At 70.4% G+C, this 57,671-nt stretch carries 42 protein-coding genes and 1 pseudogene (1 of these 43 cut by a window edge); 24 read left to right on the top strand and 19 right to left on the bottom strand.

Annotation, left to right across the window (positions count from 1 at the left end):
- From ACH34T_RS37835 to ACH34T_RS37845, 3 genes are all read left to right on the top strand, one after another.
- On the top strand, positions 1-189 hold the 3' portion of the coding sequence (locus tag ACH34T_RS37835) for a hypothetical protein (protein ID WP_396025803.1). Its footprint begins 111 nt before the window's first position; 189 of the gene's 300 nt are visible here — the last part of the coding sequence; the start codon falls outside the window, past its left edge; the stop codon is at positions 187-189.
- Positions 190-278: 89 nt separating this feature from the next.
- On the top strand, positions 279-1,046 hold the full coding sequence (locus ACH34T_RS37840) for a deoxyribonuclease IV (protein WP_396025804.1): 768 nt from the start codon (positions 279-281) through the stop codon (positions 1,044-1,046).
- Positions 1,047-1,591: 545 nt separating this feature from the next.
- Positions 1,592-1,984: a DUF4190 domain-containing protein gene (locus tag ACH34T_RS37845; RefSeq protein ID WP_396025805.1), complete on the top strand. Its 393-nt coding sequence runs from the start codon at positions 1,592-1,594 to the stop codon at positions 1,982-1,984.
- A 31-nt stretch (positions 1,985-2,015) separates the two neighbouring features.
- On the opposite strand, the gene ACH34T_RS37850 is transcribed toward ACH34T_RS37845, so the two are convergent.
- On the bottom strand, positions 2,016-2,483 hold the full coding sequence (locus ACH34T_RS37850) for a barstar family protein (protein WP_396025806.1): 468 nt from the start codon (positions 2,481-2,483) through the stop codon (positions 2,016-2,018).
- Between the two features lie 925 nt (positions 2,484-3,408).
- Between ACH34T_RS37850 and ACH34T_RS37855 the strand changes: the two genes are divergently transcribed.
- Positions 3,409-3,882 carry a hypothetical protein gene (locus ACH34T_RS37855; RefSeq protein ID WP_396025807.1) on the top strand — a complete coding sequence of 158 codons (474 nt, stop codon included), beginning with the start codon at positions 3,409-3,411 and terminating at the stop codon, positions 3,880-3,882.
- Between the two features lie 383 nt (positions 3,883-4,265).
- Here ACH34T_RS37855 and ACH34T_RS37860 read toward each other — a convergent pair whose 3' ends face one another.
- Positions 4,266-5,243, bottom strand: a complete 978-nt coding sequence (locus ACH34T_RS37860; protein WP_396025808.1) for a phosphotransferase family protein — start codon at positions 5,241-5,243, stop codon at positions 4,266-4,268.
- 63 nt (positions 5,244-5,306) lie between these two features.
- Here ACH34T_RS37860 and ACH34T_RS37865 point away from each other — a divergent pair, with 63 nt between their 5' ends.
- On the top strand, positions 5,307-6,320 hold the full coding sequence (locus tag ACH34T_RS37865) for a MerR family transcriptional regulator (protein WP_396025809.1): 1,014 nt from the start codon (positions 5,307-5,309) through the stop codon (positions 6,318-6,320).
- A 213-nt stretch (positions 6,321-6,533) separates the two neighbouring features.
- On the opposite strand, the gene ACH34T_RS37870 is transcribed toward ACH34T_RS37865, so the two are convergent.
- The 4 genes from ACH34T_RS37870 to ACH34T_RS37885 all read right to left on the bottom strand — a co-directional run bounded on the left by ACH34T_RS37870 (position 6,534) and on the right by ACH34T_RS37885 (position 15,962).
- On the bottom strand, positions 6,534-7,952 hold the full coding sequence (locus tag ACH34T_RS37870) for a glycosyltransferase family 87 protein (RefSeq protein ID WP_396025810.1): 1,419 nt from the start codon (positions 7,950-7,952) through the stop codon (positions 6,534-6,536).
- 457 nt (positions 7,953-8,409) lie between these two features.
- A complete protein-coding gene (locus tag ACH34T_RS37875) occupies positions 8,410-10,857 on the bottom strand; it encodes a transglycosylase domain-containing protein (RefSeq protein WP_396025811.1) in 2,448 nt (815 codons plus the stop codon).
- A gap of 498 nt (positions 10,858-11,355) precedes the next feature.
- Positions 11,356-13,944 carry a transglycosylase domain-containing protein gene (locus tag ACH34T_RS37880; RefSeq protein ID WP_396025812.1) on the bottom strand — a complete coding sequence of 863 codons (2,589 nt, stop codon included), beginning with the start codon at positions 13,942-13,944 and terminating at the stop codon, positions 11,356-11,358.
- Positions 13,945-15,584: 1,640 nt separating this feature from the next.
- The gene (locus ACH34T_RS37885) at positions 15,585-15,962 is read right to left on the bottom strand and encodes a DUF5318 family protein (protein WP_396025813.1); all 378 of its coding nucleotides are present in this window, start codon (positions 15,960-15,962) and stop codon (positions 15,585-15,587) included.
- 164 nt (positions 15,963-16,126) lie between these two features.
- Between ACH34T_RS37885 and ACH34T_RS37890 the strand changes: the two genes are divergently transcribed.
- The 4 genes from ACH34T_RS37890 (at position 16,127) to ACH34T_RS37905 (ending at position 21,689) form a co-directional block, all read left to right on the top strand.
- Entirely contained in the window at positions 16,127-16,747 is a 621-nt protein-coding gene (locus ACH34T_RS37890) for a helix-turn-helix transcriptional regulator (RefSeq protein WP_396025814.1), read from the top strand.
- A 110-nt stretch (positions 16,748-16,857) separates the two neighbouring features.
- Entirely contained in the window at positions 16,858-17,937 is a 1,080-nt protein-coding gene (locus ACH34T_RS37895; protein ID WP_396025815.1) for an inositol-3-phosphate synthase, read from the top strand.
- A 342-nt stretch (positions 17,938-18,279) separates the two neighbouring features.
- Positions 18,280-20,049 carry an ABC transporter substrate-binding protein gene (locus ACH34T_RS37900; RefSeq protein WP_396025816.1) on the top strand — a complete coding sequence of 590 codons (1,770 nt, stop codon included), beginning with the start codon at positions 18,280-18,282 and terminating at the stop codon, positions 20,047-20,049.
- A 308-nt stretch (positions 20,050-20,357) separates the two neighbouring features.
- On the top strand, positions 20,358-21,689 hold the full coding sequence (locus ACH34T_RS37905) for an MFS transporter (protein WP_396025817.1): 1,332 nt from the start codon (positions 20,358-20,360) through the stop codon (positions 21,687-21,689).
- Positions 21,690-22,471: 782 nt separating this feature from the next.
- Here the strand turns inward: ACH34T_RS37905 and ACH34T_RS37910 are convergent.
- Both ACH34T_RS37910 and ACH34T_RS37915 read right to left on the bottom strand, forming a co-directional pair.
- Positions 22,472-23,785 carry an adenosylmethionine--8-amino-7-oxononanoate transaminase gene (locus tag ACH34T_RS37910; RefSeq protein ID WP_396025818.1) on the bottom strand — a complete coding sequence of 438 codons (1,314 nt, stop codon included), beginning with the start codon at positions 23,783-23,785 and terminating at the stop codon, positions 22,472-22,474.
- 488 nt (positions 23,786-24,273) lie between these two features.
- Positions 24,274-25,713: pseudogene (locus tag ACH34T_RS37915) on the bottom strand (CCA tRNA nucleotidyltransferase); the annotation flags it as partial.
- Between the two features lie 384 nt (positions 25,714-26,097).
- Here ACH34T_RS37915 and ACH34T_RS37920 point away from each other — a divergent pair.
- The 7 genes from ACH34T_RS37920 to ACH34T_RS37950 all read left to right on the top strand — a co-directional run bounded on the left by ACH34T_RS37920 (position 26,098) and on the right by ACH34T_RS37950 (position 35,471).
- Complete coding sequence (locus ACH34T_RS37920) at positions 26,098-26,751, top strand: YbaK/EbsC family protein (protein WP_396025819.1); 654 nt, start codon at positions 26,098-26,100, stop codon at positions 26,749-26,751.
- Between the two features lie 243 nt (positions 26,752-26,994).
- Positions 26,995-29,958, top strand: a complete 2,964-nt coding sequence (locus ACH34T_RS37925; RefSeq protein ID WP_396025820.1) for a DUF6049 family protein — start codon at positions 26,995-26,997, stop codon at positions 29,956-29,958.
- Positions 29,915-31,711 (top strand): murein biosynthesis integral membrane protein MurJ, encoded by a 1,797-nt coding sequence (gene murJ, locus ACH34T_RS37930; protein ID WP_396025821.1) that lies wholly within the window; start codon positions 29,915-29,917, stop codon positions 31,709-31,711. The genes ACH34T_RS37925 and murJ overlap by 44 nt, the downstream gene beginning before the upstream one ends.
- Before the next feature lie 226 nt (positions 31,712-31,937).
- Positions 31,938-32,138, top strand: coding sequence for a hypothetical protein (locus tag ACH34T_RS37935; RefSeq protein WP_396025822.1), 201 nt, complete (start codon positions 31,938-31,940; stop codon positions 32,136-32,138).
- A gap of 95 nt (positions 32,139-32,233) precedes the next feature.
- Positions 32,234-33,724, top strand: a complete 1,491-nt coding sequence (locus ACH34T_RS37940) for an AMP-binding protein (protein ID WP_396025823.1) — start codon at positions 32,234-32,236, stop codon at positions 33,722-33,724.
- 341 nt (positions 33,725-34,065) lie between these two features.
- Positions 34,066-34,689 carry an RNA polymerase sigma factor SigM gene (gene sigM / locus ACH34T_RS37945; RefSeq protein WP_396025824.1) on the top strand — a complete coding sequence of 208 codons (624 nt, stop codon included), beginning with the start codon at positions 34,066-34,068 and terminating at the stop codon, positions 34,687-34,689.
- Positions 34,686-35,471, top strand: coding sequence for an anti-sigma factor family protein (locus ACH34T_RS37950; RefSeq protein WP_396025825.1), 786 nt, complete (start codon positions 34,686-34,688; stop codon positions 35,469-35,471). Before sigM ends, ACH34T_RS37950 begins: the two co-directional genes overlap by 4 nt.
- Positions 35,472-35,697: 226 nt before the next feature.
- Here ACH34T_RS37950 and ACH34T_RS37955 read toward each other — a convergent pair whose 3' ends face one another.
- The gene (locus tag ACH34T_RS37955) at positions 35,698-36,270 is read right to left on the bottom strand and encodes a dienelactone hydrolase family protein (protein WP_396025826.1); all 573 of its coding nucleotides are present in this window, start codon (positions 36,268-36,270) and stop codon (positions 35,698-35,700) included.
- 186 nt (positions 36,271-36,456) lie between these two features.
- Here ACH34T_RS37955 and trxB point away from each other — a divergent pair, with 186 nt between their 5' ends.
- Both trxB and trxA read left to right on the top strand, forming a co-directional pair.
- On the top strand, positions 36,457-37,410 hold the full coding sequence (gene trxB, locus ACH34T_RS37960) for a thioredoxin-disulfide reductase (RefSeq protein WP_396025827.1): 954 nt from the start codon (positions 36,457-36,459) through the stop codon (positions 37,408-37,410).
- A 554-nt stretch (positions 37,411-37,964) separates the two neighbouring features.
- Positions 37,965-38,279, top strand: a complete 315-nt coding sequence (gene trxA / locus ACH34T_RS37965; protein WP_396025828.1) for a thioredoxin — start codon at positions 37,965-37,967, stop codon at positions 38,277-38,279.
- A 262-nt stretch (positions 38,280-38,541) separates the two neighbouring features.
- Here the strand turns inward: trxA and ACH34T_RS37970 are convergent, their stop codons facing one another.
- On the bottom strand, positions 38,542-39,159 hold the full coding sequence (locus ACH34T_RS37970; protein ID WP_396025829.1) for a GNAT family N-acetyltransferase: 618 nt from the start codon (positions 39,157-39,159) through the stop codon (positions 38,542-38,544).
- 377 nt (positions 39,160-39,536) lie between these two features.
- On the opposite strand from ACH34T_RS37970, the gene ACH34T_RS37975 reads away from it, so the two are divergent.
- The gene (locus tag ACH34T_RS37975) at positions 39,537-40,769 is read left to right on the top strand and encodes a PLP-dependent aminotransferase family protein (protein WP_396025845.1); all 1,233 of its coding nucleotides are present in this window, start codon (positions 39,537-39,539) and stop codon (positions 40,767-40,769) included.
- A 160-nt stretch (positions 40,770-40,929) separates the two neighbouring features.
- Entirely contained in the window at positions 40,930-41,871 is a 942-nt protein-coding gene (locus tag ACH34T_RS37980) for a D-alanine--D-alanine ligase (protein WP_396025830.1), read from the top strand.
- A 1,625-nt stretch (positions 41,872-43,496) separates the two neighbouring features.
- Here the strand turns inward: ACH34T_RS37980 and ACH34T_RS37985 are convergent.
- The 3 genes from ACH34T_RS37985 to rsmG form a co-directional block, all read right to left on the bottom strand.
- Positions 43,497-44,537 carry a ParB/RepB/Spo0J family partition protein gene (locus ACH34T_RS37985; RefSeq protein ID WP_396025831.1) on the bottom strand — a complete coding sequence of 347 codons (1,041 nt, stop codon included), beginning with the start codon at positions 44,535-44,537 and terminating at the stop codon, positions 43,497-43,499.
- Positions 44,534-45,412, bottom strand: coding sequence for a ParA family protein (locus ACH34T_RS37990; RefSeq protein ID WP_396025832.1), 879 nt, complete (start codon positions 45,410-45,412; stop codon positions 44,534-44,536). The genes ACH34T_RS37985 and ACH34T_RS37990 overlap by 4 nt, the downstream gene beginning before the upstream one ends.
- Before the next feature lie 287 nt (positions 45,413-45,699).
- Positions 45,700-46,380 carry a 16S rRNA (guanine(527)-N(7))-methyltransferase RsmG gene (gene rsmG / locus ACH34T_RS37995; protein WP_396025833.1) on the bottom strand — a complete coding sequence of 227 codons (681 nt, stop codon included), beginning with the start codon at positions 46,378-46,380 and terminating at the stop codon, positions 45,700-45,702.
- A gap of 965 nt (positions 46,381-47,345) precedes the next feature.
- On the opposite strand from rsmG, the gene ACH34T_RS38000 reads away from it, so the two are divergent.
- Positions 47,346-47,810 (top strand): DUF6458 family protein, encoded by a 465-nt coding sequence (locus tag ACH34T_RS38000; protein ID WP_396025834.1) that lies wholly within the window; start codon positions 47,346-47,348, stop codon positions 47,808-47,810.
- Between the two features lie 204 nt (positions 47,811-48,014).
- On the opposite strand, the gene ACH34T_RS38005 is transcribed toward ACH34T_RS38000, so the two are convergent.
- From ACH34T_RS38005 to rpmH, 6 genes are all read right to left on the bottom strand, one after another.
- On the bottom strand, positions 48,015-48,452 hold the full coding sequence (locus tag ACH34T_RS38005) for a hypothetical protein (RefSeq protein WP_396025835.1): 438 nt from the start codon (positions 48,450-48,452) through the stop codon (positions 48,015-48,017).
- Positions 48,453-48,684: 232 nt separating this feature from the next.
- On the bottom strand, positions 48,685-49,170 hold the full coding sequence (locus ACH34T_RS38010) for a protein jag (protein WP_396025836.1): 486 nt from the start codon (positions 49,168-49,170) through the stop codon (positions 48,685-48,687).
- Between the two features lie 37 nt (positions 49,171-49,207).
- Positions 49,208-50,248, bottom strand: coding sequence for a membrane protein insertase YidC (gene yidC, locus ACH34T_RS38015; protein WP_396025837.1), 1,041 nt, complete (start codon positions 50,246-50,248; stop codon positions 49,208-49,210).
- On the bottom strand, positions 50,241-50,642 hold the full coding sequence (yidD, locus tag ACH34T_RS38020) for a membrane protein insertion efficiency factor YidD (protein ID WP_396025838.1): 402 nt from the start codon (positions 50,640-50,642) through the stop codon (positions 50,241-50,243). The genes yidC and yidD overlap by 8 nt, the downstream gene beginning before the upstream one ends.
- 14 nt (positions 50,643-50,656) lie before the next feature.
- Entirely contained in the window at positions 50,657-51,016 is a 360-nt protein-coding gene (gene rnpA / locus ACH34T_RS38025; RefSeq protein WP_396025846.1) for a ribonuclease P protein component, read from the bottom strand.
- Positions 51,017-51,050: 34 nt separating this feature from the next.
- The gene (rpmH, locus tag ACH34T_RS38030) at positions 51,051-51,188 is read right to left on the bottom strand and encodes a 50S ribosomal protein L34 (RefSeq protein ID WP_138650196.1); all 138 of its coding nucleotides are present in this window, start codon (positions 51,186-51,188) and stop codon (positions 51,051-51,053) included.
- Positions 51,189-51,974: 786 nt separating this feature from the next.
- On the opposite strand from rpmH, the gene dnaA reads away from it, so the two are divergent.
- The 3 genes from dnaA to gnd all read left to right on the top strand — a co-directional run bounded on the left by dnaA (position 51,975) and on the right by gnd (position 57,361).
- Positions 51,975-54,320 (top strand): chromosomal replication initiator protein DnaA, encoded by a 2,346-nt coding sequence (gene dnaA, locus ACH34T_RS38035; RefSeq protein ID WP_396025839.1) that lies wholly within the window; start codon positions 51,975-51,977, stop codon positions 54,318-54,320.
- 674 nt (positions 54,321-54,994) lie between these two features.
- Entirely contained in the window at positions 54,995-56,158 is a 1,164-nt protein-coding gene (gene dnaN, locus ACH34T_RS38040) for a DNA polymerase III subunit beta (RefSeq protein ID WP_396025840.1), read from the top strand.
- Positions 56,159-56,440: 282 nt separating this feature from the next.
- On the top strand, positions 56,441-57,361 hold the full coding sequence (gene gnd / locus ACH34T_RS38045) for a phosphogluconate dehydrogenase (NAD(+)-dependent, decarboxylating) (protein WP_396025841.1): 921 nt from the start codon (positions 56,441-56,443) through the stop codon (positions 57,359-57,361).
- Positions 57,362-57,671 lie beyond the last annotated feature (310 nt).

The following is a 57,671-nucleotide window of genomic DNA, read 5'->3' on the forward strand; positions in this document are numbered from 1 at the left end:
CTCGTCCTCGGCTGGATCCCGGCAACCCACTTCGCCGGCGCCGTCGCCGGAGTGATCGGCCTGCCCCTCGCGCTGTACTCCCAGCTGATCTCCGCGACGACGAACGAACGGTGGCTGAACGTCATCGGCATGGTGGCCTCGTTCATGGGCGCCGCCTTCGCCCTGAGCAACGGCGGCTTCTCGCTCTAACCCTCCGACCCTCTGACCCCTCGGCCCCCGCTGGGACGTGTTCCGGGACGCTCCCCAGGCTGTCGTAGGGCGGGGCTAGGCTCGGAGGCATGCGTATCGGAGCCCACGTCGACCAGACCAACCCGCTCGACAACGCCCGCGCGATCGGCGCCGACGTCGTCCAGTTCTTCCTGGGCGACCCGCAGGGGTGGAAGAAACCCGTCCTGCCTGAGGGCGTCGAGGCGCTGACGGGCTCCGGGGTGGACGTCTACGTGCACGCCCCGTACACGATCAATGTTGCGACGTCCAACAACAGGATCCGCATCCCCAGCCGTAAGAACCTCACGCAGCAGTTGGAGGCGGCGGCGTCGATCGGCGCCAAGGCGCTGATCGTCCACGGCGGGCATGTGCTGAGGGACGACGACCCCGAGCTGGGTTTCGAGAACTGGCGCAAGGTGTTCGAGAGGATCGAATGCCCGATCCCGGTCTACATCGAGAACACCGCCGGCGGCGGTAACGCCATGGCGCGCAAGTTCGACCGGATCGCCAGGCTGTGGGAGGTGCTGTCCGGGGTTCCCGGGCTGGAGTCCAAGCTCGGTTTCTGCCTGGACACCTGCCACGCGCATGCCGCGGGCGAGGAACTCGTGGACGCCGTCGACCGCATCAAGGCCATAACCGGCCGCATCGATCTGGTGCACTGCAACGACAGCCGCGACACGTTCGGTTCCGGCGCCGACCGGCACGCCAATCTCGGCAGCGGCACCATCGACACGGAGCTGATCCTGGCCGTGGTGAGGGCCGCGGACGCTCCGGTCGTGGTGGAGACACCCGCGGAGGGACACGCCGACGACATCTCCTGGCTGCGCTCCAAGGTCTGACGTCCGCACAAGAAGGCCGGCCGACCCGGCGATATCACGCCCGCACGCCGCGGTCGAGGGAGCCGAAAGCGCAGCCGGACGATGGGAAGGTCGAACGGCGAGATCGCCGCCGGACGACGGAGCACGAGCAGCTAGATCACGCTGGACAGCAGGAACCCCGAGCGGCGAGATCACCACTGGACATGGGAACCCGAGCGCCGAAATCGCGGCCAGGCAACGGGGAAGGGCGAGCGGCGAGATCGCGACCGGACGACGGAAAGGGCGAGCGCCGAGATCACGGCCGGACGACGGAGCGCGAGCGGCGAGATCGCGGCCGGATTGTGGGAACCCCGGAGCCGAGATCACGGTGGTCAACGGGAACCCGGGCGGCGAGATCGCGGTGGGACGGCGGGAACCCGAGCGGCGAGATCGACATCTAAAACGGCGTAGGACCAGCATGGCGACAAAATCCGAAGGTCGCGTCACACTGGCATAATCCGGAACCCCAGCCCTCAGCGCACGCGCGTTCTCTCCGGCGGCGGGCGCGCGAACCGATCGGGAAGCACATGGCACAGCCCCCTTACGATCCTTACGGCTACGGGTCCCAGGACCCTTACGCCCAGCAGTACTCCCAGCCCCCGTCCGTCCAGCACCACTACTACGGCGGCGGACCGCCGGTCGTACCGCGCAACAACGGCATGGCCGTGGCCTCGATGGTGCTGGGCATTATCGGTGTGGTGACCTGCGGCGCTGTGGTCTTCTCCATCGGCGGGATCATCTTCGGGCACGTCGCGCAGAGCCAGATCAAGCGGACCGGAGAGGGCGGCAGCGGCATGGCCGTCACCGGGCTGATCCTCGGGTACATCTTCGCCGTGATCGGGCTGCTCTACTGGATCGTCGTCGTGGGGATCTACGGGGCGGCGCTGTGGAGCCTCAACCAGGAACCGTCCACCTACTGATCCTTCACGCCGCCCCACCGGGGGCGGCCGCTCAGGCGAGGCGGGGGACGCCTGCCACTTCTACGCCCACGCTCGACATCAGCACGGTCATGGGGGTGGGGGTGTCCCGCCACGCTTTCACCGCGCTGGCGAACATGTCCAGGATGGCGCGGAACGACTGCTGGTCGGTGTCGGCCAGTTCGGCCCACGACTCGTACAGCACCAGATAGCCGTTCTTCGCGGGAGCCCACGAAAGGTCGGCCAGGGAGTCGCCTAGGGCGTCCCAGTCGGCGGCCGGTCCTTCGGGCAGATCGAAGACGCCGGCGCACAGCCGCAGGAACGAGGCGCTGTCGCGGGCGCGGCGGCCGTCGAGATGGAATCCACGCCAGCCGGCCTCCTCCGCACGTCCGGTCCAGCTCGTGTCGCCGACCGCGCTCGGCACCGGAGGCGTCCGCCATTGGTAGACGCCCGGCTTCAGGCGTCCGGCGAGCAGCTCTTGCAGTGCTTGGTTCGCGTCCACGTCATCTCCCAGCAGTTCCTGTGCCCCGTCCTACATCCAACCCGCATGCACCCGACCCGCATGCCCACCGCCCGCGCCCGGACGACCGACGAGCACCCCGCCCAGCCCCGTCCGTGCGGCTCGTCCGTGCGGCTCGTCCGTCCGGCTCGTCCGTCCGGCTCGTCCGTCCGGCTCGTCCGTCCGGCTCGTCCGTCCGGCTCGTCCGTCCGGCTCGTCCGTTCAGCTCGTCCGTTCAGCTCGTCCGTTCAGCTCGTCCGTTCAGCTCGTCCGTTCAGCTCGTCCGTTCAGCTCGTCCGTTCAGCTCGGTCCGTGCGGCCCGTCCGTGCGGCTCGGTCCGCTCCGGGCCGGTTCGTGCGGCCGGTCGGTCCGGGCCTGGGGTCCGGCGCCAGGCAGGGCAGGCCCGCTTGGGTCTGGCCCGCGTGCGCCTGGCTCCGCTTGAGCGGCCTGCGCATGCGGTCCACGCCGGTGTGGCCTGCGTGCTCGCCGCGGGTGCGGCGTGCGTGTGGGCCGTCACCGTGCGGCACGCTGCGCCTGGCCAGCTTGTATGCGGCCCGCGCGTGCGTGCTGCCCTTGCCCGTGCGGTCTGCGTGCTTGCCGTGCGCTGCGTGCGGTCCGTGTGCGTGCGGTCCGGGGCGTTCTGGTCCACCGGCACGATCGTCCCCGGCGCATCGCCCACAGAATCTCTCGATATGGGCAGATTCCGGCCATGCCGTCCCGGCGATCGGGTGGCGTGTGCGTCCGAGATCGTCGCACAGCGTCCGCGGCTGGACGCTTAGCGACGCGCTGACCTGCGTTGATCGAGGTGAGGCGGGCCCGGGCTTGACAGTCCGCACACCTGCGATCTAATCTCTCGATTTAGGAGATGCTCATAGAGAGAGCTACTCTTCGAGCGAGGCAGTTGCCCGATTCCGAGAGGAACACAGAGATGAACGCCACGCACACGCCCATCACCGCCGAGGCCGTCACCCGCGTCCAGGCCCACTACGAGAACGTCAAGAAGCTCGGCCACTGGACGTCCGACCGCCGCTTCGAGGTGCGCGCCCGCCGCGGGATGGCCGTCCTCGACCTGCGCTCCCCGCAGATCCCGGACGGTGACATCGACGTCGAGGTCGACCTCGACCACGCCATGGTCAAGCTGCTCGTCCCACAGGACGCCCACATCGACCACTGGGACCTGCGCTACACCGGCCGCGGCCGCGTCAAGGACTGGACGGGCGAGAACGGCGAAGGCCGCCGGATCCGCGTCACCGGCGAGATCCGGCACGGCGAGATCCGCGTCCACCGGGGCGGCGTCGCCACCCTTTCCGCGATGTTCTCCCGCGAGTTCGTCCAGGACGTGCGCCGCGCCCGCCGCGAAGGCACCGAACCCACGGTCGCCGACCCCGCCCGCAGTTCCTGACACGCCCTTCTGAAATGGTGCACGACCCCGGCGGTCGTGCACCATTTCTGGACGTCAGGCCGCCATTCGCAGCGTCCCGCCAGCCTGCGCCACGCGTCCGCCCGGACTCACGCCCCGCCTGCGTCCAGGCCCCGCCTGCGTCCACCCGCGTTCACGCCTGTCTCCGTCCACCCACGTTCACGCCCGATCTCCGTCCACTCGCGTCCATGCCTCGCGTGCGTCCACTCGCGTTCGCGCCCCGTCTCCGTCCACCCCCGCTCACGGCCCGTCTCCGTCCACCCCCGCTCACGCCCCGTCTGCGTTCGCCCGCGTTCGCGCGCCGTCTGCGTTCGCGCGCGTTTGTGTCTCGCGTGCGTTTGCTCGCGTTCGCGCCTTGCTTGCGTTTACTCGCGTGTATTTCTTGCTTGCGTCCGGTCGCGTTCGCGAATGTTTGCGAGTCGGTCGGGGGTGAGGAGGGTGCTCAGGAGGGTGAGGGCCTCGTCGCGGACGGTCGGCAGGTCGTTCTCGATGCCGTGGAGGATGTCGGTCGCCGGGTCGGCGAGTTCCCAGAAGCGCAGCTTGCCCTCCAGGCGCGCGTCGAGCGGACGGCCCCGGTGCTCCTGAAGCCGTTCGATGAACGGACGGTTCGTCTCGGGCCAGAGGAAGCACAGGTCGTAGTCGGGATCGCCGATCTGCGCGTCGCCGAAGTCGATCAGGCCCGTGATGCGCGTTCCGGTGATCAGGAGATGGTCCAGGCTGATGTCGGCGTGGATCAGAGAGGGACGGCCGTCGAAGTTCCCGTCGTCGGCGAGGTAGCGCTCGTAGGCGGCGATCAGGAGCCGCGCCTGGTCCGGTGGCAGCAGCGGGGCGACCTCGGCGCGGACGAGCTGAAGGTCCTCGGTGAAGTCGGCGCGCGGATCCACCTCGGGGACGCCGAGCTCGCGTGCACGTTTCACGGGAAACGAATGGATCGCCTCGATCAGGTCCGCGATCTGGCGGACGGGCTCCGGCTCGTCCAGAAGGCCGCGCGCATGCCAGTCGTCCTCGGACAGCGACTCCCCGGGCACGATGGGATAGCAGCAGAACTCCCCCGGTCCGAGCGGGGTCGGGGCGGTGAACGCGAACCGGGGGATCGGGACGTCGAGCAGCCCGGCGAGTTCGGGCAGCAGCCGGGCCTCGCACGCGATGCCGTCCGCGCCGTCCTCGCCGCGCGGGAAGCGGAGCACGTAGGCCTGCCGGTCCGCCTCAAGGAGCAGCGCCACGCTCTCGAACCCGGCGCCGAGCGGACGCAGCGGGCACGGCGCGAGGTCGGGCCGGACGCCCGCGATGGCCGCGCGCACCTTCGGCTCCCACCCGTCCGGCAGGACGACGTTTCTGGTCATCTAGGCACTCCCGTCAACGATTCATGATGGAACCCGGTTGAGTCTCTAGTCACTGGAGCCTTCATGGTGGACGGCATGGACGGCGACACCCTGTACACGATCGGGGAACTGGCGCGGCGTACCGGCCTCCCGGTGCGGACGATCCGGTTCTACTCCGACGAGGGCGTGGTGCCGCCGTCCGGCCGTACCGCGGCCGGCTACCGGCTGTACGACACGGCGGCCGCCGCGCGCCTCGACCTGGTGCGGACGCTGCGCGACCTCGGCATCGACCTCGGGACGGTCCGGCGGCTGCTGGACCACGAGATCGGCGTCGGCGACGTCGCGACAGCGCACGCGGGGGCGCTGGACGTGCAGATCCGGACGCTGCGGCTGCGCCGGGCCGTGCTGCGGGCGGTCGCGAAACGCGGATCCAGTCCAGAGGAGATCGAACTCATGCACAAGCTCGCCCGGTTGTCCGACGAGGAACGGCGGCGCATCATCACCGATTTCATCGACGAGTCGTTCGCCGGGCTCGACCTGAACCCCGACTTCGCGGCGAAGATGCGGTCCGCGCTGCCGGAACTGCCCGACGACCCCGAACCCGAGCAGGTGGACGCGTGGGTGGAGCTCGCCGAGCTGGTCGGCGATCCCGGCTTCCGCGCGGCGGTGCGGCGGATGGCCGAGGCGCAGGCGGCCGACATCTCGGGAGGCTCCTACCCGGACGACCCGGTCCGCCTCGCCGAACTGACGCGGGAGAAGGTCGACCAGGCCATCGCGGACGGCGTCGCACCGGATACGGACGCGGCCCGTCCCATCGTGGACGACCTGGCGGGCGCCTACGCGGACGCGTCCCAGACCACCGACGGCGCCGAGTTCAGGCGCGACCTGCTGGCGCGCATGGAGACCGGCACCGACCGCCGCGCGGAACGGTACTGGCAGTTGCTCGCCATCATCAACGGCTGGCCCGTCCCGCCGACGCTGACGCCGCTGTTCGAGTGGTTCATCGAAGCACTACGCGCCAGCAAAACCACCGGCACCAGCGAAACCAACGGCGCCCACAACGCAAACGGCACGAACGAAGCCAACGGCACGAGCTAGGACAACGGCGCCCACGACGCAAACGGCACGGGGCAAACTCAGCGGCACGAACGAAACCAACGGTGTCGACGACGGCAGCGGCACGAGCGAACCCAACGGCACGAGCGAACCCAACGGCACGGACGGAGCCAGCGGGGTCGGCGACGGCGGCGGAACCGACGGCGCGAGGGGCGGGGGCGCGGGCGCGTGGCCTGGGGGCGTCGTCGTTTGGTGCTAGGACGGTACTGGGACGCTGGTGTGGCGGGCGCCGCGCCAGCGTCTCAGCGAGATCAGGTCGTCCGCGCCGTCGAGGACGCCGCCGGCGGGGTCGTCCGCGCCGTCCGCCCGCACGAGGTCGCCGGACGGACGCAGCACGTCCAGCACCACCATGGCCGCCAGCGCCAGGACGGTCACGAACCGCGCGAGCAACGCCAGTTGGTAGACGTCCTGGCTGATGCCGCCCTCGGGTGCGTCCAGGCTGAGCACCGCCGACACCGTGTCCGAGAGGTCCGCGCCCGGGGTCTGCGCGGACACCGACAGCAGGAACCACCAGATGCCGAAGAAGTAGACGATCTCGCCCGCCTGCCAGACCACGAACGCGGGGAGCTTCGGACGCGCCAGCACGGCGAGCGGCAGCAGCCATAGCACGTACTGCGGCGACCAGACCTTGTTCGGCAGCATGAACGCGACCAGCACGAGGAACATCAGCTGCGGCAGGCGCGGACGGCGCGGCGCCGTGAACGCGAGCACCGCGATGCCGGCGGCGAGGACGAGGAATGTCCCCGTGCCGAGGAGGTTGAGCGTGCCCGTCTCGGACGTGGCCTTCTCCAGCCCGTGGTCCCGCAGGTAGAAGAAGATGGAGCCCCAGTCGACGCCGCGTTCCTGGCTGAAGGTGTAGAACTCCTTCCAGCCGTCCCACGCGAAGATCATCACGGGCAAGTTGACCAGCAGCCACGCGCCCGCGGTCCCGGCGAGCATCCGTCCGAGGGCGCGCCATTGGCCTGCGCGCACGCACAGCAGGACCAGCGGGCCGATGAGGAGCAGCGGGTAGAACTTCGCCGCGATCGCGAGGCCGAGCAGCGCGCCCGCGAGGGTCGGGCGGCGCGCGGACCACGCGGCGAGGGCCAGCGCGGACAGCGCCACGGCCAGCAGGTCCCAGTTGATGTACGCGGTGAGCAGCAGGGCCGGGGACAGTGCCACCATCAGGCCGGTCCGCAGCGTACGCCGTCCGGCCACGTACGCGGTGGCGAGGACGGCGACGACCGCCAGTGCGGCGAGGAGCAGGACGGTGACGTTGTAGAACGCCATTCCGCGTTCGTCCACGCCGAACGGCTTCACCAGCCACGCGACGAGCTGCATGAAGCCGCCGCTCAGCACCGGGTACTCGACGTAGTGGATGTCGGAGCCGGTGAACGAGTCGAAGTACGGGACCTTGCCGTCGTTCAACCCGCGCACGTAGTAGAGCGGATAGATGTCGGTGTAGCAGGCGTTCGTCGTCGTCTTGATGAAGTCGAAATTCGACGACGCGCACGGCCGTTTCTGCGCCCAGCCCAGGACGCACGCCAGGGCCGTGAGACCCGTCAGGACGGGGGCCAGCCGCGCCAGCCGGCCGGGGTCGTCCACCTCGTCGTTATCGCTTCCGGCGGCGGGCATCCCAAGCCTTTCAGAAGACGACGCCATGGACAGCAAGACTATTGGTCATCAAGCCCACCCCGCGCCCGCGAACGGCAGCGGGTCGTCGGCAGCGGAACAGCCCGCAACCGCCAGCAGGGTGTCGGCAGCGGCACGACCTGCAAGCGCCAGCAGGGTGTCAGGAAGGAACAGCCCGCACCCGCCGCGCAGTGTCGAAAGCGGAGCAACCCGCAGCCGCCCGGAGGGTGTCAGAAGCGGAACGGCCCGCAACCGCCCAGCGGGGGTCGAAAGCGGAACAGCCCGCAACCGCCCAGCGGGGGTTAGGAGTGGGACGGCTCGCAACCGCCCAGCGGGGTGTCAGGAGTGGAACGGGCAGTGGTCGTGGGTGTTGGAGCGTGGAACGGCCCGGAGCTGTTGGGGCTCCGGGCCGTTTCAAAGGTCGCCTGACCGAGGTTGTGACCCGGGCAGGCCTGTGCCGCTAGGGGTTGCCGTTCGGGTCGCCGCCCGGTTCTTCCCGCCTGCAGGCGGGATGGTTCTGGTTCTCGGGCTTCTCGCACCACCAGGTCTTGTCGCCCTCGGGTGGGAGGTTCGGGTTGCAGCCGAGTGGCAGGCCGTACTCGTTGCAGGGCTGGCCCTGTCCCGGCGACGGCGTCGGGGACGACGGGCCGGGGGACGGCGACTGGCAGCCCGGCGTCGGGCGGCCCGGCTCGCAGGTCGGGCGCTCCGACGGGGACGGCGTCGCCGACGTGCTCGGCGCCGGCTTCGGCTTCGCCCACGGGGCGATCTTGCCGCCGTTGACGGGCGGGGCGAACTGCGCGATCTCCTTGCCGTCCAGCGCCTTCGTCATGAAGCGCTTGAACAGGTCGGCGGGGACGGTACCACCGTAGACCTGGCTGTAGTTGCCGACGCCGACCAGCGACTGGCGGATGCCCTTCTTGTCCTGTCGCCACATCGCCACCGACGTCGCGAGCTGCGGGGTGAACCCGACGAACCAAGCTGACTTGTTCTCGTCCGTCGTACCGGTCTTGCCGGCCACCGGCCGGACGCCGAGGCTCGCGCGCTTACCGGTACCGGACGTGACGACCGCCCGCATCGCCGACGTGGCGTCCCTCGCGACGCCCTCCGTGAACGCCTGCGTGGGCTTCTGCCAGGGCAGCTTCTCCAGGACGTCGCCGCGCGAGTTCGTGACCGGGTTGCCCCGCTGGTCGGTGATCTTGGCGATGACGTGCGCCTGGCGGTGCTTGCCCTCGGCGGCGAACGTCGAGTACACCGACGCCATCGTGACGGGGCTCGTGTCGATGACGCCGAGCGGCAGCGACGTGTAGGTCGGGTTGAGGTTGTCGGTCTTCTCCGGGATGCCCATCTTCTTGGCCATGTCGATGACGTTGCTCAGCTGGACCTTCTGCCCGAGCTCGACATACGACGTGTTGATGGACATCGCCGTCATCTGCTTGAGGTTGTAGACCCCGTTCTCCGACTTGCTGTCGTTGGTGAACGTCGCGCCGTTGATGGTCCGCTTGTAGCTGCCGTCCATCGTCGTCTGCAGGCTGACGCCCTGGTCGAGCGCGGTGGCCAGCACGATCGGCTTGAACGACGAACCCGGCTGCACCAGGCCCTGGAAGGAGTTGTCGAACTGCTGCTTGCGGTAGTCGGGACCGCCGTAGGCGGCGACCACCCCGCCCGTCTTCGGGTCGACGGTGGCGAGCCCGAACTTGATCTCCGAGCCGAGCCCGTTCTCCTGCTTGATCTGCTTGACGGCCTTGTTGGTGTAGTCCTGCAGCTGCTTGTCGAACGTCGTCGTGATCTTCAGGCCCTTGGAGTAGATCGACTCGTCGATGCCGAGCTGCTCCAGCTCGTTCATCACGCGGTCCTGCAGGTAGCCGGTGTTCTCGTCGTCCGGGACGTCGCTCCAGTTCTTCTGCGTCTGCGGGAACTTCGCCGCGGCGCGCTTGCCGGAGTCGAGCCAGCCCTGCTCGACCATCCCGTCGAGGACGTAGCCCCAGCGTTGGATCAGCGCCTGCTTGGCCGGGTTGGACGCCGGGCCGTAGGTGGCGAAGTACCCCGGACGCTGGATCAGCGCCGCCAGCATCGCCGCCTCCGACTCGCTGATCTCGGTGACCGGCTTGTGGAAGTAGGCGCGGGACGCCGCCTGGATGCCGTACGAACGGCGCCCGAACGGGACCGTGTTGAGGTACAGCTCGAGGATCTTCTCCTTCTTCATCTCCTTGCCCAGCCGGACGGAGATGAGGATCTCCTTGAGCTTGCGGCTGACCGTCCGGTCCCGGCTGAGGGTGGCGTAGTAGTTCCGGGCCATCTGCTGGGTGATCGTGGAGGCGCCCGCGACGTCCCCGCCCGTCATGGCGCGGAAGAACGCGCCCGCGATGCCGGTCGGCGAGATGCCGGGCTCGGTCCAGAACCCGCGGTCCTCGGCGGCGAGCACTGCGTTCTGCACGTGCTTGGGGACGTCCTTCAGCGGGATGTCCTCGCGGTGGGTGCCGAGCCGGGCGAGGGGCGACCCGTCCGAGAACGTGATCAGCGACTCCTGGCGGAGCGCGTCCTGCTGCTTCTCGGTCGGGATCGGGGTGTTGGCGTACGCGACGATGACGAGCGTCGCCATCCCGAGGATCAGCACGCTGATGACGGCGACGACGACCTTCCAGGACGGGACGTACCGCCGCCAGCCGGTCTTCTCCGGGTCGTCGTCCGACCGTTTGCCGCGTCCGCTCCAGAATCCGTCGCGCCTGCCGCGGGAACCTTCGCGCCTGCCGCGGGATGTGTCGTCCCTGCCCCAGAAGCCTTCGTCCCCGCCGTCATCGCCGCCGGAGCCGCCGCGCCTGCCGAACCCGCCGAAGCCGCCGCCGCCGGAGCCTCGTCCGCCGCCGCCGCGTCCACCGGGACCGCCTGGACCTCCCGGACCGCCGGGCACTCCGGCGCCGCCCGGGGCTCCGCCCCGGCTCGGCCGGCCTCCCGGTCCCGAACGCATCGCGGACGGTGCGCCACGGCGCCGACCGCCGCCGCCTCCGCCGCCGCCGATTCTCGCGGGGCCGCCGCCCCGTCCGCCCGACCTGCCGCCGCCGCCTGGGCGCGGGGTCCGGCCGGGCGTGCCGGACGGTCCGCCGCGCGGCGCACCGGCGGACGCGCCCGAACCACCGGAGCGGGGGGTTCCCCTCCGGTCAGGGCCATCTCCGAATTCCGGTCCGTATGGGCTTCGGTTACTCACGCGACCTCATCAACTGGGGTACGGCTGTGCGTCGTCAGAGAGTACTGCGCCCCCGTAGGCGCGGGGGCCCAGGCGGCAAGGCCCGTCTGGCCCCGGGCGCTTGGACGCGCTCGGTCACGCCCGCTGGCGTGCGGCGACTCCGGAACATGCTTCATGTCACACCACCGCCTCCACCGGACGGTTCGGACGGGACGCCCCCCGGGTTCATTCCGGCGGCCTCGTCACGGGGAACAGCGGCGCGACGCTCGCCGTGCTGGGCTCGTTCAGGCCGCCGCCGTCGCCGCCCCTCCGCAGCCGGCAGGCGGGGTGGCCCTGGTGCAGGTTGCACCACCACCGCGGCGGCGGGTCGCTCGGCGGCTTGTTCGGGTTGCAGTTGGGCTCCGGGAACGGCGACTGGCACGGCTGGTTGTTGCCCCCGCCGGGGCCTCCGCCGCCGTCGCCGTCGTCCTGGCAGCGCGGGTCGTACTCGCCGAGCGGGCCGTCGCACCACGGCGGCCTGTCGTCCTTCTTCTTCTCCGGCGGCTTCGCCCATTTCTGGACGATCCCGCCCCACGCCGGCGGCGGGAACTGCCTGGCCTCCACGCCGCGCAACGCGTCCGACATGTAGGACCGCCAGATGCGCGCCGGGATCGTGCCGCCCTCCACCTCGCCGATCCCCGGCAGGATCACCGACTTCTTCTTACCGTTCGGCCCCACCGAGTCGTTGTAGAGCGTCACCGCGGTGGACACCTGCGGCACGTACCCGATGAACCACGACGAGACGTTCCGGTCGGTAGTCCCGGTCTTGCCGGCCGCCTGGCGGCCGTCGGGCAGCCGCGCGGCCGTCGCCGTACCGCCGTTGATGACCTGCTGCATCGCGTACGTGGCGTCCGCGGCGACCTTCGAGGTGAAGACGCGGCGCTTCTCGTACTTCGGCCGCAGCCGCAGCGTCTTGTTGTCCGTCTGCTTGACCTGGCGGATCACGTGCGGCTGGTGGTACACGCCGCCGTTGGCGAACACCGCGTACCCGGCCGCTTGCTCGATCGGACGGATGTTGTTGACGCCCAGCGCCAGGTTCAGGCAGCACTTGTGCGGCTTCAGCAGGTCGCCGGCGATCCCGGCGTCCGTCTCCGTCTTGATCACTTCTTCGATGCCGACCTTGCCCATCAGCTGGAGGAACGCGGTGTTGACCGACTCCTCCGTCGCCGTGATGAGGTTGACCGCCGGAGCCACGTTGTGTGAGTTCGGGACCTTCACCCCGCTCGGGTCGCCGACCGGCACGACCTCGCCCTCCGGGTTGATCGGGATCTTCGACCGGCCCTCCACCATGCTCTTCAGGCTGTAGTTCTGCTTCAGCGCCGTCGCCAGCACGTACGGCTTCATCGCCGACCCCGCCTGCGCCGACCCCTGCCACACGTTGTTGAACGCCTGGTCCAGATAGTCGGGGCCGCCGTAGAACGAGACGACCTCGCCGTTCGCCGTGTTCACCGACACCAGCCCGACGCGGATCTTCTTCTTCGCCAGCTTCTTCGGGTTCACCTGCGGGACCGTCTGCTCCGCCGCCCGCTTGGCCATCGCCATCCGCTTGCGGTCGAACGTCGTGTAGACGCGCAGGCCCTTGGTCGTCAGCTCCTTGTCGTCGATCCCGAGGCGGCGCAGCTCCTCCTTGGCGCGCATCAGCATGTAGCCGCGCTGGCCGCCGTACAGCTGGTTGCCCTTGCCCGCCTCATTGATCTTTGGCAGGCGCTGCTTGTACTTGTCGGCGTCGGCCTGGCTGAGCTTGCCCATCTTGACCAGGCCGTCGAGCGTGTACTGATACCGCCCGGTCACCCACGTCTGGTTGCCCTTCTCGCCCGGGTCGCGGTTCGGGTTCTGGATGATGCCGCCGAGGAACGCCGCCTGGTCGGGCTTGAGCTTCCACACGTCCGTCCCGAAGTACTCGCGGGACGCCGCCTGCATGCCGTACGTGTCGCGGCCCATGTAGATGGTGTTCAGGTACAGCTTGAGGATCTCGTCCTTGGTGTGCTTGTCCTCCAGCTTCAGCGAGATGAACAGCTCCTTGAACTTCCGGTTCATCGTCCGGTTGTTCGGGTCGGAGTAGTAGTTCTTCGCCAGCTGCTGCGTGATCGTGGACCCGCCGCCCGATCCGCCGGTCAGGTTCTTCCACACCGCCCGCGTCGTGCCCTTGACCGAGAACCCTGGGTCGGTGCGGAAGCTGCGGTTCTCCGCCGCGAGGACCGCGTCCTGGACGATCGGCGGCACCTTGTTCAGCTCGACGCTCTGCCGCTTCTTGCCGATCCGTCCGATCTCGGCGCCGTCGGTGTAGTAGAAGATCGACGCCTGGTCCTCGACGCCGGCCACCGTGGGCTCCTCGGGCGTCGGCGTGTTCGTGTACGCGACCCAGATCAGCGTGATGAACGCGGCGAACCCGAGCCCGCAGACACCGGCCACGACCTTCCAGGACGGGATGTACTTGCGCCATCCCGTTCCCCGGGACCGCAGGTGATCGACAAAGCTCGTCTTGGTCGGCCCCGGCCGTCCAGGCCCACCGGGTCCACCGGGCCCGCCCGGTCCACCCGGTCCACCCGGTCCACCTGGACCTCCTGGGCCGCCGGGCCGTCCGGGGCCGCCCGGGCCGCCGGGGCTGCCCGACCGGTGCGCCGCGCGCGTGCCTCCGCCGCGGAACTTCCCGGCGACCTTCGACCCGAGGTCCTGTCCGAGCTTTCCGAGTCCGTTGAGCTTCTCCTTGACGCCGTTGCCCGCGGCCGTCCCGAACCCGGCCATACCGGCGGCACCCGCGGCGCCACCGGCCATCCCCGGACCACCGGGTGCACCGGCGGCATGCCTCCCCGTCCGAGCTCCCGGCCCAGGCGGACGTCCCATCCCGGACGCGCCCGGCGCCCCAGGCGCATTCGGCGTCCGAGGCCCACCCGGCCCCATCGGCACATTCGGCCCGCCGGGACCGCTCATCCCCGGACCACCCGGACCACGCCCTCCAGCCGAAGCACCACCCATAGGAGACCCGACCGGCCCACCGGGCCCACCGGGCCCACCGAAGCCGCCGGGCATATTCGGCCCTCCGGACACGGCACCGCCACCCGGCGTCCCCGCACCACCGACCCTGCCGCCCGGCATCCCCGGCCCGTTCAACGACCCGTGACCGCCAGCACCCCCAACTCCACCCGGCCCACCGGACATCCCAGAACCACCCGGCACCCCAGACACACCAGAACCACCCGGCGTGCTGGTCGAACCAGAGCCGCCCGGCACCCCGGACATGCCCGAACCGCTCGGCGTTCCGGGCAGACCAGGGCCGCTCGGCGTCCCGGACGGACCAGAGCCGCTTGGCGTCCCGGACGGACCAGAGGCGCTCGGCGTTCCGGATGGACCGGGACCGCTCTGCCATCCGGATCCGCCGGGGTTGCTTCGCGTGCCTGCGTCGCCGAAGGACCCAAGTCCTTCGGGCGCGGTCGCCCCTCCCGGATCACTCGGCGCGCCCGGTGCGCTCGGGGGCGGGGACGTCCAAGAGCCGCCCACCGCGCTGCCACCCTCGGGGAGCGTCGCTCCACCGGGTGACTCACCCCGCCCGAAGTCGCTCGACGAGTTGGAACCGGCCGACGCGCCGCCGCCTCCGCTCAGCGCGCCCGGTCCACCCAGCCCTTCGGACCCGGCGGACGCTCCCAATCCAGGGAATCCCGCCCCGCCCGACGAGCCGAAGTCACCGGACGGGCTCGATCCGCCCGACGGCGCAGCGCCTCCAATGAGCGGGTCCGGCCGTTCGGGTCCGGCGGACGCCTCCAAGCCGGGGAAGCCCGGCACGCCGGAGCCGCCCGGCCCAGTCGGCGCGCTCGGTCCTCCAGGCCCGGCGGACGGCCCCAGGCCGGGGAAGCCCGGCTCGTTCAGAGCGGAGGCGCCCGGGGAGCTCGGCTCCGGCGGCAGGCCCATGCCTCCCGGCGTGCTGGGCCCGGCGGACGCGGCGCTTCCGCTGAGCGTGCCCGGCTCGTTGGACATGCCGTGGCCGGGCGGTGCGCCGGGGTCGGACGGACCGGACGATGTGGGGGCGGCGCCCGGAAGCGAGTGGCCGCCCATGAAGCTCGGGACGTGGTCCTGCGGCCCGGCCGGTGTCCCCGGCTCGCCTGGCGCGGCTGACTCGGGGTGGGCACCCGGCTGCCCGGGGTCGCCGGAGTCGCCGGGACGGGGGTTCTGCTGCCCGCCCGGCCTCTGCGACCCGGGTTCCGGTCGGGGCTGGCTTGGATTACTCACGCGACCTCATCAACAGGGGACAACGGTTGTTGCCGAGGGCCGGGGTCACCCACCGGCTTAGAGCGGCTGTGCGCCGTCCGAAGCGTACTGTGCAGGCTGCTGAGCGGGGGGAGCGTGTGTACGGCGAATGGGCGTCCTGGCTGGTCAACGCCCCGGCCGGACGCTGCGGCCGGTGGATCCTCCTTGTTCGTCTACCGCTCGGGGCTGTGCTCCCCATGACCGAGTACGTACGACATCGCCAGGTGGTTCCATGCGCAACTTTGACACACTTCCACCACATACACCCTGAATTCGCCGTATTTGCGATCCATCTCGGCGAGTTCGGCGGTGGCCTTCACGCGTCCCGCGTAGCGTCCCAGTTCGTCGCCGTACACGTACGTGACATGCGTGAGCAGGTCGAACTCGCAGACGGGGCACGACCGGCCGGCGGGCTCGCCGTGGTGCTTGGCGGCGCGCAGCAGGTAGGGATGGGCATCGCAGACGTCTTCCCTGGTCAGCGCCCCAGATCTCAGCTCGGAGAGGGCCGCGCGCTTCGCCAGGCCGTAGTCGACGACGAGCCTCGGCCTCATGATCGGTTCCGGCGCCGCATACGGGAAGCGTAGGTCCAGCCGGGCCGGTGGGGCAGGGCCCGACTTGCCAGGACGGCCCGCGCTACGTATCGTGGCGATGTATCGAGTCGATACATTAGCTCGATACATCGGATCGAGACATCCGGCTCTGCGGAGGTGGGACGATGGCGGCCAGGAAGGGCGCGGGCGTGCTGGAGCTCGCCGTGCTCGGTCTGCTGCACGAGTCCCCGATGCACGGGTACGAGCTGCGCAAGCGGCTCAACACCCTGCTGGGCATGTTCCGCGCCTTCTCGTACGGATCCCTCTACCCGTGCCTCAAGCAGCTGCTCGCGAGCGGGCTGATCATCGAGGACCGGCCGGAGGAGCCGAACACGGCGCTGGCGCTGCAGAGCCGCCGGTCGAAGATCGTCTACAAGCTCACCGCGGACGGAAAGGAGCGCCTGCAGGAGCTCCTGACCGAGGCCGGTCCGGCGTCGTGGGAGGACGAGGGGTTCGGCGTGCACTTCGCCTTCTTCTCGCACACCCGCGCCGACGTCCGGCTGCGGATCCTCGAAGGCCGGCGCAGCCGGCTGGAGGAGCGCCTCGAGAGCGTCCGGGCCGCCCTGGCGCGGACTCGCGAGCGGGTCGACTCCTACACCCTGGAGCTGCAGAACCACGGGCTGGAGTCCGTCGAACGCGAGGTCAGGTGGCTCAACGAGCTGATCGGACGTGAACGGGCCGAGCAGGAACAGCAAGCCAGAGAGTACGAAAACCGACAGGACAAGCCTCGGGACAAGGGCCGCTGACGGCGACCCACCTGGGACGGGTGAATCCCACCTCAGGTCCCCCGCGCGGAGACGGCGTTCGCCGTCCCGGCGGGCGAGGATCTCAACCGCAAGAGAGAAGGAGCAACCGGATGGGTTCGGTGCGCGTAGCCATCGTGGGTGTGGGCAACTGCGCCTCTTCGCTCGTCCAGGGTGTCGAGTTCTACAAGGACGCGACCCCCGATAAGCGAGTCCCTGGCCTGATGCACGTGCAGTTCGGCGACTACCACGTGGGCGACGTCGAGTTCGTCGCGGCGTTCGACGTGGACGCCAAGAAGGTCGGGATGGACCTGTCCGAGGCCATCCACGCCAGCGAGAACAACACGATCAAGTTCGCCGACGTCCCGCCGACCGGCGTGACCGTCCAGCGCGGCCCCACCTTCGACGGCCTCGGCGAGTACTACCTGAACCTGGTCGAGGAGTCGGACGCCGAGCCGGTCGACGTCGTCCAGGCGCTGAAGGACGCCAAGGTCGACGTGCTGGTTTCGTACCTGCCGGTGGGCTCGGAGGACGCCGACCGCTTCTACGCCCAGTGCGCGATCGACGCGAAGGTCGCGTTCGTGAACGCCCTGCCGGTGTTCATCGCCAGCGACCCCGAATGGGCCCAGAAGTTCACCGACGCCGGCGTCCCGATCGTGGGCGACGACATCAAGTCGCAGGTCGGCGCGACCATCACGCACCGCGTGATGGCCCGGCTGTTCGAGGACCGCGGAGTCGAGCTGCTGCGCACGTACCAGCTCAACTTCGGCGGCAACATGGACTTCATGAACATGCTGGAGCGCAAGCGGCTCCAGTCGAAGAAGATCTCCAAGACGCAGTCGGTGACGTCGCAGATCCCGCACGAGATGGCGAAGGCGGACGTGCACATCGGTCCGTCCGACCACGTGCCGTGGCTGGACGACCGCAAGTGGGCGTACGTCCGGCTGGAGGGCAAGTCGTTCGGCGACACGCCCCTCAACCTGGAGTACAAGCTGGAGGTCTGGGACTCGCCGAACTCCGCCGGCGTGATCATCGACGCGGTGCGCGCCGCGAAGATCGCCAAGGACCGGGGCATCGGCGGGCCGATCCTGTCGGCGTCGTCCTACTTCATGAAGTCGCCGCCCGAGCAGTACAACGACGACCAGGCGCACGACGCCGTGGAGCAGTTCATCCGCGGCGAACTCGACCGCTGACGCCCGGCCGCGACGCCCGGCCACCGCACCCGCGGTCGGCGGGCGGCGCCCGCGGTCGAGGACGGCGGCATCCGCCGTTGAGGACGGCCGCCGGCACTCCGAGGTCGAGGACGGCTCCGGCGAAGGTCTGGGGTTCGTCTCCGCACGATGAGGCGGCCCAGGGTCTCGCCACACAGTTCAAAAGGACGCCCTGGCAGTGGACATCCACTGTCAGGGCGTCCTTACATCCGTAGAGCTTCTCTAGAGAAAACGGTGATGTACCGGCTCTTTGTCACGCTCTGGCCCTACTGTGACACCGCCGGTGACTGCGCGCCAGGTTCCGAGTCTTGAGGTGAGAACGCGATGGCACGCGAGATGTTCAAGGTGACAGTGGGGCTGACGGGGCTCGTGCTCGGGCTGACCGGATGCGCGGGAGGAGGTGACGACGCGTCCGCGGCGGGACGGCCCCGCGACGGCGGCACGCTGCGGGTCGTCGGCTCGTCCGACGTCGAGCACCTCGACCCCGCGTCCGTCGCGAGCGTGGGCGCGTACGGGCTCGCCCGCACGTTCGCGCGGACGCTCTTCGGGACGCGGGCGTCCAACGACTTCCGGGAGACGATCGACGTGCGGCCCGACGTGGCCGCCCGCGTCCCGACCCGGGAGAACGGCGACGTCAGCAAGGACCACCGCACCTACACCGTGCGCCTGCGGACGGACGTCCGGTGGAACACGAAGCCGCCGCGGCCGGTGACGGCGCACGACTTCGTCCGCGGCTTCGAGCGGCTCTGCAACCCGGCGTCCCCGTCCGGCGGCAAGGGCTACTTCACGTCCACGCTCAAGGGCATGGACGCGTTCTGCCGCGGCTTCGGCGCCGTCGACGCCCAGGACGCCGGGGCGATCGCCGCCTACCAGCGCGATCACGAGATCGCGGGGGTCCGCGCGAAGGACGACGCGACGCTCGTGTTCGAGTTAGAGCGGCCCGCCAGCGACTTCCTCAACCTCCTCGCGCTGCCGTACACGGCCGCGGCGCCGCAGGAGTACGACCGGTACGTCCCGGACGGACCGGAGTTCCGCCAGCACACCATCTCGGACGGCCCGTACCAGATCACCGAATACCGGCCGGGCACGTCCTACGTTCTCACCCACAATCCGGCGTGGCGGCCGGGCAGCGATCCGCTCCGCGAACGGCATGTGGAGAAGATCCGGATCACGCTCGGGCAGGACTCGCCGGAGGCCGTCCAGCAGCAGATCGAACAGGGCGTCGCCGACCTCGCGTGGGACCAGCCCGTCCCGACGTCCGCGCTGCCGCGGCTCCGTGACGACTCCCGCTTCGCGATCATGGAAACGCCGAGCAACAGCCCCTACCTGGTGTTCAACACGCGCAGCCCCAGCAACGGCGGCGCACTCGGCAAGCGGGAGGTCAGGCAGGCGCTGGAGTACGCCGTCGACCGCAGCGCCCTCATCAAGATCGTCGGTGGCCCGGCGGTGGCGAAGGCCCTGCACACGGTGATCCCGCCGGGCAACTCCGGATACGCGCCCGCCGACCACTACCCCACGCCGAACGATTCCGGCGACCCCGGCAAATGCCGCGCCCTCCTCGCCCGGACGGGCCACTCCGCCCTCACGCTGAGATTCCCGTACCGCACAAACAGCGTGCACAAGCTGATCGCCCAGTCCGTCGCGGAGAACCTCGACGCCTGCGGCGTGAAGACCGAGCTCGCCGCCGACTCCGGCGGCTCCTTCTACGCCGGCACGATCGCCACCCCCGCGAAGGCCGCCGCGGGCGAATGGGACATCGCCGCCCCCGGCTGGACGCCCGACTGGTACGGCAACAACGGCCGCTCGATCATCCAGCCGCTGTTCGACGGGCGCGCCTACGGGCAGAACTCCACCAACTACGGCGGCTACGACAACCCGCAAGTCAACGCCCTCATCGACGCCGCGCTCACGGCGTCCGACCCGGCCCGCGCCGCGACCTGCTGGCGGCAGGCCGACGAGAAGATCATGGCGGACGCCGCGATCGTCCCACTGCTCAACCGCTCCCAGACGATCTTCCGCTCGTCCCGCGTCCACGGCACCCGCTTCCTCCCCACCACGGCCGCCTACGACTACACCCGCCTCTGGCTGACCTAACCCACCACCCCACGCCCTGACCCACCCACGCAGGCCAAACACCCCGACCCGAAACGCTGACCTCGCCACACCGACCCAGCCACGCAGGCCGACGCGCTGACCCGACGCGCTGACCCGACGCGCTGACCCGACGCGCTGAGCAGCCACCCTGAGTTCGCCACGCTGGCTGACACGCTGAGCCAGCCACCCTGAGCTCACCACGCTGGCTGACACGCTGAGCCAGCCACGCTGGGCTGGGTGCGCTGAGCTGGCCACGCTGGGCTGGTGCGCTGAGCTGGCCACGCCGACCGAACGTCTAACCTGATCGGGTGAGGGCTGCCGAGCTGCCGGGGATTCTGCGGGGACGTGATTTCCGGCGTCTCTATGCCACGCGGCTGGCCTCGCAGCTGACCGACGGCGTCTTCCAGGTCGCCCTCGCGGGATACGTCTTCTTCTCGCCCGAGCGGCAGACGACCGCGGCCAAAGCGGCGGCGGCGTTCGCGGTGACGCTGCTGCCGTATTCGGCACTCGGGCCGTTCGCGGGCGTGTTCATCGACCGGTGGCGGCGGCGACAGATCCTGGTGTGGACGCCGATCCTTCGCGCCGTGCTGGTCCTGGTCGTGGCGGGCCTCGTCGCGGCCGGAGTGGACGGTCCGGGCTTCTTCATCGGCGTGCTCACCGTCCTCGGCGTGAACCGGTTCTTCCTCGCGGCGCTGTCGGCGGCGCTCCCGCACGTAGTGCGGCGCGACCACCTGGTGACGGCGAACGCGTTCTCGGTCACGTCCGGGACGATCATCGCGTTCATCGGCGGCGGCGCCGGCTACCTCCTCCGGCGCGTCTTCGGCTCCGGGAACTACGGGACGGGACTGATCCTCGTGGCGGCGGCCGGGATGTTCCTCGCCGCCGGGGTGATCGCGACGACGCTGCCGAAAAGACTGCTGGGGCCGCACCCGGCCGAGGACGCCGTTTCCGGCGGCGAGGCCGCCGTCACCGTGGCCGTCCGTCCGGACGCGCCGCGGGTCCGGGAGGCGCTCGGCACCGTGATCGACGGCCTCGTGGACGGGACCAGGCACATCGCACGCCGACCGCAGGCGGCGCTGGCGCTCGGCGCGATCTCCTTCCACCGGTTCCTGTACGGCATCGTCCTGATCATGACGCTGCTGCTGTGCCGGAACCATTTCGCCGACGACCCCGACACCGGCCTCCGAACCTTCGCGATCATGCTCGGGGTCTCCGGCGCCGGCTACTTCACCGCCGCGCTGATCACCCCGCCGGTGGTGCGGCGGATCAGCAAGCAGGCATGGGTGGCGTGGCTGCTCGGCGCCGCCGCGCTGAGCCTGCTCGCGCTCGGGATGCCGTTCGCCGAACGTTCCTGGGCGGCGGGCTCGTTCGTACTCGGCGTCGTGTCGCAGGGCGTGAAACTGTGCGTCGACACGACCCTGCAGGAAACGATCGAGGACGCCTACCGGGGACGGGTGTTCGCCGTCTACGACATGCTGTTCAACGCCATGTTCGCCGCCGCGGCGGCCGCCGCGGCGACCTGGCTCCCCTCGGACGGACGCGCCGGACTCACCCTCCTCGCCGTCATCGCCGCCTACGCCGCCGGCGCCGTCGCCTACCGCACGGCCGCCGCCCGCCGCCCCGCCCACGCCCTCCGCTAGCACCCACGAATCGTTTTGTCAGAGGCGCATGCTGTAGTCGTCTCATGACCCACCGTCACAAATCAGCGTCACAACCCCAGCCATCACCAAGAACGGCACCCCAACCACCTCGCCCACCACCACGAGAGAGCCACCGCCGACGGGCAAGCCGCCACCAGACGCGAGACCACACACAAGCCACCACCAGCCGCAAGGCCACATGCAGACCGCCGCCTGACGCGCGGCCACGCGCGGGCCGCCGCGAGAGGCGTGGTCACTCCCCAGACCGCGGCCACTGCCCGGATGGGACCGCAGGCGGGTGGAGGTGGGCAGGGTGTAGCCAGGCCACGCGCGAGCCGCCCGCTAGACGCGAGACCACGGGCGGGCCGCCGCGAGAGGCGTGGTCACTCCCCAGACCGCGGCCACTGCCCGAATGGGACCGCGGGCGGGGTGGAGGTGAGCGGGGTGTAGCCAAGCCATGGGCGAGCCGCCAACAGACGCGCGGTCACGCGCGAGCCGCCGCCAGACGCCAGGCCACGCGCGAGCCGCCCACTAGACGCGAGGCCGCAGGCGGCCGCCAGACGCCAGGCCATGCGTGAGCCGCCCGCTTGACGCGAGGCCACGGGCGGCCGCTAGACACGAGGTCAGGCGCGGGTCGTCGCTTGACGCGAGGCCGCAGGTGGGGCGTCGCTAGAGGCGCGGCCACTCCCGAGAGCGGGGCCACTGCCCGGGTGGGGCCGGGGGCGGGCGGGATGCGTCCGGTCACGTCATTGGTGGAGGTGGCTGGGCGTGGGGTGGGGCACCTAGAGGGAGTCGGCGACGGCGTTGAGCGCGTCGGCGATGTGGTGGACCTCGTCGTCCGTGCAGACATACGGCGGCATCGTGTAGATCAGCTTGCCGAACGGGCGGAGCCAGACTCCGTGCGCCATGGCGATCTCCTGGACGGACGGGACGTCCACCGGCTCGCGCGCCTCCACCACCCCGATCGCGCCGAGGACGCGGACGTCCGCCACGCCCTTGAGCTCGGCCGCGCCGCGCAGTTCACTGGTCAGGATCGCCTCGATGGCGTCGACCTCGTCCCGCCAGTCGCGCGACAGCAGCAGGTCGATGGACGCGGACGCGACGGCCGCGGCCAGCGGGTTGGCCATGTACGTCGGCCCGTGCATGAGGACGCCCGCCTCCCCCGACGTGATCCCGTGCGCGACGCGATCGGTGCAGAGGGTGGCGGCCATGGTCAGGTATCCGCCGGTCAGCGCCTTGCCGAGGCACATGATGTCGGGGACGACCTCGGCGTGGTCGCAGCCCCACAGCTCACCGGTCCGGCCGAACCCGGTGGCGATCTCGTCCAGGACCAGGAGGAGCCCGTGCTCGTCGGCGATGGCGCGGAGCGCGTCCAGATACTCGGGCGCGTAGAACCGCATGCCGCCCGCGCCCTGCACGACCGGCTCCACGATGATCCCGGCGAGCTCGTCCACGTGCTCGGCGGCCAGGCGCGACAGGCCGTCCAGGTACTCGGCGTCGGGTTCGGCGGAATACCCGAGCGGCGGCGGCGGCGCGAACACGTGCCGCGCGAGGACGTCGCTGAACAGGTGATGCATGCCGTTCACCGGGTCGCAGACCGCCATGTCGCCGAACGTGTCGCCGTGGTACCCGCCGCGGACCGTCAGCAGCCTCCGCCGCTCGGGCCGCCCCTGCGACCGCCAGTACTGCAACGCCATCTTGATCGCGACCTCGACCGCGACGGACCCGGAATCGGCGAAGAACACCTTCGTCAGCGGCTCCGGCGTGATCTCGACGAGCCGCTCCGCGAGCCGGACGGCCGGCGGATGGGTGAGCCCGCCGAACATGACGTGCGCCATCTTGCCGAGCTGCCCGGTCACGGCCGCGTTCAGCCTCGGGTGGTTGTAGCCGTGGATGGCCGCCCACCACGACGACATCCCGTCGATCAGCTCGGTGCCGTCCGCGAGGGTCAGCCGCACACCGTCCGCCGAGACCACCGGCTGGACGGGCGCGGACGAGGGCATCGGCGCGTACGGATGCCAGACGTGCTCACGGTCGAACTCCAGCATCCGCTCGGTCTCCCGCGGACTCATCCGCCCAAGTTGCAACGAGACCATCACCCCCGCCCCCCACCCTCAGACCCCGTCCCCTCGACTCCCATGCCCTCAGACCCCACCCCTTCGGCCCCTGCATCAGATGCCGCGCTCCCAGATGCGACGCCCTCCGATGCGCCCCCCTCGGACGCATTGTCCTCAGGGGCCGCGCCTTCAGGTGCCGCGCCCTCACGGGCCGCACCCTCACCGACCTCGTGCCCGGACGCCTCAGACTTCGGCGGCTCGTCCTTGCGCGTCACACCGCCGGACACCGCGCCCTCGGACGCATCGCCCTCACGGGCCGCACCCTCACCGACCTCGTGCCCGGGCGTCTCGGGCTTCGGCGGCTCGTCCTTGCGCGCGGCACCGCCGGACACCTCGCCCTTGGACGCATCGCCCTCACGGGCCTTGTGCCTGGGGGTCTCAGGCTTCGGCGGCTTGGCTTTGTGGGCGGCGCGCCTGGAGACCTCGTCCTTGGGCACTGTGCTCTTTGGCGGCTCGTCGGTGGGGAGGAGGCCCTCGGTGGTGGCCCAGTGGCGGAGTTCGGCGGCGGCCGCGTCCTTGCCGATCATGCCGCGGTCGAGGCGGACGTCGAGGAGGAAGCGGTACGCCCTGCCGACGAGCGGGCCGGGGGTGATGCCGAGGATGTCCTGGATCTCGTTGCCGTCCAGCTCCGGGCGGATCGCGGCCAGTTCCTCCTCCTGCGCGAGCCGCTCGATCCGGAGTTCGAGGTCGTCGTAGGTGCGGCGGAGCCGGTCGGCCTTGCGCTTGTTGCGGGTCGTGCAGTCGGCGCGGGTCAGCTTGTGCAGGCGGCTGAGCAGCGGCCCGGCGTCGCGGACGTACCGGCGGACGGCCGAGTCGGTCCACTCGCCGGTGCCGTAGCCGTGGAACCGCAGGTGCAGCTCGACCAGCCGCGACACGTCCGCGATGACGTCCTTGGAGTACCGCAGCGCGGTCAGCCGCTTGCGGGTCATCTTCGCGCCGACGACCTCGTGGTGGTGGAAGGAGACCCGTCCGCCCGGCTCGAAGCGGCGCGTGCGCGGCTTGCCGATGTCGTGGAGGAGGGCGGCGAGGCGCAGGACGAGGTCGGGCCCCTCCTTCTCCTGAGCGATGGCCTGCTCCAGGACGATCAGCGAGTGCTCGTAGACGTCCTTGTGCCGGTGGTGCTCGTCGATCTCCAGGCGCAGCTTCGGCAGCTCGGGCAGGACGTGCGCGGCGAGGCCGGTGTCGACGAGCAGCGCGAGGCCCTGCCGCGGGTACCGGCCGCAGATCAGCTTGGACAGCTCGTCCCTGACCCGCTCGGCGGAGACGATCTCGATGCGTCCCGCCATGTCCGTCATGGCCTGGACGACGTCCGGCGCGACCGTGAAGCCGAGCTGCGAGGCGAACCGGGCGGCGCGCATCATCCGCAGCGGGTCGTCGCTGAAGGAGTCCTCGGGGCGGCCGGGGGTCCGCAGGATCTTGTTCCGCAGGTCGACGAGGCCGCCGAACGGGTCGACGAACTCGTGCCCGGGCAGCCGCGCCGCCATCGCGTTGACTGCGAAGTCGCGGCGGCGCAGGTCCTCGACGAGGGACGTCCCGTACGACACGTCCGGCTTGCGCGACTTCGGGTCGTAGGACTCGCTGCGGTACGTCGTGATCTCCAGCTCGACGCCGTCCTTGCGGAGCCCGACCGTGCCGAACTCGATGCCGATCGTCCAGTGCGCGTCGGCCCAGCCGCGGATGATCTCCAGGGTGCGCTCGGGCGGCGCGTCGGTGGTGAGGTCGACGTCCTTGGTCGGACGGCGCAGCAGCGCGTCCCGGACGGGGCCGCCGACCAGCGCCAGCTCGTGCCCGGCCGCCGCGAACAGGGCGCCGAGGTCGTCGGCGACGGGCGCGATGCGGCGCAGCAGCTCGGCGATCGCGGTGCGCCGCGATGCCTCGGGGGTCACGTTCTGGTTGGGCACGGCCATCGAGCGTATTTCCTTGGTAGACGGGCTGACAAAGGACTTTCTGCCGATCGGCGGGGGGCCGCAAGGAGTCCTTGCGGACCGAAGCAGGACGGGACCCTTCACATGCGGCGATCCCCGAGTTACGTTCTGGGCACCCCGATGACGCCAGCGCGACCGCCGGTGAGCCTCCCGCACGACAACGGTAGCGGGATCGCCAAGGGCCACGGTCCGCCGCACCTGCGGCAGAGGCGCATGTGGAGGGTTTGCGCGATGCACGCGCAGGGTTAAACCGGACGTCTCGGGTATGTGGGGATATTCCCCGCAGAGTGCGAAGCACGGGGACAGGGACACAGGAAACCAGTTCCGGGGTGAGCGGGGCGAGAACCCCGCGGGATGGAGCCGATCATGAAGGACGCTCTCACCATCCACCGCGCGCTGCTCGAACGCGAGGCCGTGCACGAGATCGTGCGGCTGCCCGTCGCGCTGGCCCACGCCGACGAACTCCCCAAGGCGCTCGGCCTGCCCGCGGACCGCTGCCTGGTGACCTGCGTCTACTCCTGCAACTACAACGACAGCAACAGCGACGGCTACGACTACGACTACGGCAGTAGCGGCTTTCCGGGGCGGCAGTTCCTGACCGGAGTGATCGTCCCGGCGGGCGAGCGGCCGCCCCTGGACGCGGTACGGCGCGCCGTCGGCGCCGAGACCGTCCGTCCGGCCCACGCCGATGTCGTCAACGCCGTCACCGAGTACGCGGCGGGCCTCGTCTGCCCGCTCCTCCTGCCGGACGACATGCCGCTCCTCATCGACCGCCGCATCATCGACCGGCCCGTCGTGGACGGTCTTCCCACAGACAGCCTCCCCGCCGATGGCCTCCCCACTGACGACGTCCCTGCCGACGATGTCGTCTACACGGCGACCGGCGAGGCGTCGACGGCGCTCGGCATCAGAGGACGCACTCTGTACGCCCTGTGCCACGCGCAACCGGCCGACCTCTTCCGCGCCCCGTCCGCTGCCGCCCGTCCCGCCAAGCAAGGACCCCGCCACCCAGTCGCCTGACCCCGACCGGCAGGTGGGGGTTTCGCGGCTTGTGGGGGCACTGGGGACGGTGGTGTCGCGGCGGCGGCAGACCGCGGACGGACGGCGGCCGAATCCGCGCCAGACCTGGACGGGACGGTCTGATGGGACCGTCCGGCGGACTACCATCGGGGCCGTGGTGCGGGAAATCGACGCCCGCCGTCCCGAGGCGGCCGGTTCCGTGGTCGACAGCACGGCTCCGGGCGGCTCCTGGTCGGACACGGCGTGAGGACGGTCAAGCGCGCGGTCGCGCTGGCCGCCCTGCTGCCCTGCATCGCGATGGCGGCCCCCGCCACCCTGGCGTCCCCCGCCACGGCGGCGGCGCGGAAGGCCCCCGAGGCCGCGGCGCTGGCGCGGCAGCGCGCCCCGGTGGGGCTCGCGCTCACCAAGGTCGACCCGAAACCCGTCCGCGAGAACTCCCGGATCGAGATCTCCGGCCTCGCCAAGAACCGCACGGACGACCAGCTCGCCGGGCTCACCATGCGGCTGCGGTACAGCGCCCAGCCCGTCCTCAGCCGCAGTCAGCTGGACCAGTACTCGGCCGGCCAGCCGAGCCTGCTGCCCAACATCGCGCCGCAGCAGCTGCCGCTCACCGGCGTGGCCACCCCCGGCAAGACGCAGGGCTGGACGTTCAAGACCACCACCAAGGCGCTGCAACTGCGCCCCCCTGGCGGCACGCCCGGCGTGTACCCGGTGGGCGTCGAGGTGCTGAACTCCGCGCAGCAGGTGGTCGGCGGGCTGATGACGTTCCTGACGTTCATGCCGAAGCAGCGGCAGTTCAATCCGGTGGAGGTCAGCTGGGTCTGGCCGCTGATCGACCGGATGCACCGCACCAACGACCAGACCTTCTTCGACGACCAGCTCACGACGGAGATGTCGCGGAGCGGACGCCTCGGCAAGCTCGTCAACGCCGCCGCCGGGAGCGACACGCCGGTCACCTGGGCGATGGATCCGGCGCTGCTGGACGACGTCCAGCAGATGGCGTCCGGCGACTACACGGTGAAGCCGTTCGGCGGGAAACGCACCGAGAAGGAGAAGAGCGCGGTCGCGGCGTCCTGGCTGGCGGCGCTGAAGAACGCCGCGAAGAGCGACCCGTACTTCACCGTCCCGTACGGCGACCCCGACGTCGTCGCGCTCGTCCGCCACAAGACGCCGCGCGACATCGGTGTCGCCCTCGACGAGCGGAACACCGGTGTCGCGACGAAGGTCCTCGGACGTCCGGCGGACGCGCATGTCGCCTGGCCGCCGTACGGCGTCGCGGGTCCCGGCACGCTCGGGCAGCTCGCCAAGCACTCTCTGAAGGACGGCGGGACGTTCCTGATGAGCAGCTCGCAGTTCCAGGCCCCGCCGCCCGGGACGCCGCCGAACGCCACCACGACACTCCAGACGAACGCGGGTAGGAAAAACGCCGTCCTGTACGACGACAAGCTGAGCCAGATCGTCAGCAAGGGCACGGCGTCCACCGCGGGGGCGGCGCTGGCCGAACAGCGCTTCCTCGCCGAGACGGCGATGATCGCGGCGGAGACGCCGAACCTGAAGCGCACCGTCGTCGTCGCGCCCGACCGGCACTGGAACCCGGCGCCCGGCTTCGCCGAGAAGCTGCTGAGCTACACCAAGAACGCGCCCTGGCTGCGGGAGACGCCGCTGGCCAAGGCCGAGTCCGCGGCGCCGCAGGGCAGGGTCTTCAACGGCTACAACGACGACTACGAGGCGTTCGAGCTCAGCGACGCGCACCTCACGCAGACGCGCGAGATCGCCCGGCAGGCCGCGACCTTCCAGGCGATCATGACGGGCGAGATCAAGATCTCCTACGAGCGCGCGCTCCTGCGCCTGCAGTCGGTCGCCTGGCGGACGATGCCCGGCCGCGCCAAGGCGGCGCGCAGAGAGCTCGCGCGAGAGCTCGGCGACGACATGGACCGCGTCCGCATCGTCACCACCAAGAACAAACGGGTGCTGATGGGCGGCAGCTCGGGCAAGCTGCCGGTGCTCGTCGAGAACACGCTGAGCGACCAGTCCGTGCGGGTCCGCCTCGTCGCGGTCCCGACGTCGGAGAGCCGCTCGAAACTGCGGCTCGGGGCGCTCGACCCCGACGAGGCCGTGATCAACCTGAGGCCCGGGGAACGGGCCCAGCGGTGGATTCCGGCGAAGGCGGCCGGGAACGGCAACTTCCATGTGCGCCTTGAGCTGATGATCCCGGAGTCGGGCGGCCGGACGTTCGGAAGCGGCGAGACCATCACCGTTCGCACCACCGGGTACGGGCGGCTCGCCCTGGTCATCACCGGCGGCGGACTTGCCGTACTCTTCGTGGGCGTCGGAGTGCGGGCCATCAGAGCAAGGCGCCGCCGGAATTCGGAGGCAGGCGGTGACGGGTCGACCGAGATGGGACCGGCGGGGACGGCGGAACAAGGGAACGGGTACGCCGGCCCCGGGCTCCCAGGCCCCGGCCCCAGGTTCCCAGACTCCGGGTTCCCAGGCCCCGGCTCCGGATTCTCAGGACCCGCGTCCGGGACCTCAGCCTCCGGCCCCGGGTCCCCAGGGCCCGCCCCCGGGTACTCGTCCGGGTTCGCAGAGCCCGCCTCCGGGTTCGCAGAGCCCGGGCTACCCAACGGCGGGTCCGCAGCAGCGCCAGGACCGGGCCTACCCGGCGCAGAACCGTCCTCAGGACCAGGGCACTCCCCAAGCACCGGGCTACCCGGCGCAGGGCAGCCCCCAGGGTCAGGGGTATCCGACCCCCGGCACTCCTCAACAGCAACGGGGCACCCCCATGAGGCCGGGGGACCCACGGCAACAGGGCCGCTACCCGTCACAGGGCAGCCCCCAGGGATATCCGGCACGGGGCAACAGCCCTCCGGCGCCGGGCTACCCTCAGGGCCGGAGCCCCTCCCAGGGGCAGGGCCCACCGCCACCTCAGAACCCACCACCTCAAGCCCGCCCACACCAGAGCCCGCCGCCCCAGGGCCCGCCACACCAAGGCCCTCCACACCAGAGCCCGCCGCGCCCGGGCTATCCGGGACGGGGACAGCAGAGCCCGCAGACACCGCGGAACCCGGCGGGATATCCAGGCCGGCCGCCAACGGGCCAGCCTCCGACGGCACGGCCTCCGACGGCGGGAACAGCCGGAACGGCGGGGGCGGCGGCGGGAAACATGCCGCCGGGCGCCGCGAACCTCCCGGCCGAGACGGCGATTGACCTTCCCGTCCCCGGCGGCCGCGTAGGCGCCGGCGAGACGATCGTGGACGCCGTCCCCGGCAGCGCAGGCACCCCAGGCACAGGCGACGCGAACGCAGGCGACGCGAACGCGGGCGGGAAGGGCGCGTCCGGCGGCATCCTGCGCTCCGGCGCGATCATGGCCGTGGGGACGCTCGCGTCCCGCGTCACCGGGTTCCTGCGCACCGCGGTCATCGTCGCCGCGCTCGGCACCGGGCTGCTCGCCAACGCCTACAACACCGCCAACACGATCCCCAACCAGATCTACGACCTGCTGCTCGGCGGGATCCTGACCAGCGTCGTCGTCCCGCTGCTGGTCCGCGCCAAGGAACGCGACCGCGCCTACGGCGAACGGTACGAGCAGCGCGTGTTCACCCTCGCGGTGATCGGCCTCGGCGCGCTCACCGTCGTCGCGATCCTGTGCGCGCCGCTGTTCATCGACGTCCTCGCGGGCAGCTACACCGGCGACCAGCGGAAGGTCGCGATCCTCTTCGCGCAGTTCTTCCTGCCGCAGATCTTCTTCTACGGCGTCGGCGCGTTCGCCGGGGCGATCCTCAACACGCGCGGCAGCTTCGGCGCGCCGATGTGGGCGCCGGTGCTGAACAACCTCGTCGTGATCGCGGTCGGCGGCGCGTTCCTGGCGATCACGACGGGACGGGTCGACCCGTCCAACATCTCCGACGGCCAGATGCTGCTGCTGTCCCTCGGCACCACGGGCGGGATCGTCCTGCAGACGCTGGCGCTGTGGCCGTCGCTGCGCCGGGCCGGGTTCCGGTGGAGGCCCCGCCTCGACTTCCAGCGCGGCGAGATCGGCGAGGTCGCGCGGATGGCCGGCTGGACGCTGCTCTACGTCGTCGCGACCCAGGCCGGGTTCGCAGTCGTGACCGCGCTCGCGAACCGGGCCGGGAACCTCGCCGTCGACGAGGGGCTCGGCGAAGGCTACGGCTACACGCCGTACTTCAACGCCTACCAGCTCTTCCAGCTGCCCTACGCCATCGTCGGCGTCTCGGTGATCACCGCGCTGCTGCCGCGGATGAGCCGGTTCGCGGCCGAGGGCAAGACCGCCGACGTGCGCGCCGCGTTCTCCAGCGGGCTCCGCCTCTCCTCGGTGATCATCATGCCGGCGGCGGCGCTGATGCTGGTGCTCGGCCCGGAGATCACCACCGTGCTGTTCGCGCACGGGAACACCACGTCCGAGGACGCCCTGGTCATCGCGCGCGTCATGCAGATGTTCGCGATCGCGCTGGTGCCGTTCTCCACCTACCAGCTGATGCTGCGGGTCTTCTACGCCCACGGCGACACCCGGACGCCCGCGCTGGTCGGCCTCGTCTCCGTCACGTCCAACATCATCATGGCGTTCACCGCCTACAACGTCCTCGGCGTCAAGTGGATCGTGGTCGGCATCGCCGCCGGCTTCGCGGTCACCAACACGGTCGGCGCGCTCACCTGCTGGCTGGTGCTGCGCCGCAAGCTCGGCGGCATCGACGGCCGCCGCATCATCGGCGGACACCTGAAGCTGGTCGTCGCGATCTGGCCGCTGGTCGGGTTCGCCTACGCCGCGCACACCGTCGCGGACGCCGTCGGCGACACCGGCAGGCTCGTCCCGGCCCTGGTCACCTTGGCGGTCGGCTCCGCCGGCGGCGGCCTGCTGTACCTGATCTTCGCCAAGCTAATGAGGGTGGACGAGGTCCAGGCCGTGATCTCCACCTTCGCCCGGAAACTCCCCGGACGCTGACGCCGCCGACCCGGGAGCCGCGCGGCCACCGGGAGGGCCAGGCAAAGTAAAGAGGCAAAGTAAAAAGGACGCGCGGCGATAAGGCGGCCACTTGTACGAGTAGCCACTACCATGTGGGGGACTACGGCTTGCGGGGCGACACCCTGGGAAACGCAAAGAGGAGGGTCGGAGGCGTAAGCTGCCACGCCACGAACATGGGATCTGACCACCTGTCCAGGACATTGCCGTGAGCACGTCAGTCATCGAGCCCGGCACCCGCCTCGCCGGCCGCTACCGGCTCGAAAAGCGCATCAGCGACACGGGCGGATCGTCGCTCTGGAAGGCCATCGACGAGATCCTCGCGCGGGCGGTCGCCGTCCGCACCTCGATCCCGGGTTCCCCCGGATCGCCGAGGTCGTCACGTCCGCCCGGGCGGCCAGCCGGCTGACCGATCCGCGGCTCACCCAGGTCTTCGACGCCGACGACAGCGGCGAGAGCGCCTACGTCGTCAGCGAATGGGTCGTCGGCGAGCCCCTGGAGGGGATGCTCGCCAAGGCCCCGCTCGAACCCGGACGCGCCGCGACGCTGCTGTACGAGGCGTCCGAGGCGATCGCCGCCGCGCACGCCGCCGGGCTGGCGCACCTCTGCCTCACGCCCCGCGACCTCGTCTGGACGACCGGCGGCACCGTCAAGATCCTCGGCATCGCGACCGACGCCGTCCTCGGCGACCGGTACTCCGACGACCCGGCGGGCGAGGACGTCCGCGGCCTCGGCCGGATGCTGTACGCGGCCCTCACCGCGCACTGGCCCGGCGACGCCGCCGGCTCCAACCTCCCACCCGCACCCACCTCGCCCAACGCACCCGGCGCGTCCACTTCGCCCACTTCGCCCGGCGCGTCCGCTGCACCCGGCGCGTCCGCGGCGGACGGCGAGGGCGTCCTGCACGCGCCCCGCCAGGTCCAGGCCGGGATCTCGCACGCGATCGACGCGATCGTGTGCCGCTGCCTCGGCATCGGGCCCGCCGAACCGCTCGCGTCCCCCGCCGACCTGGCCAAGGCGCTACGCGGCGTGCCCCGCACACCGCTGCCGCTTTTCGCAGGTCTCGGCCACACCCAGCCGCCGTCCCCGCCCTCCTCGCCGCCCCGTCGACCCACGCCGCACGGGCACGCCGCGCCGCCGCACGGGCCGTCCCGCCGCCGCTCCAGGGCGTCGACGTCGGCGTCCACGCAGCCGCATCACCAGCCCGCGCCCGAGCCCCAGGCGATGTCGCACGTCCCGCCGCCCCGGACGCGCAGCCGGCGCGATGCCGCGCCCCCGCCGGCTTCCACGTCCACCCGCACCGCGCCGGCGCACGGCCACGGCGGCCAAGGCGGCCAAGGGACGCATGGCGGGCACGGCGGCGGGCACGGCGCCCCGCGCCGCCCCGCGAACCGTGCGCTCCTCGGCGTCGCCGCCGCCGCGCTCACCGTCATCGTCGGCCTCGGGGCCTGGGCGCTGGCCGGCAAAGGCTCCAACGACAAGTCCGGCAACTCCGGCGTCGCGGACCCGAAGACGTCGTCCACGCCGAAGGCGCCTTCCGCCACCAAGCTCCCCGTCGCGAGCGCGGAGGGCCTCGACCCCGTCGGCCAGGACGGAGGCGAAGGCAAGGAGAAGGGCCGTCTCGCCATCGACGGCAAGGGCGGAACGGTCTGGCGCAGCTCGTATTACACCTCTCCAGAGTTCGGCAACCTCAAGGAGGGCGTCGGCCTGCTGCTCGACATGGGCCGGCAGGTCACGATCAGGGAGGTCAAGGCCCAGCTCCCCGAGTCCCCCGGCGCCACGATCCAGTTGAGGATCGGTGACACGTCCGACCCGAACGCGATGCAGAAGGTTCAGACGGTCACGACGTCGGGCTCGGGCGTCACGTCGTTCCAGGTCCCCGGGCGGCGTACCGGACGCTACGTGCTGCTCTGGTTCACCAAGCTTTCCAGCGGCTCGGACGGGCAGCTGCGCGCCGAGGTCAGCGAAGTCTCCGTCCACGGTTCACAGAACTGATCCGACGCCGCCCTCCGGAAGCTGCGTCCATCCCCCGCCGCGTCGCCGCGGAAGATCGCGTCGCCCGGGGGGAGACCGCCAAGCCCGTGGACGGCCCGCAGTGTCCTCGGAGGCGGCGAGGCCGGAGGGGCGGGGTGGCCTCGGCGGTCCCGGCCGTCAGGTATCGGCTTTGCCGCAGAGTGGAACGCCGCGGAACGGTCTGTGACGTGGGGCGGTGCTTGTCGGTATCGTGCCTGTAAGCAGATGTCCCTTCGCCCCCAGGAACCTGTGGTGCCTACCCCAGCAGCCGGTCGCGGATACTCGGCACCCCCCGGGCGTCCCGAACGAGAAAGCGGTCGCTCATGACGTCGGTGAGCATGCGTCGCGTCGACGAGGTGCCCGACAAGGAGCTCCTCGCCCGCCATGCCCAGGGGGACCCGCACGCCTTCGCCGAACTCGTCCACCGCCACCGGGACCGCATGTGGGCCGTCGCGCTCCGCACCCTCGGCGACCCCGAAGAGGCCGCGGACGCCCTCCAGGACGCCTGCCTTTCGGCGTTCCGCGCGGCCGGACGGTTCCGCGGGGACGCCGCCGTCACCACCTGGCTGCACCGGATCGTCGTGAACGCCTGCCTGGACCGCATCAGGCGCAAGTCCGTCCGCCCCGCGACACCGATGGGCGACGACGCCACCTTCGACGCCGTCGCGCCGAAGATGCCCGACCCGACCGACGCGCACGGCGTGTCTCTGGACGTCCGCACCGCGCTCGGGCAGCTGCCGTTCGAGCAGCGCGCCGCCCTCGTCCTCGTCGACATGATGGGCTATTCCGTCGACGACGCCGCGCAGGTCATGGAGGTCCCGCCCGGCACGATCAAGAGCCGGTGCGCGCGCGGACGCGCCCGGCTCGCCCCCCTTCTCGGCCATCACCGGAACCGACGGGAACGCAAAAACGTCGGAGGTGTGGAAGGAGGTGGCATGCCCAAGTGAACCCCGCACACCTTGACTACGACGTCCTGGCCGACCTGGCCGAAGGACTGCTCGCAGCCGACGAAGCCGCCTCCGTCAACGCGCACCTCGACACCTGCGCCGACTGCCGTGACCTGTCCGCCGACCTTGCGGACGTGTCCCGGCTGCTGGCGGAGGCACCCGCGCCGTCCATGCCCGCCGAACTGGCCGAACGCATCGACACCGCCATCGCCGCGGAGTCGCTGACCACCGCGGCCGTGACGAGCCTGGAGGAGCGGCGCGGAAGGCGGCATTGGCGGATACTGTCGGCCGCCGCCGCGGCCGTGGTTGTGCTCGGCGGCGGAGCGGCGGTCGGGACGATCGCCTTGGACAACACGAACGGCGACCACGGCCAGGCCTCGGCCCCACCGCAGGACAACGCGCGCCCCGGCGTCACCGGGAGCGAGAACGAGAAGCGGAGCGGCGGTATGGCGCCGAACGCGGCGCCGGCACCCGCGTTCGCGGTCGCGAGCAGCGGCACCGACTACCGCGCCGGGACGCTCGCCGCGCAGGTCGGCCAGGTCATGGCGACCAACCAGAAGCTCAGCGCCGCCGACGCGCCGGACACGCGTCTCCGCGGCTGTGTCGTCGGCCTCGTCCGCGAACAGAAGCCCGTCCTCGTCGACCAGGCCGAATACGAGGGAAAACCGGCGACCGTCATCGCCGTCAACGGCGACACGCCCGGGAAGCTGAACGTGTGGGTCGTCGGGCCGGACTGCTCGGCCCAGAACCAGCACGTCCTCAAGACGATAAAGAACGCCTGACCACATATCCGAAGGCCATGGACACCCGGCGATCCGCCACCGTCCATGACCTTTCTCCCCGCCCGCCCGGAAACCCTCGTGCCGGCCGCCCAGTAGATCGCTGCCCGGCCTGTCAGCCGCTGCCCCGCTCGGTGGAGTCGCTGGGCCGCTTGGCCGGACGCTGGTTGGTCGGCCGCTGGTGGTCGGTCGCGTGGTCGGTCGCTGGCGGTCGGTCGCTGGCCAGTGGTCAGAGGGTTGCGATGAACTCCAGCGCGATCGTCCAGGCCTGTTCGGCGGCCTCGGCGTCGTAGTCGGGCAGGTCCGGGTCGGTGAACAGGTGCCCGGCACCCCGGTACCGGAAGACCTCCACGTCCGCGCCCGCCTTCCGCATCCGCAGGTACCAGGCGTTGAGCCAGTCGGAGGGCTCCCACGTGTCCGGGTCGGCGACGTGCAGCTGCACCGGGATCTCGGTGGACGCGTCGTCCGCCATGTCGGACGTGCCGTGCATCAGCAGCAGCCCGCCCGCCTTCGCGTCGGCGAGCGCGAGGTTCTGGGCGAGGGAGCCGCCGAGCGAGAACCCCGCGTACACGAGGCCGCCGTCGCCCACCAGCGGAGCGGCCGCCGCCACCGCACGGCGCAGCAGTTCGTCCCGCCCGATCTCCTCCTTGATCTCGATGCCCGCCTCCGGCTCGTCGACGACCCGTCCGTCGTACAGGTCCGGGACGTGGACCTCGTGCCCCGCCGCACGAAGCCTGTCCGCCGCCTGCTGCACTGCAGGTCGCAGCCCGTACATCGAGTGAAGAAGCAGAACGCGCGCCATGCACCACACCCTACGACCACCGGGAACCGTCCAAGCGCCCCAAGCCACCAGGCCTCCGGAGCGCGAACCCAGCCCCGGGCGGGAGTCGGGCTCGCCGTGCCGGGAATCCCCGGGGCCTAGGATCGGTTGACGCGAGTTGCAGGCCAGGTCGCGCGGCACCGACGGCCAATGAGGAGAGGCAGAACAGTGAGCGACGTCCGTAACGTCATCATCATCGGCTCGGGACCCGCGGGCTATACGGCCGCCATCTACGCCGCCCGTGGCGACCTCAAACCGCTGGTGTTCGAGGGTTCGGTGACGGCCGGAGGTGCCTTGATGAACACCACCGACGTCGAGAACTTCCCGGGCTACCCGGACGGGATCATGGGTCCCGACCTGATGGACAACCTGCGCAAGCAGGCGGAGCGGTTCGGCGCCGAGCTCGTCACCGACGACGTCACCGAGGTCGACCTCACCGCCGACCCGAAGGTCGTCAAGGTCGGCGACGACACCTACCTCGCCAAGACCGTGATCGTGGCGACCGGGTCCGGCTACCGCGAGCTGGGCCTGCCGGACGAGAAGCGCCTCTCCGGACGCGGCGTCTCCTGGTGTGCGACCTGCGACGGCTTCTTCTTCCGCGAACAGGACATCGCGGTCGTCGGCGGCGGCGACACCGCCATGGAGGAGGCGATCTTCCTCACCAAGTTCGCCCGCTCCGTCACCGTGATCCACCGCCGTGACCAGCTGCGCGCGTCCAAGATCATGCAGGATCGGGCGTTCGCCAACGAGAAGATCAAGTTCCGGTGGAACGGCGAGGTCACCGCGATCCACGGCGAGGACCGCGTCACCGGCGTCACCGTCCGCGACACCAAGAACGGCGAGCAGTCCACGCTGGAGATCACCGGGTTGTTCATCGCGATCGGGCACGACCCGCGCAGCGAACTGTTCGCCGGTCAGCTGGAGACCGACACCGACGGTTACCTGCTCGTCGACGCGCCGACCACGAGGACGAAGGTCCCCGGCGTGTTCGCCTGCGGTGACGTGGTGGACCACATCTACCGTCAGGCCGTCACCGCCGCGGGCACCGGCTGTGCGGCGGCCATCGACGCCGAGCGCTGGCTCCAGGATCGGGACGCCGCGGAAACCGTGCCGCAAGCCTGAACCCGCAGCCCGAACCGTCCCACCAGGGCCTGGGGCTACGACACCAACCGCTGGCCCAATGCGCGATCGGTTGGGCCCCGAAGCTGATGTCCGTGCGGGAAGCCACGGTCAGCCGCTCGACGCGCCGGCAGGTTCGGCGAGTGCTCGCTGACCGCAATCCGGCGCCTGATATCGGTGACCGGCACGCGGTGCAGCAGCTCTCGGCCATTTCATCGAGCCACCGCAGGTGAACGCACCGCGCGCAAGAGACCAGCCCGAAGTCCCGACGCCGCTCGACGAACCCGAATCGAACCGAGTCAAACCGAGCCAAACCGAGCCAATCGAGCCAATCGAGCCAAACCGAGCCGACCAGCAGGCATCGGACCGAAAGCACGTGACCAGATCGGCCGACAGATGAGCAGACGGAACGCTCCAGCGGAACGCCGGTGCCGAATCTGGACGCCGGAAGGCGGTTCGACAGGCCGGTAGGCCAAGGAATTCGCCGGACGGAGACGATCGTCCGGCACCATCGGGCGGGGACGTCCCGCCGCCCGCACCATGAGTGAAGGAGAACCATGAAAGTCGTGACCGACGCCGACTTCGCAACCGAGGTCCTGAAGAGCGACAAGCCCGTTCTTGTCGACTTCTGGGCGGAATGGTGCGGCCCGTGCCGGATGGTGGCGCCGATCCTTGAGGAGATCTCCAAGGAGCACGGCGACAAGATCGAGATCGTCAAGCTCAACATCGACGAGAACCCGAAGGTGCCGCAGTCGTACGGCGTCCTGCAGATCCCGACGATGAACATCTACAAGGACGGCGAGGTCGTGAAGCAGATCATGGGCGCCAAGCCGAAGGCGGCCCTGCTGCGCGATCTGGCCGAGTTCATCTGACGGTGTCCCGGCCCTTACGCGGCCGTCGAAGGCGGCGCCATCCGATAAGTCCAGGTCGGGCGAAGGCGGCCGACCCAAGCACGGTCAGCCGGATCGCAGGCCGGTCGGCAGGCGCGCCGCGCGACGTCGCGGCCGCGGCGACCGGGTCCGTCCCGTCTGACCTCGCCGCCTCCCGCGATCGCCTCCCGCGGCGAGCGCGAAAGCGTGTGGCCCGCGCTCCTGACGGAGTGCGGGCCACACGAATAAACCGGCTCAGAACGCCTCAGACTGGTCGTAGCGCCCCCTCCGGGGTCATGGAGCCCAGCAGCCGTTCCAGGGCCACCTCGACGTCCTCACGCCACGACAGGGCCGACTTCAACTCCAGCCGCAGCCGCGGATACCGATGATGCGGGCGGACGGTCTTGAACCCGACCGACAGCAGATAGTCGGCGGGCACCATGCACCCGCCCTCCTCGCCCTTCAGATCGCCGAACGCCTCGATCGCTTTCACCGTGCGCCGGGTGAGATCCTTCGCGACGCCCTGGACGAGCATCCGGCCGAGCCCGCCGCCCGCGAACTCCGGCAGGATGTGCGCGGTCATCAGGAGCACCGCGTCCGCGCTGACGGGGCTGGTCGGGAACGCCACCGAGCGCGGCACGTACAGCGGCGGCGCGTACAGCACGAAGCCCGCGGGGACGTTGTCGACGTACACGATCTTGCCGCAGCTGCCCCACTCCAGCAGCGTCGAGGAGATCCACGCCTCCTTCTCCAGGCCGGAGTCGCCGCTCTCCAGCGCCCGGTCCCGGCTCACCGGGTCCAGCTCCCAGAACACGCAGCCGCGGCACCGGTGCGGCAGATCGTTCAGATTGTCCAGCGTGATGTTCACGAGACGACGCGACACTGGGTCGGCACCCCCTGTTGCGATCCTCGCCCGCCCGGCTGAAACCTCCGGCCGGGCCGTCGGTCTCTCGGGGCGGAACGCCGCTCCGCTGAAGTTCCCGGCAACATTCCGGGACCCTCGGGCATCGTATCGGACAGGGGACCACCACCCGGGCGGCGCACCTTCCGCAACACCACCACCCCCACCCCCTCGGCCCTCGCGGGCGAAGCAGTACGGGGGCCCGTCTGGGCGCCTCGCCCTCGCCCAGGGGTTCGCGGGAAGCGTCCCCGCCCGATGCCGTAGTTTGCTGGCAAGCCATTCCACCTCGGAGGTGCCTCGTGGAACAGCACTCGCGTACGGATGCCTACACCGATCGCTACGCCGCCCGCGCCGCCGGCATGGTGCCCTCCGAGATCCGGGCTCTGTTCGCGATGGTCGCCCGCCCCGAGGTGGTCTCGCTCGCGGGCGGCGCGCCGTACGTCTCGGCGCTTCCCCTCGACGCCGTCGGACGGATGATCGGCGACCTCGTCGCGGGCAAGGGCGCCGAGGTGCTGCAGTACGGCTCCGCGCAGGGCGACGAGCGGCTCCGCGAGCACATCTGCGACGTGATGGCGCTGGAGGGCGTCCAGGCGTCCGCGGACGACGTCGTCGTCACGGTCGGCGCCCAGCAGGCGCTCGATCTCATCACCAAGATCTTCGTGGATCCGGGCGACGTCGTCCTCGCCGAGGCCCCGTCCTATGTCGGCGCGCTCGGCACGTTCGCTGCCTACCAGGCCGACGTCGTCCACGTCCCGCTCGACGACGCGGGACTCATCCCCGCCGCGCTCCGCGAGACCCTCGCCGACCTCCGGACGCAGGGCCGCCGGGTCAAGTTCCTCTACACCGTCCCGACGTTCCAGAACCCCGCCGGCGTCACCCTCACCACCGCCCGCCGCGCCCAGATCCTTGAGATCTGCGCCGAGTACGACGTCCTCGTCGTCGAGGACAACCCGTACGGACTCCTCGGCTTCGAGGACGAACCCATGCGGGCCCTCCGGGCGGACGACTCCCAGCGGGTCATCTACCTCGGCTCGTTCTCCAAGACGATCGCCTCCGGCCTCCGCGTCGGCTGGGTGCTGGCGCCGCACGCGGTGCGGGCCAAGCTCGTCCTGGCCGCCGAGTCCGCGATCCTGTGCCCGTCGAACTTCTCGCAGCTCGCCGTCCGCGAGTACCTCGCCACGCAGCCGTGGCGCGAGCAGATCAAGGACTTCCGCGAGCTCTACCGAGCGCGCCGCGACGCGATGCTCGACGCCCTCGAACAGCTCATGCCGGACGGCTGCACGTGGACGCGTCCCGCGGGCGGATTCTTCGTCTGGCTCACGCTCCCCGAGGGCCTCGACGCCAAGGCCATGGCGCCCCGTGCCATCGCCGAACGCGTCGCCTACGTCCCGGGCACCGGCTTCTACGCCGATGGGACCGGCCACCGGCACATGCGCCTGTCCTACTGCTTCCCCGAGCCGCACCGGATCCGGGAGGGCGTCCGACGCCTCGCCGCGGTGGTGGAACAAGAGATCCGTCTCCGGGACACTTTCGGCAGGACCGCCGCGGGCGGCTCCACCGGCGTCCAGGCTCCGGGGCCGGACGTCGTCTGAATGTTTCACGTGAAACGCACCGGCCGCTCGGACAGGTCGTCGGGCCTTCAGTTCTCGCTGAAGGCATGATGATCGTGCCGGACGGCGCGACTCGGCGCCCGCCCGGAGGGGGAGCCGGTGCGTTCCGCCGTCAGCAGCACCAGCTAGAGGGGCACCAGCAGTGGAACTCGGGCATGTCGTCGTCCTGGCCGGCGGACTCTCCTACGAGCGCGAGGTCTCGCTCCGCTCCGGTCGGCGCGTCACAGAAGCGCTGCGCGCCCTCGACATCCCCGTCGAACTCCGCGACGCGGACGCGACGCTCCTGGACTCCCTTTCCGACGATCCCCCGGACGCCGTGTTCCCGGTGCTGCACGGGGCGGCGGGCGAGGACGGCTCGATCCGGGACGTCCTCGAACTCCTAGACGTCCGCTACGTCGGTGCGCGTCCCGACGCCTGCCGGGTGGCGTGGGACAAGCCGACCGCCAAATCCGTCATCCGCCGGGCCGGACTCCGGACGCCCGACTCCGTCGCCCTTCCCAAGGAGGTCTTCCACGACCTCGGGGCCTCGTCCGTCCTCGACCAGATCATCCGCAGCCTCGGTCTCCCGCTGTTCGTCAAGCCCACACGAGGCGGCTCGGCGCTCGGCGCGTCCGTCGTCCACGAGGCCGGGGACCTGTCCGCCGCCATGGTCGGCTGCTTCGCCTACGGCGACGCCGCACTCGTCGAGCGCTACGTGTCCGGCGTCGAGATCTCGGTCAGCGTCATCGAGCGCGACGGCACGCCCATCGCCCTCCCCGCCGTCGAGATCGTCGCCCCCGGCGGCCTCTACGACTACACCGCCCGCTACGACGCCGGCGACACCGAGTTCGTCACCCCCGCCCGCCTCGACCCGGACGCCACCGCCCGCGCCACCGCCGCCGCCGTCACCGCCCACCGCGCCCTCGGCCTCCGCGACCTCTCCCGCACCGACCTCATCGTCTCCCCCGACGGCGAGGTCCATTTCCTCGAAGTCAACGTCGCCCCCGGCATGACGGAGACCAGCCTCTTCCCTCGCGCCATCAGCGTCGCTGGCCTGGACCTCGGCGAAGCGTGCAGAGACCTTCTCCTATCCCGCTTCCCCTGAACCTCCACTCCCGTCCCGGCCAAAGACCACGGGCTCGACACACTTTCGCCTCAAACACCAAGCACTCCCACCCCCAACACCAACGCGCGCCCCCTCACGCCAGCACTGCCGAATGCGCCCCGAAGCCAGCCACGCCCCCAACGGGACGCCCATCACCCCGGACGCCAGCCAACCAACGCCTCCGGGACCCCGCACGCACCGCCCCAAGCCCTCACGCGCGAACCGAAGTCCAACGGCGCCGAACACCACGCCCCATCGCACCGCCACCCCCGGACAGCCCACCATTCAGACATCTTGGCGAGCTCCCCAGCGCCGGCCCAGGGAGACGAGCGCCACAGAGTTCGAGTGGCCGGAGCCTCACCCGCGAGGAGTCCGGAGGGCAGTCAGCAGCCGCAGGACGGACGGGGGCCACAGGACGGCCGGGACGTAGGACGGGCGGGAACGCAGGACGGGCAGGGGACACAGGACGGGCAGGGGACGCGCGACGGGCAGGGGACGCGCGACAGGCAGGGGACGCGCGACGGGCAGGGGACGCGCGACGGGCAGGGGACGCGCGACGGGCAGGGGACGCGCGACAGGCAGGGACCGTAGGACGGGCAGGGACCGTAGGACGGGCGGGGGACGCGACAGGCAGGGGACGCGGGCGCAGCAGGCGACGGCGCTGGCGCTGGCCCTGGCGCTGGCCCTGGCGCTGGCCCTGGCGGTGGCGGTGGCGGTGGCGGTGGCGGCGACGGTGACCCAGAAGAACGCCTCGGGCGGGTCCAGGCCACTCTCGGGTGAGGATCTGCGTCCCGAATTTGGGGGCCAGTACGGCTGGAGATGAGCGACCGCGCACAGAACGCCACTGGGGGAGCGACGCATTCAGGGACGCCTGCAAAGGAGCGAAGACCGAGGGTGTGCCGGCCTAGGGTCACGGGTCTAGAGAGGATGGGCCTGCCTGACACGCTCTCGGCGTCCGATGACGGGCAGGGCGGGCTGCTCGTTCCAAGCGTTGCGAAGAGATTGGGGCGGCTAGGTTGCCATTGTCGGCCGCGTGTGGAGTCGACGATCCGGCCTCTCCGCCAGAGTCGAGCTCATGCGCCTCTCGGCCTTGGGGATCGCCTGCTCCATCACCACGGCGTCCTTGGCTGCCGAATTGGCGACACCGTTTCACGTGAAACATTGGCCGTGAGATGCCTGAGCCCGACGCGGGATCAGCTCAGGGGCGCGATCGCGAGAAGGTTCTGAATCCATGAGCCGTGGAGGGGTGGTTCGGAGTTCAGCCCCGCTCTGGGGCACGAACTCGCCGCGAGCGCGGTCGCCGGGCCCCCTGGTATCCGTGGCCCGTTGCCGTCGTCCCTATCGGCTTGCTCACATCGCGGCGTTCAGCTGCCACCACCATGGCGAACAGTAAAGCCGGAAGGTCTCGTCCGCGCGACGGGAGAATCGAGCGACGAGGACGGCTGGACGACGCCCGCTCGTCGATCGCGAGCGCCTCATCGAGAGCCCCACCGGAACAGGTGGGCGACAGAGCGGTCGGGCGGCCGGGGCCGGATGTTTCCCGTGAAACATCCGGCTTCGGCAAAGCAAAGCGCCCCGGGGAGCCGCTAGGGCCGGTCCGCCGGGGCGCTGAGGATTCCAGGACGTCAGGTGTCCTCGCCGGCGCCGTCCTCTTCGGGAACCATGGATTTGATAATGCGGTCCAGGTCTTCGAGCGTGGCGAACTCGACCACGATCTTGCCCTTGTTGCGGCCCATGTCCACTCGAACCTTGGTCTCGTAGCGGTCGGACAGGCGGTCGGCCAGCTCCTTGAGTCCTGGGGCGACCGGCTTCTTGCGGCGTCCCTGGCGCGGCGCCTTCGGTTCGTCGTCGACCTCGCGGAGCGCGATGAGCTCCTCAAGCGCGCGTACGGAAAGGCCTTCCTGGACGATCCGCTGCGCCAGGTGCTCCTGCGCCTCAACGCTGTCCAGCGAGAGGAGCGCGCGGGCATGACCGGCCGACAGCACTCCCGCGGCGACACGGCGTTGGACCGCCGGCGGCAGGTTCAGCAGGCGGAGCGTGTTGGTGATGTGCGGACGCGACCGGCCGATGCGTCCGGCGAGCTGCTCGTGCGTGGCGCCGAAGTCCTGCAGCAACTGCTGGTACGCGGCGGCCTCCTCCAGCGGGTTGAGCTGCTGGCGGTGGAGGTTCTCCATGAGGGCGTCACGGAGCAGGTCGTTGTCACCGGTGTCGCGGACGATCGCCGGGATGACGTCCAAACCGGCTCGTCTGGACGCCCGCAGGCGCCGCTCGCCCATGATCAGCTCATAGTCGTGCTCGCCCGACGTGGCCTTGCGGACCACGATCGGCTGCAGCAGCCCGACGATGCGGATCGACTCGGCCAGTTCATCCAGGGCCTCGTCGTCGAAGTGGTCGCGCGGCTGACGCGGGTTGGCGCTGATGGAACGGACGGGAAGCTCAGCGAAATGGGCGCCCGCGACAGGTTCCAGTGCCACGTCGGACGAGGCGGCGCCGTTCGGTCCGTTCGGTCCGCTCGACCCAGACGATCCGGACGACCCGGACGCTCCCGGCCCGCCGGGGAATCCCGGCTCGCCCGCGCTGCCCGGTTCGGTGGACGTCGGCGGAGGCGGGGCGGTGGGAATGAGGGCGCCGAGTCCCTTGCCGAGGCCGCGTCGCTGCTGGCTCACTGGACGGATCCTCCATAAGCCATTTCGGATGCGGCTTCGCTGTAGGCGAGCGCGCCGCTCGAACCGGGGTCGTAGGTCATGACGGACTGCCCGTAGCTCGGGGCCTCGGAGACCCGGACGCTACGCGGGATGACGGTGTTGAGGACGACGTCGCCGAAGTGGTTCCGAACGTCCTCGGCGACCTGCGCGGCGAGGCGTGTCCGGGCGTCGTACATCGTGAGCAGGATCGTGGACACCTTCAGCTGTTGGTTGAGGTGCGCTTTGACGAGGTCGACCGTCCTGATCAGCTGCCCGAGGCCCTCCAGCGCGTAGTACTCGCACTGGATCGGGATGAGCAGTTCGTCCCCGCCGACCAGGGCGTTCACGGTGAGCAGACCGAGGGACGGCGGACAGTCGATCAGGACGTAGTCGAACTTGTCAGTGTCGTAGGCGTCCAGCGCCCGCCGCAGCCGCGACTCGCGCGCCACCTTGGAGACGAGCTCAATCTCGGCGCCGGCGAGGTTGAGCGTCGCGGGCGCGCAGTAGAGGTTGGGGATCTCGGCGGCCGGGACGACGATGTCGGCGAGCGCCATGTCCTCGATCAGCACGTCGTAGATCGAGGGGATCTCCGCGTGGTGCTCGACACCGAGGGCGGTGGAGGCGTTGCCCTGGGGGTCGAGGTCCACCACGAGTACCTGCGCGCCGTGCATGGCGAGGGACGCGGCAAGGTTCACCGAACTGGTGGTCTTGCCCACGCCGCCCTTCTGGTTGGCGATGGTGATGACGCGGCATCTGTCCGGCCGCGGCCACTCCTTGCCTCTGCGGCCCGGTATCGGCTTGACCGCGGTGGCCGTTGTTTCATGTGAAACCTTGGCGTCCTTGAGCGCCTCGCGCACGAGTTCTGACTCCCCCTGAGTTGGTCCCTTGCGCGGACCCGGCGGTTGCGCGCCGCCGGCGTTCGTCGGTACATAGCCGACGTTCTCCGCGGTTCCGGACGTTGTGGTGCTCCACATTGCGTGTCCGGAGGGGGCGGTCCCCGGCGCGGTGCCCGGGTCCGCCTCCCCCCGCGTTCCGGCGGGGGACGTCGCGCGCGCGGCGTCCGCACCGGGTCCGCCCAGGCCGGACGGCTGTTCGTCGGGGGATTCGTCGGCGCGGTCAGGCCTGCCCAGCCCTGGTCCCGTGCTCATGAAGACCTCTTCCTCGACCCTTTTGCGCGCCGGGGTGCGCGCTGTCGTCGCCCGACGACCTCGACCCGGCCCGCGACCACGCGGACGACCGTCGTCGGAGAATCGACCATACCGCGCCCGACTTGAAGCAGTTCCGTGCTCCGTACTCCGAGCCGCCTGAGGACGAGCTCCGCCTCCTCCAATTCGGCCGCGGCCCGTTCGCCTTTGAGTGCGAGCAGTTCGCCGCCCGGCCGCAGCAGCGGCAGCGCCCACGTCGCGAGGCGATGGAGAGGTGCGACAGCGCGCGCCGTGGCGACGTCCGCCGTGATCTCCCCGGCCAGGTCCTCGGCTCGTCCGCGCCGCACCTCGACGTTGCGCAGGTCGAGCATCTCGACGCACTCGTTCAGGAACGTGGTTCGCCGCAGCAGCGGTTCCAGCAGGGTGATCCGCAGATCGGGACGGACGATCGCGAGGACGACGCCCGGCAGGCCCGCCCCGGATCCGACGTCCACGACCTGCGCGTCCGCCGGAATCACCTCCGACACCACCGCGCAGTTGATCAGATGGCGTTCCCAGAGACGATCGACCTCGCGCGGGCCGATGAGCCCGCGCTCGACCCCGGCCGTCTCAAGGAACGCCGCGTAACGTTCCGCGACCGGTAGCGCGTCACCGAAGACGACCTCACGTCCAATCCCCACCAGACGAATCGTTCCACATAAACCAGCAGAGCCGTGCACGCGCAACGTCCCCGCAACGCCCCGCGTGCCTTCCCTGACTCAACGTTCCGACATTTCGTCCCAACCCCGCCCCCGAACGAACCCGCACGCAACCCCAGACCACGCCCCGACCCCCCGGTCTCAGCTCAACGCCCCGCACACCCTCCCCAGCACGACGGCCCACACAGCGTCCCTACGCGGCGTTCGCGGAGAAGTTCCCAGCTGAATGGACGAAATTCGCCGGAAAGCCGGAGTAGTGGCCGATCAGAGCAATCCCGTTCCAGGCCGCCGCCCCACCCACGCACCCGCCCCGCCCGCGCGCAGTTCCCGCCCGCGCACCGTTCCCACCCACGCACCGTCCCCGCCCACGCACCGTCCCCACCCACGCACCGTCCCCATCGCACCCGACCCCACCGCACCCGTTCCCATCGCAACGTCCTCGTGAAGCACCTCAATGCAACCCCCGCGCGCTGTACTGCTTACGCTCCTCCCGAACAGCACCTGGCACAGCGGCGTGCAGGCCCCCGCAATCCCCCTCCGCACATGGCCTTGCGCACTGGCCCCCAGGTTCCTCGCGCTGCCGCGCGGCGTGATGCACGCACGAAGCCGCTCACGGGCAGGCCGCACACTGTCATCGGCATCATCCCCGGGCACTGCCCCGCGCAGCGTCCCCCGTCCACCTTCCTCTTTCTCTTTGCGCAGCACCAGCACCGCGCCTGCCCCCATGCCGACTTGGCACACCGTTCATGCAGCGCCCGGGGAGGAAGCGTCCGCGCATACCGCCGAGGCGGAACCGCGTCGGGCCACAACTCGGTGCGGCGTCGGAGGGGCGAGGGTTGGACGAGGCTTGCGTTATGGCGAGAACCACATGACCCGCTGCATATCCCGGGCTCGTCGGGTAGAGGGCGCACTGTCGCCCCGATGTCCCCCGGAAGGAGCTCCGACAAATGGGAATCGGAGTCAGTCTCGCATTCATCGCTCTCGGCGCGATCCTCGCGTTCGCCCTCCGCGTCGATCTGAGCGGCATTGACATTCACCTGGTCGGCTGGATCCTCATCATGGTGGGGCTGATCAGCATGGGCTTCACCCTCAAATACACGCGACCGCGGCGCCGCGCCGGCCGTGTGGTCGGGGCGGACCCGGCCTACGGGGACGAGCCGGGCACGGTGGTCCGCGAGGAGCACATCATCGAGGACCCCGCTCCCGTCGGCCGTCCAGGGGAGCGGGTCGAACGTGTGATCGAGCATCCGGCGGACGAGGGTGTCCGCCATGGCCACGTCGCACAGGACCCTTCGTTCTCCCAGGATCCGGCGCACGCGCAGGATCCCGCCGAGGAGAACAGCCCGTCCATCATCGATTCGCACGCACGGCCCGTCCCGCAGCGACGCAGGTGGCGCCGGACGACCCGCTGACCCTGGCGAACCGGTCCGCTCGGTGTGCTGGGCGGCGGTGCACACCGAGCAATAGGGGCCCCGCGCCCACCCGGCGCGGGGCCCTCCCATGCCTTCGGGGGGTGAGGACAACTCTGGACGCCCGTCAGACCGCACTCCATGCGATCCCCGACCGCCCACGACCATTGACCGCGGCTCCCCGAAACTCCATCAACGATCTAGGAGTCAGCCGTTCCTACTGCAGTTGTACGTCGTGTTGAAACGGTCGACCCGGCAGACATAGATGTAGACGCCGTGCTTGACCTTCGAGTTGGACCATTTCCCGTACCGCACCTGGCCCTTCTTGGTGGCGAGTGCCAGCCGGGGCGTCCAACTGCGGCCTTTCTTGTTCCAGGTGTGGACGAACAGCGCCGCACGCTTACCGTCGCCCTTGGTGTCTTTGACGGTACCGTTCGCCGAAGCCTTGTAGAAGCGTCCACCGAGACTCGTCCAGCAAATCCGGGCGCTTCCCCAGGCGCCGGTCGTGGACACGTAGGCGTTCCTGCAGGTCTGCCGCTTGACCGAGGCGCCCGCCGGCGAACTGAGGCCGATCGCTAAGACCAGGGCCCCGATCGACGCGATCGCCGCGATTACTGTTCGCGCCAGCAATGATTTACCTGGCATGCAACCCCTCCCGAGATGGGAACTCGCCGAATCCATTCGGTGACTCGGCTCTCAAATGCGGGGTGCGGACGCAACTTTGCCACCAATCCACAACGGGGTCAAGTGCGAGTCATGGGCCATTGCGTCGTGGCCGAGCAGGAAGATTCCAGCGAAGGCGGTGTCGTGTCCACAACAGAAGACGGCCCCGCCAGGAAAGACACTGGCAGGGCCGTCAAAAGGCGGGAAAGCTCGGTCAGGCGGGGTAGACGACGACGTAGCGGTCGGGCTCTTCGCCTTCGGATTCGCTGCGCAGGCCCGCGGCGGCCACCGCGTCGTGGACGACCTTGCGCTCGAAGGGGGTCATCGGGGCGAGCGGCTTCGGCTCGCCCGCCTGCTTGACCTCGTCCGCGACGTCGGTGCCGAGCTTGGTCAGTTCGGCGCGGCGGCGTTCGCGGTAGCCGCCGATGTCGAGCATGAGCCGGGTGCGGTTGCCCGTCTGGCGGTGGACGGCCAGCCGGGTCAGCTCCTGCAGCGCCTCCAGGACTTCGCCGCGCTTGCCGACCAACTCGTCCAGGGCTCCGCCGACGACGGCGACGATCGCGCGTTCGCCTTCGACGTCCATATCTATGTCGCCGTCGTAGTCACCGATGTCCAGCAGGCCCTCGATGTAGTCGGCGGCGATCTCGCCTTCCTGCTCGAGCGCCTGGACGTCTACCTCGGTGGTGTCGGTCTGGCTCAACGGGGTCTCCTTCTCCGGCACGTGCTCGGGGTTCAAACTAGCGCTTCTGGGTCCCGCTGCGCTTGCTGCGCGGCTTGCGGGTCGGCTGGTTGCGGACGACCTTCGGCTTGTCGTCCACCTCGGGTTCGGGCTCCGGCACCGGCTCCTTCTTCAGCTTGGCCTTGATGCCCGACGAGGTCTGGCCGTTCTTCGAGCCGGCGGCCTTCGCGCCGCTCTTGGCGCCCGGCTTCGTGCCCGCCTTCGTACTCGACTTCGTCCCGGTCTTGGTGCCCGACTTGCCGGAGCCGGACGTGGTCGTCGCGGGCTCGCCGTCCTTACCGGGCGGCGGGTACTTCTTGTAGATGTAGTGCTGCTGCGCCAGCGTCCAGGTGTTGGACGTGACCCAGTACATGAGCACGCCCAGCGGAAAGCCGAGTCCGAAGAGGCCGAACAGCGGCGCGAGGAAGACCATCATCTTCTGCGCCTGCACCATCGGGTTGGCGTCATCGGTGACGGGCTGGCGCTTCATGCTCGCCCGGACGGTGAAGAACGTCGTGCAGGAGCTGATCACCACGGCGATGCCGGTGACGACGATGGCCGTCCAACTCTTGGGGTCGGCGCCCCACGCGTTGAGGAACGTGTCGGGGATATGGGCCCCGAAGATCGGGGCGTTCTGCGCGCTGTGCACCAGGTCGGCCGACATGGAGAAGACGCGCTCGCCGGGCTCGGCGTCCGAGACCTTCTTCAGCGTCTGGAAGAGGCCGATGAAGATCGGCATTTGCACCAGGAGGGGGAGGCAGCCCGACAGCGGGTTGGCGCCGTTCTCCTGGTAGAGCTTCATGACCTCCTGGTTGAGGCGCTGCTTGTCGTTCTTGTACTTCTTGCGTAGCGCCTGGACCTTGGGATTCAGCTCCTGCATCTTCCGCGAAGCGTGGATCTGCTTCACGAACAGGGGAACGAGGATGAGGCGCAGCAGGACGGTGAGGAGGATGATCGAGCCGCCCCAGGCCCATCCACTGTCCTTGGGGACGACGGTGCTCAGCCCGGTGTGAATCCACACGATGAGCTGAGCGACGATCTCGTACAACCAGTCAAGCACCGGGCAGCTCCTTGGGCTCTGCTAGGGCGGGGCCGCTCTCCTCGCGGCCGGAGTTCGAGGAAGCCGCCGCGGATCGCTCCTGGACGGACGTCCGGGACGTCCCTCCAGGTCCCTCGGAGAAGTGCGTCCTGGACGGCTTCTTCGGCGGCACCGGGTCGTGACCCCCGGGGTGGAAGGGGTGGCACCGCGCGATCCGGCGGGCCGTCAGCCATGTGCCGCGCAGCGCCCCGTGCACCTGGAGCGCCTCCAGGCCGTACGCACTGCAACTGGGCTGGAAACGGCACTGCTGCCCGAGCAGGGGACTCAAGAAGCGGCGGTAGGCGCGGACGAGCAGGATCAGCAGCGTCGCGACGGGGCCCGGGGGCCCCACCGGGTGATGCGGGGGGAAAGCCATCCCCTGCCGACTCCTCATCTCCGCCCCTTGGACGCGGGCCGCAGCAGCCGGTCGAGCGCCGACTCCAGATCCGCGGCCAGTTCGTCAGGACGCGCCGTCCCCGCCTGGGGGTTGGCGCGCACTACGAGCAGGCTACCCGCTGGGAGGCGGTCCAGGTGCGGGCGCATCAGATGGCGGAGGCGGCGTCGCGCGGTGTTGCGGACGACGGCGTTCCCCACGGTGCGCGCCACGATGAACCCGACCAGCGGCGGGGCTGCCCCGCCTGCGGTCCTGTCGGGCGCCTCGTCCGGGTGAAGCAGGTGAACCACGACAGTCGGCCGTCCGGCGCGGCGACCGCGACGGACGGCCAACGTGAAGTCGTCCCGCCGCCGCATCCGGTTTCCGGACGGCAGCACAGTGAGCGGTGGATCAGACCGCGATGCGAGTGCGGCCCTTGCCGCGCCGGTTGGACAGGATCGCGCGGCCCGCGCGGGTGCGCATGCGCAGCCGGAAGCCGTGCTTCTTGTGGCGACGACGGTTGTTCGGCTGGAAAGTACGCTTGCTCACTTGAGGCTCCAGTGCTGCGGTCTGCGGTCGGTTCGTCTGCAAAGGCTCGGCAACTCGCATCGAGGGGCGCGTCCGGTCCCCCGCAGCGGGGGCCCACCCGAGCCTGCCTGGAGGGGCTGCCGGCGGGCACGCGTCATCTCCGTCGATGCGACTCGACCTCAGCACGTTACGGGCTCCAGCGCACCCGGTCAAACGGAGCGACCGCGGCAGGGCCAGCGCGGGCGGACAGCGCGGGCGGACAGCGCGGGCGGACAGCGCGGGCGGACAGCGCGGGCGGACCAGGGTGGCGGCGCGGACGGGCGGCGCGGCGAGCCGGTGCGGGCGGGTGGCGCAGCCGGGTGGCGCAGCCGGGTGGCGCGGGCGGCGCGGCGCGGGCGGGTGGTTGGCGGCGGTCCGGGTGACGGACGGGACGGGCCACGTTCACGGACTGGCCGTGTTGCGGGTGTGGGCCGCAGCGGTTAGGGTCGACCGGGCGAACCGACGCTCTTTCGACGAATTCGTCGATCCATGTCGGTGTTCTGCCCCTCATCCCCCGTTCGAGAACCACACCCGGACCGGCCGTGCGAAGGCCGGACGCTTCCCGACCTCGCTCGTAGGAACCCGCGTCACGGGTTTTACACAGGGTGCTCCATGCCTATGCACAGCATGTGGACAACTCTGTGGACAACTCGTGAGAGAGTAAGTCTTCCGCGTCGCGGCCGTGCCATGTGAGGCCGATCGCGTCCTGTGGGAGTACCGGGGCAGTCAGGTACTCCGTCGGACGGAGGGGGAGAGGGGACCTTGCGCATGGACGGTCAGGATCTCGGATCAGTCTGGGCCCGTACCCTCACCGCGCTGTCCGAGAGCGATCTGTCTCCGAGCTACCGCGCATGGCTGCCGATGGTCCGTCCGCTGGCGCTGGTGGAGGGGACGGCACTCCTCGCGGCGCCGAACGAGTTCGCCAAGGACGCGCTGGAGACGCGGCTGCGCAACCTCATCACGCAGGCCCTTTCGCACGAGCTGGGCAGGGAGATCCGGGTCGCGGTGACCGTCCAGCCGGAGCCGCCCCTGTCGTCGGGCACCGGTCCGGGCCCTGGGCCTGGAGGGGCGTCCAGGCCGGGCGTGGGTGAGCCGCTGGCCGCGCCGATCCCAGGGGCCGGAGCAGGGCTGGGGATGCACGAACCCGCTCCTTCTTATGGCGACTCCTACTCCGAACGGCCGCACGACGACCGGGACAGAGACCGTGACCGGGAAAGGGACCGGGATCGTCCCTACACAGACCAGCCCTACGGCGAGCCGTCAGACCGTCCGTACCCGGAGCAGCCGTACAGCGACCCGGGGTACCGGCCGCAGTCGGGAGTTACCCACAGCCCGGGTTCGCCCGGAAGTTATCCACAGGCTCCGGATGACGAGCGTGGAAACTATCCGCCCGCTCCCCGTCCGCCCGCTTACGGCCCAGGCTCAACGCCAGGGCCAGGGCCAGGGCCGGGGCCTGGGCCAGGACCAGGGCCGGGTGGACGCGGCCCAGGCCCGTTCGAGGGACGAGGCCCGCAAGGCTATCCGGGGCATGGCGCACCGGAGGGATTCAGTGGAGAGCCCCCAGGACGGGCCTCGCACTCGCATCTGAACGACCGCACGCTCGGACGCCCGCGTCCGGGGGGTCGTGCAGAGCCACAGGGTCGCGAACCCCAGCACGGCGGGAACGAGCCATCGCTGGGGCACACAGAGAACACGTTCCAGGGCGCGGACTCGTCCTTCACCGGTGGAGAGCAGCCGTACGCGAGGCCCGAACAGTACGGCAGCGGTGGCGCCAGCGAGCAGTACGGCGGAGGCGGAGGCGGAGGCACCGATCAGTACGGTGCCGGTCCCGAACAGTACGGCGGAGGCGGAGGCGCAGTCGCCGAGCAGTATGGCGCCGGGGGTGAGCCGTATCGCGGCGAAGAGCCTTACCGCGAGAGCGCGTTCCGCGACGACGAGCCTCCCGACTCCCGCGGCCCCACCGGCCCCGGCCCCGGCCCCGGCACTGCTGGCCATGGCCCCGGCGGCCCCGGCGGCCCTGCCGCCCCGGCGCCCGCGGGAGGGGCGGCGGGCACCGCGGGTTCTGGCGCGTCCGAGCACGCCCGCCTGAACCCCAAGTACACGTTCGAGACGTTCGTCATCGGCTCGTCCAACAGGTTTGCCCACGCGGCCGCCGTAGCGGTCGCCGAACAACCGGCCAAGGCGTACAACCCGCTGTTCGTCTACGGCGACTCCGGCCTGGGCAAGACGCACCTTCTCCACGCGATCGGGCATTACGCGCAGAGCCTTTTCAATGGGGCGCGCGTCCGTTATGTGAGTTCGGAAGAGTTCACGAACGACTTCATCAACTCGATTCGCGACGGAAAGGCCGACGGGTTCCGCCGCCGCTACCGCGACGTCGACATCCTCCTCGTCGACGACATCCAGTTCCTTGAGGGCAAGGAGCAGACGCAGGAGGAGTTCTTCCACACGTTCAACACGCTCCACAACGCCAGCAAGCAGATCGTGATCTCCAGCGACCGTCCGCCCAAGGAACTGGTCACGCTGGAGGACCGGCTGCGCAACCGGTTCGAGTGGGGGTTGACGACCGACGTGCAGCCGCCCGAGCTGGAGACGCGCATCGCGATCCTGCAGAAGAAGGCGCGCCAGGAGGGCCTCGCCGCGCCGCCGGACGTGCTGGAGTTCATCGCCTCGCAGATCGCGACGAACATCCGCGAGCTGGAGGGCGCGCTGATCCGGGTCACGGCGTTCGCGAGCCTGAACCGGCAGTCGGTGGACATGAAGCTCGCCGAGATCGTCCTGAAGGACCTCATCCCGAACGACTCCGGCCCGGAGATCACCGCCGCGATGATCATGGCGCAGACCGTCGAGTACTTCGGGACGACGATCGAGGACCTGTGCGGCCCGTCCCGCTCCCGGATGCTCGTCACCGCCAGGCAGATCGCGATGTACCTGTGCCGGGAGCTGACGGAACTGTCCCTGCCCAAGATCGGCCAGCAGTTCGGCGGACGCGACCACACCACGGTCATGCACGCCGAACGCAAGATCAGGTCGTTGATGGCCGAGCGCCGCGCCATCTACAACCAGGTCACGGAGCTGACCGGGCGCATCAAGCATCAGGCCCGCAAGCGCTGATCGCCGCTTTGTGCACAGTGTGGACAGACCCGTACGACGCCTGTGGACGGGTCGCGCGCGCCTCGTCCACACCCGGTCCGGCGGACGGAAGCGGCGAAAGGCACGTCTCACCCGAGAACCGGAATCGCTACTCACAAGTTGTGGAAAACTCTGGGGATTTTCGTGGATAACCCGGTGGGCAACCGTTGGAGAACCTGAGGATGAACAGTGGACGGATGTGGACCCGCGCCCCACGAGCTCCCGGCGTCCTGGGGAAAACCAGTGGACGACTTGGGGAGGACCTGGGGAGAGCCTGGGGACGGGACTGTGGGCCAACCCGGCGATCACCCGTTTGGTGTACACAGGCCGCCGAAACGTACGGCATACCCGTGGAGAACTCGTGGAAAACCGGGGGATGACATGAGGATGACGTGTGGGGACGATTTCGCCGTCCCCAGGCGCCGCCGCGCCGTCCACCTCCGATGCACAGCACCGGTGGACAGAGAAACCCGTCCTCACCTGGGAAAACGTCGTCTGTCCACACTATCCACGGCCCCTATTACTAGTACTGCACTACTTCTCTACTCAAGAAAAGATCCATCTCAAGTCAGGGCCTGGGGACAACCCGACCCGAGCGCCCCGGCCGTGCCAGGATCAGCTCACCCTTGTCCGACACCTGCAGGAGGCGGGTCCACTTGAAGTTCCGCATCGACAGAGACGCCCTGGCCGACGCCGTCGCCTGGACCGCGCGTACGCTCCCCGTCCGGCCCCCGGTGCCCGTGCTCGCGGGCATGCACATCGTCGCCGGAGGCGAAGACACCGCCGACGGAGGCGGGGAGAACAGCGACCGGCTGAAACTGTCCGCGTTCGACTACGAGGTCTCCGCCCAGGTCTCCACGGACATCGACGTGGAGGAGGCGGGGACGGCCCTGGTGTCCGGACGGCTCCTCGCCGAGATCTCGCGCAGCCTCCCTCCCCACCCTGTGGAGGTGACGACGGACGGCGCGAAGGTGATGCTCCGCTGCGGCAGCGCGAAATTCACACTTCTCACCATGCCTGTGGAGGACTACCCCACGCTCCCGGAGATGCCTCCGGCCGCTGGATCCGTGGGCAGCGACGAGTTCGCCGCGGCCGTCGGGCAGGTGGCGATCGCCGCGGGCAAGGACGACACGATCCCCATGCTGACGGGCGTCCGTGTGGAGATCGAGGGCGAGACCGTGACGCTGGCGTCCACGGACCGCTACCGCCTCGCCGTCCGCGAGCTGCACTGGAAACCGGAGCGGCCGGACTTCTCCGCCGTCGCGCTCGTCCCCGCCAAGACGCTCGCCGACACCGCCAAGTCGCTGACGGCGGGCGCGGAGGTGTCGATCGCGCTCGGCGGGACGGGCGGCACCGGCGATGGCATGATCGGTTTCGAGGGCGGCGGGCGGCGCACGACGTCACGCCTGCTGGACGGCGACTTCGTCAAGTACCGGTCGCTGCTGCCGAGCGAGTACGCGGGCCTCGCCGAGATCCCGACGGCCCAGTTCATCGAGGCCGTCAAACGCGTCTCCCTCGTCGCCGAGCGCAACACCCCTGTGCGGCTCTCGTTCAGCCAGGGCGAGGTCGTCCTGGAGGCTGGGACCGGGGACGAGGCCCAGGCCGTGGAGGCCCTGGAGGCGTCCCTGGAGGGCGACGACATCGACATCGCGTTCAACCCCGCGTTCCTCCTCGACGGGCTCACCGCGATCGGCTCCGACGTCGCGCGGCTCTCCTTCACGACCCCGACGAAGCCGGCCGTCCTCACCGGCAAGCCCCCGCAGGACGGCGAGAACCCGAACTACCGTTACCTGATCATGCCCGTCAGGCTGTCCGGGTGAGGCTTGCGAGCCTTTCGCCCAAGGCCCCGTCACGCCGGATGAAAGGCTCACCCCAGGGCATGCACAGCCCTGAGCCCCGCTTGGGGTCTGCCCAAGGCTCGCCTGGGCCGGGCCCAAGCAAGTACCAGGGCCTGCTTGGGCCCGCTTAGGGCGGTGCCTGGGCCTGCCTGGGTCTCGCTAGGCCTGCCTGGGTCTCGCTAGGCCTGCCTGGGGAGGACGTTCCGCGGGGGAGCCGCCCTCGCGGCCGCGCACGCACGGACAGCTACGCACAGGGGAGTTTTCATGGAGCTTGGGATCATCGGCCTGGGCAAGATGGGCGGCAACATGGCCGAGCGGCTGCGCCGGGGCGGCCACACGATCGTCGGCTACGACCGCGATCCCGATGTCACCGACGTCGGCTCGGTCGAGGAGCTCGTCGAACGGCTGTCCCCGCCGCGCGCCGTGTGGGTGATGGTGCCCGCGGGCCGGCCCACGGAGGACACCGTCCGCAAGCTGGGCGAGGTCCTTCAGCCCGGCGACATCGTCGTCGACGGCGGCAATTCACACTATGTGGACGACCAGAAGCACGGTGAACAGCTCGCCGCCAAGGGCATCGGGTTCGTCGACTGCGGTGTGAGCGGCGGAGTGTGGGGCCTGCAGAACGGCTACGCGCTGATGGTCGGCGGCGACGACGACAACGTGAAACGCCTGATGCCCGTCTTCGAGACGCTCAAGCCGGAGGGCGAATTCGGGTTCGTCCACTCGGGCAAGGTCGGCGCCGGGCACTTCGTGAAGATGGTCCACAACGGCATCGAGTACGCGATGATGCAGGCCTTCGGCGAGGGGTTCGAGCTCATCGAGGCCAGCGACCTCGTGACCAAGGTGCCGGAGACATTCCTGAGCTGGCAGGAGGGCACGGTCATCCGGTCCTGGCTGCTGGACCTGCTGAACCGCGCCCTCGCCGACGACCCCGAGCTGGACGACCTGCGCGGCTACGCCAACGACTCCGGAGAGGGCCGCTGGACGGTCCAGGCCGCCGTCGAGCACGCCGTCCCGCTGCCCGCGATCAGCGCCTCCCTCTTCGCCCGCTTCGCCTCCCGCCAGGACGACTCCCCCGCCATGCGCGTCGTCGCCGCCCTCCGCAACCAGTTCGGCGGCCACGCCGTCGAGGCGGTCGGCGACGGCAACTCCCCCGGCGCCGACGTCAATCCCCCGGCCGTCTGACCTCCGCCGAGTTATCCACATATTCACAGCCCGCCCCGCGCTCCCCCGCGATGCCCGACCCTGGAAGAGGTCGGACGCGAGGGCCAAGAACGCCCCGCAGACGACGAACCTGCGGGGCGCTCGCATGCCACCACGCATCGGCTCCCGACCAGCCCTTCGTCGACCTGCGTCCGACAAGACCGGCCACGAAAGGAGGTGCCAATGCCGTCCCCGCCGAACCGCCACCAGACCACTCCGCCCACCACCCACCCCCGACCGAGCCGACGACCGAGGATGTACCTGAGGGGACGCCTGATGATGTGGCTGCGGC

Source organism: Actinomadura sp. 9N215, assembly GCF_044326345.1.
GTDB lineage: Bacteria > Actinomycetota > Actinomycetes > Streptosporangiales > Streptosporangiaceae > Spirillospora.

Excerpts from the sequence above, each read along its gene's own strand:
- ACH34T_RS37840 (WP_396025804.1), top strand. The coding sequence starts at position 279 with ATGCGTATCGGAGCCCACGTCGACCAGACCAACCCGCTCGACAACGCC.
- ACH34T_RS37845 (WP_396025805.1), top strand. The coding sequence starts at position 1,592 with ATGGCACAGCCCCCTTACGATCCTTACGGCTACGGGTCCCAGGACCCT.
- ACH34T_RS37855 (WP_396025807.1), top strand. The coding sequence starts at position 3,409 with ATGAACGCCACGCACACGCCCATCACCGCCGAGGCCGTCACCCGCGTC.
- ACH34T_RS37860 (WP_396025808.1), bottom strand. The coding sequence starts at position 5,243 with ATGACCAGAAACGTCGTCCTGCCGGACGGGTGGGAGCCGAAGGTGCGC.
- ACH34T_RS37865 (WP_396025809.1), top strand. The coding sequence starts at position 5,307 with ATGGTGGACGGCATGGACGGCGACACCCTGTACACGATCGGGGAACTG.
- ACH34T_RS37870 (WP_396025810.1), bottom strand. The coding sequence starts at position 7,952 with ATGCCCGCCGCCGGAAGCGATAACGACGAGGTGGACGACCCCGGCCGG.
- ACH34T_RS37880 (WP_396025812.1), bottom strand. The coding sequence starts at position 13,944 with ATGGCCGGTGGCGCCGCGGGTGCCGCCGGTATGGCCGGGTTCGGGACG.
- ACH34T_RS37885 (WP_396025813.1), bottom strand. The coding sequence starts at position 15,962 with ATGAGGCCGAGGCTCGTCGTCGACTACGGCCTGGCGAAGCGCGCGGCC.
- ACH34T_RS37890 (WP_396025814.1), top strand. The coding sequence starts at position 16,127 with ATGGCGGCCAGGAAGGGCGCGGGCGTGCTGGAGCTCGCCGTGCTCGGT.
- ACH34T_RS37895 (WP_396025815.1), top strand. The coding sequence starts at position 16,858 with ATGGGTTCGGTGCGCGTAGCCATCGTGGGTGTGGGCAACTGCGCCTCT.
- ACH34T_RS37900 (WP_396025816.1), top strand. The coding sequence starts at position 18,280 with ATGGCACGCGAGATGTTCAAGGTGACAGTGGGGCTGACGGGGCTCGTG.
- ACH34T_RS37910 (WP_396025818.1), bottom strand. The coding sequence starts at position 23,785 with ATGGTCTCGTTGCAACTTGGGCGGATGAGTCCGCGGGAGACCGAGCGG.
- ACH34T_RS37920 (WP_396025819.1), top strand. The coding sequence starts at position 26,098 with ATGAAGGACGCTCTCACCATCCACCGCGCGCTGCTCGAACGCGAGGCC.
- murJ (WP_396025821.1), top strand. The coding sequence starts at position 29,915 with ATGCCGCCGGGCGCCGCGAACCTCCCGGCCGAGACGGCGATTGACCTT.
- ACH34T_RS37940 (WP_396025823.1), top strand. The coding sequence starts at position 32,234 with ATGCTCGCCAAGGCCCCGCTCGAACCCGGACGCGCCGCGACGCTGCTG.
- sigM (WP_396025824.1), top strand. The coding sequence starts at position 34,066 with ATGACGTCGGTGAGCATGCGTCGCGTCGACGAGGTGCCCGACAAGGAG.
- ACH34T_RS37955 (WP_396025826.1), bottom strand. The coding sequence starts at position 36,270 with ATGGCGCGCGTTCTGCTTCTTCACTCGATGTACGGGCTGCGACCTGCA.
- trxA (WP_396025828.1), top strand. The coding sequence starts at position 37,965 with ATGAAAGTCGTGACCGACGCCGACTTCGCAACCGAGGTCCTGAAGAGC.
- ACH34T_RS37975 (WP_396025845.1), top strand. The coding sequence starts at position 39,537 with ATGGTGCCCTCCGAGATCCGGGCTCTGTTCGCGATGGTCGCCCGCCCC.
- ACH34T_RS38000 (WP_396025834.1), top strand. The coding sequence starts at position 47,346 with ATGGGAATCGGAGTCAGTCTCGCATTCATCGCTCTCGGCGCGATCCTC.
- ACH34T_RS38005 (WP_396025835.1), bottom strand. The coding sequence starts at position 48,452 with ATGCCAGGTAAATCATTGCTGGCGCGAACAGTAATCGCGGCGATCGCG.
- yidD (WP_396025838.1), bottom strand. The coding sequence starts at position 50,642 with ATGGCTTTCCCCCCGCATCACCCGGTGGGGCCCCCGGGCCCCGTCGCG.
- rnpA (WP_396025846.1), bottom strand. The coding sequence starts at position 51,016 with ATGCGGCGGCGGGACGACTTCACGTTGGCCGTCCGTCGCGGTCGCCGC.
- dnaA (WP_396025839.1), top strand. The coding sequence starts at position 51,975 with ATGGACGGTCAGGATCTCGGATCAGTCTGGGCCCGTACCCTCACCGCG.
- gnd (WP_396025841.1), top strand. The coding sequence starts at position 56,441 with ATGGAGCTTGGGATCATCGGCCTGGGCAAGATGGGCGGCAACATGGCC.